This is a genomic window from Reyranella sp. CPCC 100927 (genome assembly GCF_007859315.1).
Lineage (GTDB): Bacteria > Pseudomonadota > Alphaproteobacteria > Reyranellales > Reyranellaceae > Vineibacter.
This window is the reverse complement of the sequence record NZ_VOHA01000005.1, coordinates 1-54,840: the sequence shown is the minus strand read 5'-3', so window position 1 is coordinate 54,840 and position 54,840 is coordinate 1. Positions and strand designations below refer to the sequence as shown.

General features: G+C 65.5%; 59 protein-coding genes. 36 read left to right on the top strand and 23 right to left on the bottom strand.

What is annotated here, in order from left to right; genetic code table 11:
* Positions 1-14: 14 nt before the first annotated feature.
* Positions 15-866 (bottom strand): inositol monophosphatase, encoded by an 852-nt coding sequence (locus FQU96_RS15660; protein WP_146542241.1) that lies wholly within the window; start codon positions 864-866, stop codon positions 15-17.
* A 97-nt stretch (positions 867-963) separates the two neighbouring features.
* The gene (locus FQU96_RS15655; protein ID WP_146542240.1) at positions 964-1,488 is read right to left on the bottom strand and encodes a hypothetical protein; all 525 of its coding nucleotides are present in this window, start codon (positions 1,486-1,488) and stop codon (positions 964-966) included.
* A 276-nt stretch (positions 1,489-1,764) separates the two neighbouring features.
* On the opposite strand from FQU96_RS15655, the gene FQU96_RS15650 reads away from it, so the two are divergent.
* From FQU96_RS15650 to metC, 6 genes are all read left to right on the top strand, one after another.
* Positions 1,765-2,379 carry an NUDIX domain-containing protein gene (locus FQU96_RS15650; RefSeq protein WP_146542239.1) on the top strand — a complete coding sequence of 205 codons (615 nt, stop codon included), beginning with the start codon at positions 1,765-1,767 and terminating at the stop codon, positions 2,377-2,379.
* Positions 2,380-2,388: 9 nt separating this feature from the next.
* Entirely contained in the window at positions 2,389-3,297 is a 909-nt protein-coding gene (gene rbsK, locus FQU96_RS15645; protein ID WP_146542238.1) for a ribokinase, read from the top strand.
* Positions 3,298-3,382: 85 nt separating this feature from the next.
* Positions 3,383-4,384, top strand: coding sequence for a cysteine synthase A (locus FQU96_RS15640; protein ID WP_146542237.1), 1,002 nt, complete (start codon positions 3,383-3,385; stop codon positions 4,382-4,384).
* 54 nt (positions 4,385-4,438) lie between these two features.
* Positions 4,439-5,143, top strand: a complete 705-nt coding sequence (locus FQU96_RS15635; protein WP_218574736.1) for an alanyl-tRNA editing protein — start codon at positions 4,439-4,441, stop codon at positions 5,141-5,143.
* A 113-nt stretch (positions 5,144-5,256) separates the two neighbouring features.
* Positions 5,257-6,114: a 3-mercaptopyruvate sulfurtransferase gene (gene sseA / locus FQU96_RS15630; protein ID WP_146542235.1), complete on the top strand. Its 858-nt coding sequence runs from the start codon at positions 5,257-5,259 to the stop codon at positions 6,112-6,114.
* Positions 6,115-6,122: 8 nt separating this feature from the next.
* Positions 6,123-7,310: a cystathionine beta-lyase gene (metC, locus tag FQU96_RS15625; protein ID WP_146542234.1), complete on the top strand. Its 1,188-nt coding sequence runs from the start codon at positions 6,123-6,125 to the stop codon at positions 7,308-7,310.
* A gap of 98 nt (positions 7,311-7,408) precedes the next feature.
* Here metC and FQU96_RS15620 read toward each other — a convergent pair whose 3' ends face one another.
* Both FQU96_RS15620 and FQU96_RS15615 read right to left on the bottom strand, forming a co-directional pair.
* Complete coding sequence (locus FQU96_RS15620) at positions 7,409-7,912, bottom strand: Fur family transcriptional regulator (RefSeq protein WP_146542233.1); 504 nt, start codon at positions 7,910-7,912, stop codon at positions 7,409-7,411.
* A gap of 20 nt (positions 7,913-7,932) precedes the next feature.
* A complete protein-coding gene (locus FQU96_RS15615) occupies positions 7,933-8,268 on the bottom strand; it encodes a hypothetical protein (protein ID WP_146542232.1) in 336 nt (111 codons plus the stop codon).
* A 123-nt stretch (positions 8,269-8,391) separates the two neighbouring features.
* Between FQU96_RS15615 and hisI the strand changes: the two genes are divergently transcribed.
* From hisI to FQU96_RS15600, 3 genes are read left to right on the top strand one after another with little or no spacing between them, the layout of a single operon-like run.
* Entirely contained in the window at positions 8,392-8,796 is a 405-nt protein-coding gene (gene hisI, locus FQU96_RS15610; RefSeq protein ID WP_255468369.1) for a phosphoribosyl-AMP cyclohydrolase, read from the top strand.
* A 37-nt stretch (positions 8,797-8,833) separates the two neighbouring features.
* Positions 8,834-9,385 carry a hypothetical protein gene (locus FQU96_RS15605; RefSeq protein ID WP_146542230.1) on the top strand — a complete coding sequence of 184 codons (552 nt, stop codon included), beginning with the start codon at positions 8,834-8,836 and terminating at the stop codon, positions 9,383-9,385.
* A 58-nt stretch (positions 9,386-9,443) separates the two neighbouring features.
* Entirely contained in the window at positions 9,444-10,217 is a 774-nt protein-coding gene (locus FQU96_RS15600; RefSeq protein WP_146542229.1) for a VOC family protein, read from the top strand.
* 95 nt (positions 10,218-10,312) lie between these two features.
* Here FQU96_RS15600 and FQU96_RS15595 read toward each other — a convergent pair whose 3' ends face one another.
* Together FQU96_RS15595 and FQU96_RS15590 are read right to left on the bottom strand one after the other, a co-directional pair.
* A complete protein-coding gene (locus FQU96_RS15595; RefSeq protein ID WP_146542228.1) occupies positions 10,313-10,948 on the bottom strand; it encodes a phosphohydrolase in 636 nt (211 codons plus the stop codon).
* Positions 10,948-12,489: a M81 family metallopeptidase gene (locus FQU96_RS15590; protein WP_146542227.1), complete on the bottom strand. Its 1,542-nt coding sequence runs from the start codon at positions 12,487-12,489 to the stop codon at positions 10,948-10,950. Before FQU96_RS15590 ends, FQU96_RS15595 begins: the two co-directional genes overlap by 1 nt.
* A gap of 183 nt (positions 12,490-12,672) precedes the next feature.
* Here FQU96_RS15590 and FQU96_RS15585 point away from each other — a divergent pair, with 183 nt between their 5' ends.
* The gene (locus FQU96_RS15585) at positions 12,673-13,098 is read left to right on the top strand and encodes a hypothetical protein (RefSeq protein WP_146542226.1); all 426 of its coding nucleotides are present in this window, start codon (positions 12,673-12,675) and stop codon (positions 13,096-13,098) included.
* Here the strand turns inward: FQU96_RS15585 and FQU96_RS15580 are convergent.
* A complete protein-coding gene (locus FQU96_RS15580; RefSeq protein ID WP_146542225.1) occupies positions 13,088-13,621 on the bottom strand; it encodes an amino acid synthesis family protein in 534 nt (177 codons plus the stop codon). The two genes, FQU96_RS15585 and FQU96_RS15580, sit on opposite strands and share 11 nt — an antisense overlap.
* 165 nt (positions 13,622-13,786) lie before the next feature.
* Here FQU96_RS15580 and FQU96_RS15575 point away from each other — a divergent pair, with 165 nt between their 5' ends.
* Both FQU96_RS15575 and uraH read left to right on the top strand, forming a co-directional pair.
* Positions 13,787-17,299: an indolepyruvate ferredoxin oxidoreductase family protein gene (locus FQU96_RS15575; RefSeq protein ID WP_146542224.1), complete on the top strand. Its 3,513-nt coding sequence runs from the start codon at positions 13,787-13,789 to the stop codon at positions 17,297-17,299.
* 15 nt (positions 17,300-17,314) lie between these two features.
* A complete protein-coding gene (gene uraH / locus FQU96_RS15570) occupies positions 17,315-17,677 on the top strand; it encodes a hydroxyisourate hydrolase (protein WP_146542223.1) in 363 nt (120 codons plus the stop codon).
* Positions 17,678-17,868: 191 nt separating this feature from the next.
* Here the strand turns inward: uraH and FQU96_RS15565 are convergent, their stop codons facing one another.
* Entirely contained in the window at positions 17,869-19,251 is a 1,383-nt protein-coding gene (locus FQU96_RS15565) for a PLP-dependent aminotransferase family protein (protein WP_146542222.1), read from the bottom strand.
* Between the two features lie 91 nt (positions 19,252-19,342).
* Here FQU96_RS15565 and FQU96_RS15560 point away from each other — a divergent pair, with 91 nt between their 5' ends.
* Both FQU96_RS15560 and FQU96_RS15555 read left to right on the top strand, forming a co-directional pair.
* A complete protein-coding gene (locus FQU96_RS15560; RefSeq protein WP_146542221.1) occupies positions 19,343-20,128 on the top strand; it encodes a PhzF family phenazine biosynthesis protein in 786 nt (261 codons plus the stop codon).
* A complete protein-coding gene (locus FQU96_RS15555; protein ID WP_146542220.1) occupies positions 20,128-20,751 on the top strand; it encodes a glutathione S-transferase family protein in 624 nt (207 codons plus the stop codon). Before FQU96_RS15560 ends, FQU96_RS15555 begins: the two co-directional genes overlap by 1 nt.
* Positions 20,752-20,819: 68 nt before the next feature.
* Here the strand turns inward: FQU96_RS15555 and FQU96_RS15550 are convergent, their stop codons facing one another.
* Positions 20,820-22,001, bottom strand: a complete 1,182-nt coding sequence (locus FQU96_RS15550; protein WP_146542219.1) for an MFS transporter — start codon at positions 21,999-22,001, stop codon at positions 20,820-20,822.
* Between the two features lie 90 nt (positions 22,002-22,091).
* On the opposite strand from FQU96_RS15550, the gene FQU96_RS15545 reads away from it, so the two are divergent.
* Complete coding sequence (locus tag FQU96_RS15545) at positions 22,092-22,871, top strand: helix-turn-helix domain-containing protein (RefSeq protein WP_146542218.1); 780 nt, start codon at positions 22,092-22,094, stop codon at positions 22,869-22,871.
* Between the two features lie 13 nt (positions 22,872-22,884).
* Here FQU96_RS15545 and FQU96_RS15540 read toward each other — a convergent pair whose 3' ends face one another.
* On the bottom strand, positions 22,885-23,394 hold the full coding sequence (locus FQU96_RS15540) for an SRPBCC domain-containing protein (protein WP_146542217.1): 510 nt from the start codon (positions 23,392-23,394) through the stop codon (positions 22,885-22,887).
* A 23-nt stretch (positions 23,395-23,417) separates the two neighbouring features.
* A complete protein-coding gene (locus FQU96_RS15535; protein ID WP_146542216.1) occupies positions 23,418-23,714 on the bottom strand; it encodes a helix-turn-helix transcriptional regulator in 297 nt (98 codons plus the stop codon).
* A 116-nt stretch (positions 23,715-23,830) separates the two neighbouring features.
* Here FQU96_RS15535 and FQU96_RS15530 point away from each other — a divergent pair, with 116 nt between their 5' ends.
* On the top strand, positions 23,831-24,724 hold the full coding sequence (locus FQU96_RS15530) for a TauD/TfdA family dioxygenase (protein WP_146542215.1): 894 nt from the start codon (positions 23,831-23,833) through the stop codon (positions 24,722-24,724).
* 22 nt (positions 24,725-24,746) lie between these two features.
* Here FQU96_RS15530 and FQU96_RS15525 read toward each other — a convergent pair whose 3' ends face one another.
* The gene (locus tag FQU96_RS15525) at positions 24,747-25,346 is read right to left on the bottom strand and encodes an alpha-ketoglutarate-dependent dioxygenase AlkB (protein WP_146542214.1); all 600 of its coding nucleotides are present in this window, start codon (positions 25,344-25,346) and stop codon (positions 24,747-24,749) included.
* A gap of 80 nt (positions 25,347-25,426) precedes the next feature.
* Complete coding sequence (locus FQU96_RS15520) at positions 25,427-25,867, bottom strand: response regulator (protein ID WP_146542213.1); 441 nt, start codon at positions 25,865-25,867, stop codon at positions 25,427-25,429.
* 202 nt (positions 25,868-26,069) lie between these two features.
* Here FQU96_RS15520 and FQU96_RS15515 point away from each other — a divergent pair, with 202 nt between their 5' ends.
* Positions 26,070-26,369, top strand: coding sequence for a hypothetical protein (locus FQU96_RS15515; RefSeq protein WP_146542212.1), 300 nt, complete (start codon positions 26,070-26,072; stop codon positions 26,367-26,369).
* Between the two features lie 10 nt (positions 26,370-26,379).
* Here the strand turns inward: FQU96_RS15515 and FQU96_RS15510 are convergent, their stop codons facing one another.
* Together FQU96_RS15510 and FQU96_RS15505 are read right to left on the bottom strand one after the other, a co-directional pair.
* Positions 26,380-27,150 carry a metalloprotease gene (locus FQU96_RS15510; protein ID WP_146542211.1) on the bottom strand — a complete coding sequence of 257 codons (771 nt, stop codon included), beginning with the start codon at positions 27,148-27,150 and terminating at the stop codon, positions 26,380-26,382.
* A 12-nt stretch (positions 27,151-27,162) separates the two neighbouring features.
* Complete coding sequence (locus FQU96_RS15505; RefSeq protein WP_146542210.1) at positions 27,163-27,795, bottom strand: hypothetical protein; 633 nt, start codon at positions 27,793-27,795, stop codon at positions 27,163-27,165.
* 192 nt (positions 27,796-27,987) lie between these two features.
* Here FQU96_RS15505 and FQU96_RS15500 point away from each other — a divergent pair, with 192 nt between their 5' ends.
* From FQU96_RS15500 to FQU96_RS15490, 3 genes are all read left to right on the top strand, one after another.
* Positions 27,988-28,455: a GFA family protein gene (locus FQU96_RS15500; protein WP_146542209.1), complete on the top strand. Its 468-nt coding sequence runs from the start codon at positions 27,988-27,990 to the stop codon at positions 28,453-28,455.
* A gap of 130 nt (positions 28,456-28,585) precedes the next feature.
* A complete protein-coding gene (locus tag FQU96_RS15495) occupies positions 28,586-29,749 on the top strand; it encodes an alpha-D-ribose 1-methylphosphonate 5-triphosphate diphosphatase (RefSeq protein ID WP_146542208.1) in 1,164 nt (387 codons plus the stop codon).
* Between the two features lie 108 nt (positions 29,750-29,857).
* A complete protein-coding gene (locus FQU96_RS15490) occupies positions 29,858-30,319 on the top strand; it encodes a hypothetical protein (protein ID WP_146542207.1) in 462 nt (153 codons plus the stop codon).
* Positions 30,320-30,340: 21 nt separating this feature from the next.
* On the opposite strand, the gene FQU96_RS15485 is transcribed toward FQU96_RS15490, so the two are convergent.
* From FQU96_RS15485 to FQU96_RS15475, 3 genes are all read right to left on the bottom strand, one after another.
* Positions 30,341-30,808, bottom strand: coding sequence for a GFA family protein (locus FQU96_RS15485; protein ID WP_146542206.1), 468 nt, complete (start codon positions 30,806-30,808; stop codon positions 30,341-30,343).
* Between the two features lie 56 nt (positions 30,809-30,864).
* The gene (gene rsgA / locus FQU96_RS15480; protein ID WP_255468368.1) at positions 30,865-32,076 is read right to left on the bottom strand and encodes a ribosome small subunit-dependent GTPase A; all 1,212 of its coding nucleotides are present in this window, start codon (positions 32,074-32,076) and stop codon (positions 30,865-30,867) included.
* 131 nt (positions 32,077-32,207) lie between these two features.
* Complete coding sequence (locus FQU96_RS15475; RefSeq protein ID WP_146542612.1) at positions 32,208-32,675, bottom strand: Lrp/AsnC family transcriptional regulator; 468 nt, start codon at positions 32,673-32,675, stop codon at positions 32,208-32,210.
* A 122-nt stretch (positions 32,676-32,797) separates the two neighbouring features.
* Here FQU96_RS15475 and FQU96_RS15470 point away from each other — a divergent pair, with 122 nt between their 5' ends.
* Complete coding sequence (locus FQU96_RS15470) at positions 32,798-33,412, top strand: glutathione S-transferase family protein (protein ID WP_146542205.1); 615 nt, start codon at positions 32,798-32,800, stop codon at positions 33,410-33,412.
* Positions 33,413-33,418: 6 nt separating this feature from the next.
* On the opposite strand, the gene FQU96_RS42210 is transcribed toward FQU96_RS15470, so the two are convergent.
* Complete coding sequence (locus FQU96_RS42210) at positions 33,419-33,820, bottom strand: RidA family protein (protein ID WP_178130529.1); 402 nt, start codon at positions 33,818-33,820, stop codon at positions 33,419-33,421.
* Between the two features lie 195 nt (positions 33,821-34,015).
* Here FQU96_RS42210 and FQU96_RS42205 point away from each other — a divergent pair, with 195 nt between their 5' ends.
* From FQU96_RS42205 to FQU96_RS15455, 3 genes are read left to right on the top strand one after another with little or no spacing between them, the layout of a single operon-like run.
* Positions 34,016-34,573, top strand: a complete 558-nt coding sequence (locus tag FQU96_RS42205; RefSeq protein WP_255468393.1) for a dTDP-4-dehydrorhamnose 3,5-epimerase family protein — start codon at positions 34,016-34,018, stop codon at positions 34,571-34,573.
* The gene (locus FQU96_RS15460; RefSeq protein WP_146542203.1) at positions 34,570-35,502 is read left to right on the top strand and encodes a Gfo/Idh/MocA family protein; all 933 of its coding nucleotides are present in this window, start codon (positions 34,570-34,572) and stop codon (positions 35,500-35,502) included. Before FQU96_RS42205 ends, FQU96_RS15460 begins: the two co-directional genes overlap by 4 nt.
* A complete protein-coding gene (locus FQU96_RS15455; protein ID WP_146542202.1) occupies positions 35,499-36,287 on the top strand; it encodes a glycosyltransferase family 2 protein in 789 nt (262 codons plus the stop codon). Before FQU96_RS15460 ends, FQU96_RS15455 begins: the two co-directional genes overlap by 4 nt.
* 10 nt (positions 36,288-36,297) lie before the next feature.
* Here FQU96_RS15455 and FQU96_RS15450 read toward each other — a convergent pair whose 3' ends face one another.
* Entirely contained in the window at positions 36,298-37,215 is a 918-nt protein-coding gene (locus tag FQU96_RS15450) for a LysR family transcriptional regulator (protein ID WP_146542201.1), read from the bottom strand.
* Between the two features lie 133 nt (positions 37,216-37,348).
* Between FQU96_RS15450 and FQU96_RS15445 the strand changes: the two genes are divergently transcribed.
* From FQU96_RS15445 to FQU96_RS15425, 5 genes are all read left to right on the top strand, one after another.
* Positions 37,349-38,524, top strand: coding sequence for an HlyD family secretion protein (locus tag FQU96_RS15445; RefSeq protein WP_146542200.1), 1,176 nt, complete (start codon positions 37,349-37,351; stop codon positions 38,522-38,524).
* A gap of 27 nt (positions 38,525-38,551) precedes the next feature.
* Entirely contained in the window at positions 38,552-40,135 is a 1,584-nt protein-coding gene (locus FQU96_RS15440; RefSeq protein WP_146542199.1) for an MDR family MFS transporter, read from the top strand.
* The gene (locus tag FQU96_RS15435; protein WP_146542198.1) at positions 40,125-41,318 is read left to right on the top strand and encodes an adenylate/guanylate cyclase domain-containing protein; all 1,194 of its coding nucleotides are present in this window, start codon (positions 40,125-40,127) and stop codon (positions 41,316-41,318) included. The genes FQU96_RS15440 and FQU96_RS15435 overlap by 11 nt, the downstream gene beginning before the upstream one ends.
* A 95-nt stretch (positions 41,319-41,413) precedes the next feature.
* Positions 41,414-42,727, top strand: coding sequence for an NAD(P)H-dependent oxidoreductase (locus FQU96_RS15430; protein ID WP_146542197.1), 1,314 nt, complete (start codon positions 41,414-41,416; stop codon positions 42,725-42,727).
* A gap of 134 nt (positions 42,728-42,861) precedes the next feature.
* Positions 42,862-43,932, top strand: coding sequence for a glycosyltransferase (locus FQU96_RS15425; RefSeq protein ID WP_146542196.1), 1,071 nt, complete (start codon positions 42,862-42,864; stop codon positions 43,930-43,932).
* A gap of 6 nt (positions 43,933-43,938) precedes the next feature.
* Here the strand turns inward: FQU96_RS15425 and FQU96_RS15420 are convergent, their stop codons facing one another.
* A complete protein-coding gene (locus FQU96_RS15420; protein ID WP_178130527.1) occupies positions 43,939-45,420 on the bottom strand; it encodes an oligosaccharide flippase family protein in 1,482 nt (493 codons plus the stop codon).
* Between the two features lie 177 nt (positions 45,421-45,597).
* Here FQU96_RS15420 and rfbF point away from each other — a divergent pair, with 177 nt between their 5' ends.
* From rfbF to FQU96_RS15400, 4 genes are all read left to right on the top strand, one after another.
* A complete protein-coding gene (rfbF, locus tag FQU96_RS15415; protein WP_146542194.1) occupies positions 45,598-46,371 on the top strand; it encodes a glucose-1-phosphate cytidylyltransferase in 774 nt (257 codons plus the stop codon).
* Positions 46,356-47,456, top strand: coding sequence for an NAD(P)-dependent oxidoreductase (locus tag FQU96_RS15410; RefSeq protein WP_146542193.1), 1,101 nt, complete (start codon positions 46,356-46,358; stop codon positions 47,454-47,456). Before rfbF ends, FQU96_RS15410 begins: the two co-directional genes overlap by 16 nt.
* The gene (gene rfbC, locus FQU96_RS15405; RefSeq protein ID WP_146542192.1) at positions 47,443-47,982 is read left to right on the top strand and encodes a dTDP-4-dehydrorhamnose 3,5-epimerase; all 540 of its coding nucleotides are present in this window, start codon (positions 47,443-47,445) and stop codon (positions 47,980-47,982) included. Before FQU96_RS15410 ends, rfbC begins: the two co-directional genes overlap by 14 nt.
* Before the next feature lie 116 nt (positions 47,983-48,098).
* Positions 48,099-49,136 (top strand): LLM class F420-dependent oxidoreductase, encoded by a 1,038-nt coding sequence (locus tag FQU96_RS15400; RefSeq protein ID WP_146542191.1) that lies wholly within the window; start codon positions 48,099-48,101, stop codon positions 49,134-49,136.
* Between the two features lie 10 nt (positions 49,137-49,146).
* On the opposite strand, the gene FQU96_RS15395 is transcribed toward FQU96_RS15400, so the two are convergent.
* Positions 49,147-49,788, bottom strand: coding sequence for a TetR/AcrR family transcriptional regulator (locus FQU96_RS15395; RefSeq protein ID WP_146542190.1), 642 nt, complete (start codon positions 49,786-49,788; stop codon positions 49,147-49,149).
* Positions 49,789-49,895: 107 nt separating this feature from the next.
* On the bottom strand, positions 49,896-50,825 hold the full coding sequence (locus FQU96_RS15390) for an SMP-30/gluconolactonase/LRE family protein (RefSeq protein WP_218574735.1): 930 nt from the start codon (positions 50,823-50,825) through the stop codon (positions 49,896-49,898).
* A gap of 89 nt (positions 50,826-50,914) precedes the next feature.
* Between FQU96_RS15390 and FQU96_RS15385 the strand changes: the two genes are divergently transcribed.
* Genes FQU96_RS15385 through FQU96_RS15375 form a run of 3 tightly spaced genes read left to right on the top strand, consistent with a single transcriptional unit; the run spans position 50,915 to position 54,782 of the window.
* Positions 50,915-51,991, top strand: a complete 1,077-nt coding sequence (locus FQU96_RS15385; protein ID WP_146542188.1) for an ABC transporter substrate-binding protein — start codon at positions 50,915-50,917, stop codon at positions 51,989-51,991.
* Positions 51,992-52,050: 59 nt separating this feature from the next.
* Positions 52,051-53,703: an iron ABC transporter permease gene (locus tag FQU96_RS15380; RefSeq protein WP_146542187.1), complete on the top strand. Its 1,653-nt coding sequence runs from the start codon at positions 52,051-52,053 to the stop codon at positions 53,701-53,703.
* Positions 53,700-54,782 carry an ABC transporter ATP-binding protein gene (locus FQU96_RS15375; protein WP_218574734.1) on the top strand — a complete coding sequence of 361 codons (1,083 nt, stop codon included), beginning with the start codon at positions 53,700-53,702 and terminating at the stop codon, positions 54,780-54,782. The genes FQU96_RS15380 and FQU96_RS15375 overlap by 4 nt, the downstream gene beginning before the upstream one ends.
* The last annotated feature ends 58 nt before the right edge of the window (positions 54,783-54,840 follow it).

Here is a 54,840-nt window from a genome sequence, read left to right as displayed (position 1 = left end):
GCCGGAGCCCTGGCCTAGCCGTCCACGGTCGAAGGCTGCGCTTGCTCCAGCAGCGCGTTCCGGGCGAGGCGCCAGCTCGCTTCGTCCGGGGCGCAGATAAGTCCGCCGGTCCGATGTGTCGGGTGGTACGGGGTGCCGTCGAAATGAGCGCTGTGACCGCCGGCCTCCCGGTGCAACAGCCAACCCGCCGCATGATCCCACGGCATCAGCTTGTTGTAGAAAAGAAGATGGCAGTGTCCTGCCGCGGCCATCCGGTATTCGTGCGCGGCGCACCGCAGCCATGAACTCATCGCCAGCCGCGACAGATTGCCATTGACGATGGTCCGCCGCGGCTCCGGCAGAAAGTTCGTCGCGACGATCGCGTCCATCTCGTTGACCGGCACCGCGCCGGCGACCCTGAGATCGACGCGGGTGCCATCTTCGCCTTGCAGCCATGCCCCTTCACCCCTGAGCGCGAAGGCGGTATCGCGGCAGACGGGATCGTGGATGGCGGCAAGGACAACCTCCCCGCGCATGGTCGCCGCGGCCATGACCCCGAACAGAGGCAGTCGGGAGGCAAAGTTCTTGGTGCCGTCGAGAGGATCGAGAATGAATGCCAGATCGGCGGTGCCGATCGCGTCGAGCAGGCTTTCGTCCTCGGCCGTCGCCTCTTCACCGACGACGGCTGCGCGGGGATAAGCAGCCTCGAGTGCGGCGGAGATGGCCCGCTCGGCCGCCTCATCGGCATCCGTCACGACGTCGAAGCGCGATGACTTCTCACGCACCTGCCCGGCGGCGAGCGCACCGAACCTCGGCATGATCTCGGCTTGGGCAGCCCGTGAGAGGATCTCGCCTAGCCGAAGCGCATCATCGATCGTGAACAGCATCCTTGGTCCATAGTGAAGCCCATGCACCATACGGCCACGCGACCGAGGACGAAAGGAGTGCGCGACTCTGCTGGTGCGCGACGGGCGAGCAGAACCTTCAATCGATACTGCGCTGACGGCCGGCGCCTTCCTTGCAAGCCGTTGCCAGTTGATGCAGCGGAGCAGCGTCGCCGACGAACCACGGATCGTCGGTAATGTTGATGGCATCGATCGTCATCTCACTGCCATCCGGCTTGAGGATGCTCAGAAGCTTGTCGTCGATGGCAAAGCTGACCAGAAAGCGCTCCGGCGCACCATCCACCGCAGCCGGAGACGAGACCGAGACACCGTGGCGAGCGAAGCCCATCTGCTTCACGTCAGGCATTTTCTTGGTATCGAGATCGGGCTCGGCATAGTAGCGCAGGTCAAGGCGACCTTTCTCGGGGCAGGAGGCTTCGAAAATCACGGTCTTGAGGTCGTCGGCGAGGAATGTCGCGGTGCGCCGAGGCTGGCCTGCGGCGTTCACGTCGCGGATAGCCCACTGCTGCTCCCGCTTCCTGACCGGATCTGAATTCTGGGCCACGGCGATGCCTGAAAACACCGAAAGCGCCACAACAACACTGACAACCAGCTTCGCGTTCATTCCCGTCTCCCGCTGGGACACTCCTTCTGGTGCGTTATATTTAACATCGATGAATATGGTCATTTGATAGCCGGCGCCTGCGGCAGCCGCCCCGTCAGCGCACAATTCTTTCTCTCTTGCCGATCATTATTCTTTAAGAAAGAATTTTTACGGTGGGTCAGTCTCCCCCGCTCCCCCTCGCCTGTTGACCATCGCACTGGCGACGGATAGCGAAGACGGCGCTTTCGGCCGGAGGCGCTCCGTTCTGTTCTGCCGCCCTCTCGGAGACGTTCGCCCATGACCGATGCCCTGCCGGAAGAGAAGGTGATCTCCCAGACCCACCGCGTTGCCTTCCAGGGATACTTCAGGATCGGTGAGTACCGGTTCCGTCACACGTTGTTCCAGGGCGGCGTCAGCCCGGAAATCAAGCGCGAGGTCTTCGAGCGTGGCCATGCCGCCGCCGTACTGCCCTATGATCCAATGCTAGACCGCGTCGTGCTGATCCGCCAGTTCCGACCGGGGGCCCTGGTGGCCGGCCGCCATGCGTGGCTGTGGGAGGCCGTCGCCGGCGTCATCGAGGACGGCGAGACGCCGGAGGGCCTCGTGCGGCGCGAGGCGCAGGAAGAGGCCGGTTTGCAGTTGCAGGCCGTGATCCCGATCTTCACCTGGCTCAGCAGTCCCGGCGGTTCGTCGGAGACGACGGCGGGCTTCTGTGGCCGCGTCGACTCGCGCGGCGTCGGCGGCGTCCATGGCCTGGTCGACGAAGGCGAGGACATCCTGGTGCGCACGTTCAGTCTCGACGAAGCGCGGGCCCTACTGGACCGCGGCGAGATCGGCAGCGCCACCGGCATCGTCACCCTGCAATGGCTGCTGCTGAACCGCGACGCCGTGCGCGCGGCATGGTCGACCTGAGGCCACGCCATGCCGAAGGTCGTTGTCATCGGCAGTCTCAACATGGACCTGATCGTGCGGGCAGAGCGGCGGCCGGCAACGGGCGAGACGGTGATGGGCAGCGACTTCCACGTCCTGCCCGGGGGCAAGGGCCTCAATCAGGCCGTCGCCGCCGCGCGCCTGGGTGCCGACACGCACATGGTCGGTCGCGTCGGCGATGACGATTTCGGCCGCCGGCTGCGGGCTTTCATTGCGGCCGAGCGCGTCGGGGATGCGCATGTGCACGCGAGTCCCGGCGTGGCGACGGGCGTTGCCGTCATCACCCTGGTGGACGGCGACAACACCATCGTCGTGGCATCCGGCGCCAACATGCTGGTCACATCGGGGGATGTCGATGCCCTGCCCGTGTCGCAGAGCGACATCTGCGTCGGCCAGTTCGAAGTGCCGATGGCAACGACGGAAGCCGCCTTCCGCCGCGCCCGCGCCGCCGGCGCCCGCACCCTCCTTAACGCGGCGCCAGCGCAGGCACTGCCGCCGTCGCTGCTGGAGGTTGTCGATATCCTGATCGTCAACGAGCACGAACTGACGATCCTGTCCGGCGCAACGATCACCGAAGCCAGCACGGATGCCGACATCGCCGATGCCGCCCGCCGCCTGGTCAGCAGCGGGCGCAGTGTCATCGCCACCCTGGGCGCGCGTGGCGCGCTGGCCGTCGACGGTAACGGCGTGCATCTTGTCGCCGGCCATAAGGTCACGGTGGTCGACACCACCGGCGCCGGCGACTGCTTCGTCGGCGCCCTGGCGGCAACCCTGGCGGCCGGCACCGCCCTGCCCGCGGCGCTCGAGCGCGCCACCACGGCAGCGGCGATATCGGTCCAGCGACTGGGTGCGGCGCCCTCGATGCCGACGCTGGCCGAACTGGAGAACAGCCGGTCATGAGGCCATGAGACCTCCACCGTTGCAGGCCATGCCCACGGTCGCCTAGGGTGGGTCCAAATAGGCAGAATGACATGAGGGCAAGGTGATGGACGTCAGGTCGGGATTCCTCGACAGCATCGGCAACACGCCGCTGATCCGGCTCAAGGCGGTCTCCGAGGCCACCGGCTGCGAGATCTACGGCAAGGCCGAATTTCTCAACCCCGGCGGTTCAGTGAAGGACCGCGCGGCGCTGGCCATCGTGCAGGACGCCGAGCGGCGCGGGCTGCTGCGCCCCGGGGGCACGATCGTGGAGGGCACCGCCGGCAACACTGGCATCGGCCTGGCGCTGGTCGGCAACGCCAAGGGCTATCGCACCGTGATCGTGATGCCCGACACGCAGAGCCAGGAAAAGAAGGACATGCTGCGCCTGTGCGGCGCCGACCTGCGGCTGGTGCCGGCGGTGCCGTACAAGGATCCCAACAACTACGTGAAATACTCCGGGCGTCTGGCCGACGAACTGGCCAAGAGCGAGGCCAACGGCGCGATCTGGGCCAACCAGTTCGACAATGTCGCCAACCGTGACGGCCACTACGCGACGACAGGTCCCGAAATCTGGGACCAGACTGACGGCAAGGTCGACGGCTTCACCTGCGCCGTCGGCAGCGGCGGCACGCTGGGCGGCGTGTCGCTGGCGCTGAAGGAGCGCAATCCCAAGATCAAGATTGCGCTCGCTGATCCCATGGGGGCCGCGCTCTACAGCTGGTACACGCGCAAGGAGCTCAAGGCCGAGGGCAATTCGATCACCGAAGGTATCGGTCAGGGCCGGGTGACGGCCAACCTCGAGGGCGTCGACGTCGATCTCGCCTACCAGATCACCGACGAGGAAGCCCTGCCCTACATCTTCGACCTGATCCAGAACGAGGGACTGGTGCTGGGCAGCTCGTCGGCCATCAACATCGCCGGCGCCGTGCGGCTGGCCAAGGAACTGGGGCCGGGCAAGACCATCGTCACCATCCTCGCCGACGGCGGCCAGCGCTATCAGTCGAAGCTGTTCAACCCCGACTTCCTGCGCGAGAAGAATCTGCCCGTGCCGGCATGGATGGCGTAACTCCCTGGGAGCGCGGGCGGGACGCCCGCGCTCCCAGGATAAAACGGAATCATCATGGCTGAAGAACTGTTCCGACAGGACGCATATCTGAAGACGTGTGAGGCGACCGTCGTCGCCGTTGATGACAAGGGCATTCGCCTCGATCGCACGGTGTTCTATCCCACCGGCGGCGGGCAGCCGGGCGATCGCGGTACGCTGACCCTGGCTGACGGCAGAGCGATTGCGATCGCCGACACCGTGAAGGCCGGCGACGACATTGCGCACGTACCGGCCGCGGATGCCGCCGTGCCCGCCGTCGGCGACAAGGTCACGGTCGTCGTCGACTGGGAACGCCGTTATCGCCACATGCGCATGCACACAGCCCTGCACGTGATGTCGGCGGTCATCAAGGGCAACGTCACCGGCGGCCAGGTGAATGCCGACAAGAGCCGGCTCGATTTCAATCTCGGCGACGACGTGCCGACCAAGGAGCATGTGACGGCTGAGGTCAACCGCCTGATCGCGCTCGACCGGCCGGTGACACCGCGCTGGATCACCGACGAGGAGCTGGCGGCGCGACCTGAGCTGGTGAAGACCATGAGCGTGCGTCCGCCCAGCGGCGCCGGTCGCGTACGGTTGCTGGAGATTGACGGCGTCGATCTCCAGGCCTGCGGCGGCACCCATGTCGCGCGCACATCGGAGATCGGCACGGTCGAATGCCTGAAGGTCGAGAACAAGGGCAAGATGAACCGTCGCTTCATCATCGCACTGGCCGAGTGACGCTCCTGTCCATGTCGAACCAACTCTGTCGTCCCGAACATAGCGAGGGATCCAGGCGCCGTTCCCTAGATCTCTCGCTGCGCTCGGAATGACAGCAACCAAGGAAACACACCATGTCCTATGCCCGCCCCGACGCCCTGGTCAGCACCGAATGGCTTGCCGCGCATCTCCATGCGCCTGATGTGCGCGTCGTCGACGGCTCGTTCTATCTGCCGGCGCAGAACCGCGACGCCAAGGCCGAGTATGCGGAACAGCACATTCCCGGCGCGGTGTTCTTCGACATCGACGAGATCGCCGACAGCAACAACCCGCTGCCGCACATGATGCCATCGCCGGAGAAATTCTCCTCGCGCGTCCGCCGGCTGGGCCTGGGTGATGGCGTGCGTATCGTGGTCTATGATGGCAGCCCGATGATGGGCGCCTGCCGCGTGTGGTGGATGTTCCGCGCCTTCGGCCACAAGGACATCGCCGTGCTGGACGGCGGCCTGCCGAAATGGGTGCGCGAAGGCCGGCCGGTGACCGACGACGCCACGGTGCCACGCGAACGGCATTTCACGGCGCGCCTGGACTCGACGCTGATCCGCGACGTCGACCAGGTGAAGCGCCTGCTCGACACCAAGACCGAACATGTCGTCGACGCGCGTGCGACGCCGCGCTTCCGCGGCGAGGCCCCCGAGCCGAGGCCGGGCCTGCGGCTGGGCCACATGCCGGGCGCGCTCAATCTTCCCTATGGCGACCTGGTCGATCCCCAGACCGGCACCATGCTGCCGCAGGACGCCTTGAAGAAGCGCCTGGCCGCCGCCGGGATCGAGCCGACGAAGAAGGTCACGGCCAGCTGCGGCTCGGGCGTCAGCGCCTGCGTGGTGGCGCTGGGCCTTTATCTCACCGGTGCCAAGGAAGCCGCGATCTACGACGGTTCGTGGGCCGAATGGGGCAGCCGCCAGGATACGCCGATCGTCACCGGCGCTTGAGAGCAGCCATGAGCAAGAAGACAAAGTTCACCAAGCCCGACACCATTCTGGCGGTCGCCGGCCGCGATCCGGAAGCCAATTTCGGCATCGTCAATCCACCCGTCTATCACGCGTCCACGATCCTGTTCCCGACCGTGGAGAAGCTGCACAACCGCCAGCCGCTCGATGGCATCGGCTACGGCCGCAACGGCACGCCGACGCAGTTCTCGCTGGAGGAAGCCTTCGCCGAGCTGGAGGGTGCGCATCGCTGCGTGGCCGTGCAGTCCGGTCTCGCCGCCATCACTGGCGCCGTCACCGGCTTCGTGAAGGCCGGCGACCATATGCTGGTGACCGACAACGCCTACGGCCCGACGCGACGCTATGCCAACACCATACTGGCCAAGTTCGGTGTCGAGACGACCTACTTCGATCCCATGGTCGGCGCCGACATTGCGGCACTGATCCGTCCCAACACCAAGGTCGTTTTCGTCGAGGCCCCGGGTTCGCAGACGTTCGAGGTGCAGGACATTCCCGCGATCGCCGACGTCGCCCACAAGGCCGGCGCCACGGTGATCATGGACAACACCTGGGCGACTCCGCTGTTCTTCCGGCCCTTCGACAAGGGCGCCGATGTCGTCGTGCACGCCGGCACCAAGTACGTGGTGGGCCACTCCGATGCGATGCTCGGCCTCATCAACTGCAAGGACCGCGCGATCTTCGAGACGGTCAAGACCACATGCATGGCCTTCGGCTTCCACGCCGCACCGGACGACGTCTATCTCGGGCTGCGCGGCCTGCGTACCATGGGCGTTCGACTGCGCCAGCACCAGAAGAGCGCCCTGGATATCGCCCATTGGCTAAAGACCCGGCCTGAAGTCGACACGGTGCTGCACCCCGCCCTGGCCGACTGCCCGGGCCACGCCGTCTACAAGCGCGATTTCACGGGCTCATCAGGCCTGTTCGCCTTTACCCTGAAGGGCGAGTACACTGACGAGGCCGAGGCCCGCATGCTCGATGGCATGCGCATCTTCGGCATGGGCTACAGCTGGGGCGGCTACGAAAGCCTGATGATCCCCGGCCATCCCGGTGCCTATCGCACCGCCAATCCATGGCCCGAGAAGAAGCGCATCTACCGTCTGCACATCGGCCTGGAGGATGTCGAGGACCTGCGCCAGGACCTCGCCGACGGCCTGGAGCGGCTCAAGGCGAACGCATAGGCATCTGTCATCCCGAGCGTAGCGAGGGATCTTTTAAAAGTGACGCACGGGTGCGTCTGCATCGAAAGATCCCTCGCTGCGCTCGGGATGACAGGAAACTACCCTCTCCCGGCACAGACGGCGCAGATGCCGTTGACCTCCAGGGTCATGTGACGGGTCGAGAAGCCGCGGGCGCCGGCACTGCGCGCGATGGCATCGGCCAGCGATGGATCTTCCAGTTCATCGGCGTTGCCGCAGCGATGGCAGATCAGGAAGAAGCCGCGGTGGCTTTCGCCCGGATGGGCACAGCCGATGAAGGCATTGAGCGATTCGATGCGATGGACCAGGCCGTGCTCGAGCAGGAAATCGAGTGCCCGGTACACCGTGGGCGGTGCCGAGCCCAGGCCCTCGGTGCGCAGCGACTCGAGGATGGCATAGGCGCCCACGGGTTTGTGACTGGCCCACACCAGCTCGAACACCCGGCGGCGCAACTCGGTAAAGCGCGCGCCGCGCTGGCGGCAGACGCCCTCGGCCAGCGCCAGCGCATCCTCGATGCAGTGGGCATGGTCGTGCTGCGAGCCGGGCTGTGGCCGTACCGCTGTGGCCTGGGCATGAGGCGCCATGGGATGCGGGCCGTGTCCGCTCAGCGCGGCGCGTCGACCTTGGCTTCGTCCAGCCGCAGTCGGCAGCCGCAGACCGGGCAGTCGAGGCTTGCGAGCTCGGCGCGCGGCCCGGGTCGGCTGCCTTCGAGCGCTGCCCGAGCATCGGCGACCAGCTTCTCGTGATAGGCAACGGGGCCACAGACCGAATGATACAGCGCCTGCGTCTTCTCGTCGGCTTCGACCAGAGTAATCGCGGCCGCCTTGCGGGCAAACAGGGCCGTGCCGGCCAACGCCAGCAGCGCCCCACCGGCCCAGATCAGCGCCTGGCGGCGCGGCATGTCGGCGGTGGCTGCGATGACCTTGGACGTGCGACGCATGGCTCTTTCCGTTGTCATCAGAACGAAGGGAAATTATACGCCCGGAGAGCGGCCCCCGCCAGCGGGAAGCCGGCCGCCGGGAGTCGCCTCATGTCCGTTGTATCCACACCCGTTGCAGGCAGAGTGTATTCTTCTGCGGCTATCGCCCAGACCGTGGCTGCCGTGGCATTCGATGCCAACGGCCTGGTGGCCTGCATCGCCCAGCAGCATGACAGCGGCGAGATCCTGATGATGGCGTGGATGAATCGCGACGCCGTCGAGGAGACCATGCGTACCGGCCGCGTCTGCTACTGGTCGCGGTCGCGGGGCAAGCTGTGGCGCAAGGGCGAGACGTCGGGCCACGACCAGCGCCTGGTCGAGCTGCGCATCGACTGCGACGGCGACACCCTGCTGGCCCTGGTCGACCAGTCCGGCGTCGCCTGCCATACCGGCCATCACAACTGCTTCTTTCGTGCCGTGCGCGACGAGACGCTGACCGAAATCGCCCCCGTCCTGGTCGACCCGAAGCAGATGTACGGCAACGGATGATGGGCTATGATCCCGTCGATCTCAGTACAGGTTACGAATGAAACAAAACGCCGATCGGCGATGCGTCCCCTTCCGCATTGCCCCAGCAGCGAGCCACGGTGCTCCGCTGCTGATCTCCCGCCGGCTACTGCTGGCGGCCCTGCCCCTGGGCCTCGCGGCATGCGAGGGGGCGCCTGCGTGGCTCGGCGGCAAGCCGCCGCGCGATCGCGTGTCGCCACAGGCGGCACGGCTGGCGCGCTGGGTCAGCACCACCGGTCGCGACACCGTACTCGACCCCCGCGCGCTGCGGGTCATGGGCCTCGACAACGGCCAGCGCGACATTCCGGTGAAGCAGCTTGCCGAGGAAACCGCCAACGGGCGTCACGTGGTGAGCCTCACCAGCCTGCGCGGACGCAACGAGTTCATCTTTCACCGCCGCGAGGGCGACAACCTCTATTTCCACCTGGCCAACGTCAACCTGGTGCGCCAGGGCAGCGCCACCTACCCGCGCCACGGCTCACCGGCACGCATGGCCGACAGCTTTGCCTCGACCGACTATCCGGCGCAGGCCACTTACTGGCTCGAGCAGGCCGAGCGGCGCGCGACCTGACGTCAAAACAGGGTCATAAGGCTGGTATAAGCACACGCCTGTAACAGGAGGACTAACCATGCCCGAAACCAAGGGTCGCTTCGTCTGGTTCGAGCTGATGACGACGGATATGGCGGCAGCCAAGGCGTTCTACGGCACCGTGGTGGGCTGGGGCACGCAGGACGCCTCGATGCCCGACATGGCCTACACGCTGTTCACCGACGGTGCAGCGCAAGTGGCCGGCCTGATGACCTTGCCGGAAGAAGCCTGCAAGGCCGGCGCCCAACCGGCCTGGGTCGGCTATGTCGCGGTCGATGACGTCGATGCCAGCACGGCGCAAGCCCAGCAGTTGGGCGGCACCGTGCACGTGCCACCGACCGACATTCCCAACATCGGCCGTTTTTCGATGATCACCGATCCGCAGCAGGCGGCCGTCAACCTGTTCAAGTCGACGACGCCGCAGCAGGACCAGCCGTCGGCGCGCGGCGTGGCCCGCCGCATCGGCTGGCACGAACTGCTCGCCACCGATGCGCAGAAGGTGTTCGATTTCTACAATGCCATGTTCGGCTGGAAGAAGAGCGACGCGATCGACATGGGGCCGATGGGCACCTACCAGCTGTTCGCTGTCGGCGATGATGTGATCGGCGGCATGTTCAACCGCCCGCCGGTGATGCCGGTGCCGTTCTGGCTCTACTACTTCAACGTCGGTGACATCGACGCGGCCGGCGAGCGCGTGAAGAGCGCCGGCGGCCAGATCCTCAACGGCCCCATGGAAGTGCCCGGCGGCGACTGGATCATCCAGGGCGCCGACCCGCAAGGCGCCATGTTCGCCCTGGTGGGCAAGCGGGGTTAGCATTCCCTGGGACCGCGGGCTTCTGGCCCGCTCATGTACAAGCGAAAGCAAAGCTTTCGCCTGAGATGCGGGCGGGACGCCCGCGGTCCCAGGATCTACCTTGGTTTCAGCCCAACGAGCGCGGCCTGGAAGCGCTCGGCGGCCAAGCGTGCGGGCCATGGTTCCCACGGCTTGCCGCCGTAGCGGCGCACCATCGGATCCGCCGCCGGCGCGCGCGCCGTGATGCCCAGCGCCTGGCGGATCTCCTGCGGCGTCCAGCCAGCGACGTGGCGGGCTTCGGCAGCAGCCGAAGCCTTGTCGGCGTCCTTGATCAGCGTGATCCAGTCAGACGGCAACTGCGCCGGCAGTCCGTAGCGTACGTGCACGGCCATCTGCAGGCGGGTGTCGAGCGCCTTGTAGCCGTCGCCCAGGAATGGCTTCACCGGCGAGATCGGGTCGAACGCCATCAGGCCTTCGGACGCATCGTGCAGCAGCGCCGCCAGCTGTAGACGATCGGCGAGTTCGCTGCGGCTCTTGGCTTTGGCCAGCTCGAGCACCAGGATCGAATGCTGCGCCACCGACATCGGCCACTCCCAGATCGAGTGGCCGCCCCAGCGCGGCGTGCGCGACAGGCCGATGGCAATATCCTCGTCCTCGAAGTCGAGCGCCGACGGGTTGAGCAGGTCGATGCGCCGCCCCGATGCCAGGCGCACCCAGGCACGCGGCGGCGATGACGACGCGATCGAGGGCATCAGGCCCGCACTGGCCCCAGCGGCCGCAGCCGAATGCCCTGGCGCAGGTGCTGGTACGGCAGCTCGACCGGATCCGTGACGTGTGCACCGGGCGACTGCACCACCAGGATAGTCTCGGCGATGGGCTGGAAATCGGCGCGGAAGTGCACTGTCGACTTCAGCGCCAAGATCGGCGTCCTGGTCGGCTCGACGCCGACATGGCGGAACATCTCCTGGTCGGCGGCCTGGATGCGCCGGCTGGCCAGCACGGCCGAGACGCCGCTGGCATCGTCGGTCACCAGCGCCATCGGGCCGATCTGGAACTTGGCACCGCCGTAGAACGGCCCGGTACCGGTGAAGACGCCGGTGCCGACCTTCACCACGCGCCAGTCAGCCTCAACCGGCGTTTCGCCCGCGTAGCCCACGACGGCGCCGATGCCGCGGCGCAGGACGGCGCCCTCGCCCGCCTCGGCCGCGGCGTGTGCCGCCGCCGGGTCGACCATCATGCCGATCACGGCGCCTTTGGCACGGTGCGCCATCAGTGCCCGCAGCAGCCCCACCGTATCGGAGGTGCCGCCGGCGCCGGGATTGTCCTGCACGTCGGCCAGCACGATCGGCTTGCGCGCACCCTGGGCCAGGCGGATCGCTTCGACCGCCGCTTCGTCTGGTGTGTAGAGCTTGCCGGCGAACGCCGCCTCCTGCGCCCGCACCGCCTCGGCCAGGCGATCGGCTGCGGCTTCGGTCGCGGCCTTGTCGTGGCCGTAGACGACCAGCGCCGGACCACACTGCGCGATGTCCGAGGGCGGGAAGCCAGGCGTGTGCGTGACGCTCACGATGCCTTGATTGTGCGAGCCGCCTGGTGCACCCGCTTTACCGGTGCCGCTCTCGATCTCGTCGAGCAGATCGAAGATGCCCTTGGCCGGCTCCAGCAAGGTGCATTGCCAGACCAGCGGGATGAGGAAGTCGAACTGGCGGTACGCCTTGTAGAGCGGCCGGCGGTCCTTCAGCAGACGATCGAGCAGTTCGGCGGCGCGGCTGCCGGTGGCGGCCATGTCGACATGCGGATAAGTGCGATAACCGATCATCGCCGTCGAGTGCTGCACCATCTGCGGCGTCATGTTGGTGTGGTAGTCGAGGCTGGCGACCAGGGGGATGGTATCGCCCGTGACGGCACGCACGCGGCGCATCAGCTCGCCCTCGCCGTCCTCGTAGTGCTCGGCCACCATGGCGCCGTGTACGTCGAGATAGACCGCGTCGAACGGCCCTTGCGCCGTCAGGTCCTCGATCATCCAGCCGGCGATCTTCTCGTAGGCGTCGCGCGTGACGTAGGAACTGGGCGGCGCCGCGCACCAGCACAACGGCACGACCTCATGGCCCAGCGCCGTGAGCGTCTTGATGGCGCCGGCGATCGGGATGTTGAAGCCCTCGACGCCCGCTTTCATCTCAGTGCCACGCAGGAACGGCGGCCAGGCATCAGCCCGCTCGAACTCCTCCCAGGTGGCTTGCTGCGGTGCGAAGGTGTTGGTTTCGTGCTGAAAGCCGCCGACAGCAATACGCGCCATATCACGCTCCGGTTTACATATTTGGTCTTGAGGTACCAGGGATTGGGTTTCGGCGCCACGTGCCGTTACATGGCTTGACGGTGTGATGGTGCGTTCACATCTCTCTGTATGGACGGACGGAATCCGATGCGGCAGTGTTCATCCGTCGTAGGAACGCCTTTGTCCCGATCGAGGGGACCCGTCATGCCACGCGCTACCGCTCTCGCCACCCTTCTCGCTGCGCTCACGCTGGGCGGCTGCGGCCAGTATGCCTGGGAGCGCCCCGACACGACCGAGGCGACGCTGGTCGCGGATCAGAAGGATTGCCGGCAGCAGGCCTACAGCGAGGCCTTCCGGTCGTACGCCTTCTACACCGGCTTTCCCCTGATGGGACCGAGCTACTGGGGCTACCGCAGCTATCCTGACTATTGGTACTGGCGCCAGCGCCTGGAAAGCGAGCGGTTCTTCTACGAGAGCCGGCTCACCAACTTCTGCATGCGCAACAAGGGCTACACCCTGGTGAAGGTCGGTGACGACGTGCAGGCCGTGCCGCCCACCACCGCTCCCGTCGCCCCGGTGGCACCGGCCGCGCCGCCGCCGGTCCTCAACACACCGCCTGTCAGGCGCTAGGCTCGACGCCGATCCGGGCGAACGGTCGCCGCCCCCGCGCCAGCGCGACCGCAATCACGATCTCCCGTGGTCCCGGCGAATCCGGGACCCGCATCTCGATGGCGTCCAGCAGGCTGAAGTCCCATTCGTTGTCGGTGCCGTGCAGCGGCACGTCGAGCGCCGTGCCGGGACCGCCACGCTTGATGCTCGACGGGATGATCGCCTTGCCTTGCCCCAGGAGCGCGCGCAGCGGCTTGCCCAGCCTCGGATGCAGGATGGCGGCACCCAGTTCGACGTCCAGCGCCGCTCCGACGACGGCGCCCTTGCCGTAGGCGGTGAGGCCCGCCGGCGCCTCGTCCAGCGCAGCCAGCGCCTGACGACCCAGCGTGTCCCCCAGCTGCTCACCCAACGCGATGAACGGCCCGAGACCGGTGCCGGCAGACAGGGCCGCGGGCACTGAGATCACCGCCGCCGCCCAGACCTTGACCGACGGTGCGATTTCCTCGCGATGGCTGACGATACGGCCGATGTGCAGCTCGCTCATATGTCACCTCGGCGCGGACGATAGCGGCCCGGAAACATTCCTGCCATGTGAACAGTGGTTTGCATCCCTCTGGGGCCGTGGGATAACGTCGCCCCAAATGGTAGCCGACCGGTGGTCCCTGTGCGGACAGCGACGGAACGCCGGTACCGCTTGGGAGTGAAGCCGATGAATGCCCCCGCGCGAATTGCGGACATTACCCTCGACAACTACACACTGGAAGATCGCTACGTCCGCGAACGCGGGCGGGTGTATCTGACCGGCATCCAGGCGCTGGTGCGCCTGCCGATGATGCAGAAGCAGCGTGACCAGAAGGCAGGTCTCAACACCGGCGGTTTCATCTCCGGCTACCGCGGCTCGCCGCTGGGCATGTACGACAACGCGCTGTGGGGCGCCAAGAAGCACCTGGCCAAGCACAACATCCATTTCCAGCCTGGCCTGAACGAGGATCTTGCCGCCACTGCCGTCTGGGGCACGCAGCAGACCAACCTGTTCTCCACTGCCACCGTCGATGGCGTGTTCGCGATCTGGTACGGCAAGGGCCCTGGTGTCGACCGCTCGATGGATGTGCTGAAGCACGGCAACGCGGCCGGCTCGTCCAAGCATGGCGGCGTGCTGGTCTATGCTGGCGACGACCACGGCTGCCAGTCCTCGACCCTGCCGCACCAGTCCGAGCAGGTGTTCACCGCGGCGATGATGCCGGTGCTGAACCCGGCAACGGTGCAGGAGTACATTGACTTCGGCATCCTCGGTTTTGCGATGTCGCGCTATTCGGGCTGCTGGATCGCCTTCAAGGCGATTTCCGAGACCGTCGAGAGCGGCGCCTCGGTCGACGTCGATCCCGATCGCATCAAGATCGTGATCCCGACGGACTTTGACATGCCCGAGGGCGGGCTGAACATCCGCAACCCCGACCCGCCGCTGGACCAGGAAAAGCGTCTGCACAGCTACAAGCTCGAAGCTGTGAAAGCGTTCGCAAGGGCCAACGGCATCGATCGCGTCGTGCTCGATGCGCCCAAGGCGCGCCTGGGCATCATGACCACGGGCAAGGCCTACCTCGACACGCGCCAGGCGCTGGAGGATCTCGGCATCAACGAGGCCAAGGCGCAGCAGCTCGGCATCCGTCTCTACAAGGTCGGCATGACCTGGCCGTTGGAACCGGCGGGCGCCCGCGCCTTCGCCGAGGGCCTGGAAGAAGTCATCGTCGTCGAGGAGAAGCGTTCCAATATCGAGGACCAGCTGGTCAAGCTGCTCTACAACCTGCCATCCGACCGCCGGCCGCTGGTCATCGGCAAGGAGGACGAGGACGGCCGCCGTATCCAGCCCACCGAGGGCGAGCTGTCCCCTACCGGCGTCGCGCGCGTCATCGCCGACCGCTTGATGAAGCACGGCGGCGACAGCCCGGAGATGCGCCAGCGGCTGGCGCGCATCGAGGCCAAGGAAAAGCTGATGGCCGCACCGCAGTCCAAGACGGTGCGCACGCCCTTCTTCTGCTCCGGCTGCCCGCATAACACCTCGACCCGTGTGCCCGAGGGTAGCCGGGCGCTGGCCGGCATCGGCTGCCACGGCATGGCGGTGTGGATGCCCGACCGCCGCACGGCGCTGATCAGCCACATGGGTGGCGAAGGCGTGACCTGGATCGGCACGGCGCCGTTCACCAGCGAGAAGCACGTCTTCCAGAACCTGGGCGACGGCACCTATCACCACTCCGGCCTGATGGCGATCCGCGCCGCGGCTGCCGCCGGCGTCAACATCACCTACAAGATCCTGTTCAACGACGCCGTGGCCATGACCGGCGGCCAGCCGCACGACGGGCCGCTCACCGTGCCGCAGATCACGCAGCAGGTCGCGGCCGAGGGCGCCAAGCGGGTCGTCGTCGTCACCGACGAGCCCGAAAAGTACCCGATGGGCAGCAATTTCGCGGCCGGCGTCACCATCCGCCACCGTGACGATCTCGATGCCATCCAGCGCGAGCTGCGCGACGTGCCCGGCCTGACGGTGATCGTCTACGACCAGACCTGCGCTGCCGAGAAGCGCCGGCGCCGCAAGCGCGGCACCTTCCCCGATCCGCAGAAGCGCGCCTTCATCAACGATGCGGTGTGCGAGGGCTGCGGTGATTGCTCGGAGAAGTCGAACTGCGTGTCGGTGAAGCCGCTGGAGACCGAACTGGGCCGCAAGCGCCAGATCGACCAGTCCAATTGCAACAAGGACTTTTCCTGCGTCAACGGCTTCTGCCCCAGCTTCGTGGCCATCCACGGCGGCCGGCTGAAGCGCAACCGCAAGGCCGCCGGCGACACCGCCGCCGATCCCTTCGCCGACCTGCCGATGCCGACCCTGCGGCCGCTCAGCGAGCCCTACGGCATCCTGATCACCGGCATCGGCGGCACCGGCGTGATCACGGTGGGCGCGCTGATCGGCATGGCAGCGCACCTCGAAGGCCGCGGCTGCACCGTGCTCGACTTTACCGGCCTGGCGCAAAAGAACGGCGCCGTGATGAGCCACGTGCGACTGGCGCCGACACCGGCCGACCTGCACGCCGTGCGCATCGCCGCCGGCGGCGCCAACCTGGTGCTGGGCTGCGACATGGTGGTGGCGGCCTCGCCCGGCGCGCTGTCGCGCATCGAGCAGGGCGTCACCAAGGCGGTGATCAACGCCTATGTGCAGCCCACCGCCTCGTTCGTGCTCAACAACGACATCGACTTCGAGCAGCAGGTCATGATGCGCTCGATCCGCGAGGCGGCCGGCACACCGGCCACCGAGTTCATCGATGCCACCGGGCTTGCCACAGCGATCCTGGGTGACTCCATTGCCACCAACCTCTTCATGCTGGGCTATGCCTGGCAGAAGGGCCTGCTGCCGCTCAGCCTCGCCGCCATCCAGCGCGCCATCGAGCTGAACGGGGTGTCGGTCGATACCAGCCTGCGCACCTTCAACTGGGGCCGCCTGGCGGCGCACGATCCGGCCGCCGTCGAGGCGGTGGCGCGCCCGCAGATGCGCGAAGAGAAGCTGCCGCAGCCCACGCTCGAAGAGATCGTGCAGCGTCGCGTCGAACTGCTGACGCAGTACCAAAACGCGGCCTATGCCGAGCGCTATCGTGCCGTGGTCGCCAAGGTGACGGCGGCCGAGACGGAAAAGGCCAAGGGCCGCAGCGGGCTCGCCGAAGCCGTGGCGAAGTCGCTCTACAAGCTGATGGCCTACAAGGACGAGTACGAGGTGGCCCGCCTCTACACCGACGGCGCCTTCCTGCAGAAACTGCACCAGCAGTTCGAAGGCGACTTCAAGCTGAAGTTCAACCTGGCGCCGCCGCTGCTGGCCGATCGCGACCCGACCACGGGCCACCTGAAGAAGGGCGAGTACGGTCCCTGGGTGTTCACCGCCTTCAAGCTGCTGGCCAGGCTCAAGGGCCTGCGCGGCACGCGGCTGGACATCTTCGGCTATACCGAGGAACGCAAGACCGAGCGGCGCCTGATCGGCGAGTACATCGACACCATCACCGACGTGATCGGCGCGCTGTCATCGCAGAACCACGCCATGGCCGTGCAGATCGCCGCCCTGCCCGACCAGATCCGCGGCTTCGGCCACGTCAAGGAGAAGAACCTGGCCAAGGTCAAGGAACGCGAGGTCAATCTACTCGCGGCCTTCCGTAAGCCCGCCGCGCCGCCGGCGCTGGCGGCCGAGTAGCAGGCGATCATCGCCATGGCTACCGACAAGCCACCCGGCCTCACCACGCATGTGCTCGACCTCGTGCGCGGCCGGCCGGGTATCGGCGTAGCCTACCGGCTTTATCGCATCGTCGATGACCGGCGTGCCCTGCTGGCACAAGGCAGCACCAATGGCGATGGCCGCACGGACGCGCCGCTGCTGTCGGGCGATGCCTTCCGCGCCGGCCTCTACGAACTGGAGTTCGACGCGGCCGCCTACTTCCGCGCCACCGGCGGTCCGATGGCCAGCATCTGGACGACGATCCCGATCCGCTTCGAGATCACCGACACCAGCAGCCACCACCACGTACCGCTGCTGCTGTCACCCGGCGGCTACAGTACGTATCGCGGCAGCTGAGCTAGAGCATGCGACGGAATGGTTGACGATGTTCGGAGCGACGTTCTCGTCATCCTGAGCGCAGCGAAGGATCTTGCGGTTTCGGCATCAACACTGCCGGCGCTGATGATCACCAATGCCGACAGTCTTTGAACAATCGACGGCAGGGTCCTTCGCTGCGCTCAGGACGACGACAGTGGCGATCTCAACACCTACAGCGACGCGCTCACCTGATCGTCGACCTCACCGCCCAAGGCGCTCTTCACGATTGACAGCGCGCGCTTCAGCGTCGCCTGGTTGACCGCGCTGCCTATGCACAGGCGTACCCCGCTGGCCATCTTGCTCTCCGCCACGGCAAAAGCCGCCGGTGGCGTCAGCCGCACGCCGGCTGTCAACGCGCGCGCGACCGTGCGTTCGGCATCGAGCGCGCGCATCGGCAGCCAAAGGTGCAGGCTCATCGCTGTCGCCGGTTTGTCCACCACGCCGTCGAGGGCGGCGAGCGCCATGGCGGTACGGGCGCTGGTTTCGGTGCGCACGGCGCGCGCCAGATCGTCGGCCCGGCCGCTTTCGATCCAGTCCGTCGCGACGGCAGCGCCGAGGCCGGCCGGTGAATGCATGAGCGCGCGCAGGGCGCGCAGGCAGCGGTCGAACACGTCGCCGGCGGGCGCGACGAGGAAACCGGTACGCAATCCCGGCGAGAGGATCTTCGACAGGGAGCTGACATAGACCGTGCGCTCGGGCGCCAGCACAGCCAGCGGCGACACGCCAAGATGCTGCGCATAGGGCGCATAGACATCGTCCTCGACAATCCAGAGGTCGCGGGCGCGTGCGATCTTGACGATGTCGTCCCGTCGCTCCCGGCTCATCACCCGTGCGGTGGGGTTTTGCAATGTGGGCAGCGTGTAGAAGACGCGTGCGCCGCTGGCCGCCGCAGCGCGATCCAGCGATGCCGGCCGTGCGCCCTGCGCATCCATGTCGACGGCCACGAGCCGGTATCCCTGCTGCGCGGCGAGCGCCTTGATGCCGGGAAAGGTCGCGGCATCGCACAGGACAGTGTCGTCTGGCTTGCACAGTGCCGCGAGCGCAAGCGCCATCGCGTTCTGCGTGCCCGAACAGCATATGAGTCGGCGCCAATCCAAATCGTCGAAACGCGCGGTCCGGCCCAGCCAGGCCGCGCCGGCGCGCCGGTCGACATCGAGGCCGCAGGGCGGTTGATAGTCGAGGCGTTGCTGCCATGCGGTCTGCCGGCGCAGCGCCGCCACCGTCTCGACCATGGCATCCATGGGCGCGATTGGCGCCGTGTTGATGGTGAGATCAATCAGCCCGTCGGGTACGGCGTCACCTTGAGAGCGGTCAACCACGAAGGTGCCGCGTCCGACATGGGCAGCGACCAGGCCGCGTTGTGCCGCATCATCATAGGCACGGGTCACGGCGCCGACGCTGATCGACAGCGCGTATGCCAGGTCGCGTTGCGGCGGCAGTCGATCGCCCGCGGCGAGCCGGCCCGTTTCGATGTCCTGCGCCATCGCCGCCACCAGCCGGCGGTAGATCGGGGTCGATCGTGAGGCAGAGAGCTTGGGACGCCAGGTGGCCATCGCTGATTCCATTATTGTATCTGGTACAATATACAGATTGATTCATATATCAATCATTGTATTGAGCCAGGAACAATCATGGAGACTGGCCGTGAACGTTCCGATCTACCAAGTCGATGCCTTCGCCGACCGCCCTTTCACCGGCAATCCGGCGGCGGTCATGGTTCTCGATCGCTTCGCTGACGATGCCGCCCTGCAGGCGATCGCAGCCGAAAACAACCTGGCAGAGACCGCCTTTATCGTCGCCGACGGTGATGATTTCCGCCTGCGCTGGTTCACGCCGACGGTCGAGGTGCCACTGTGTGGCCATGCCACGCTGGCGAGCGCCGCCGTGGTCCTCGAGCGTCTGTCACCGCGACGCAACCAGGTCACCTTCCACTCGGCGAGCGGTCCCCTCAGCGTCCAGCGGACACCAACAGGCTACGTCATGAACTTTCCCGCACGGCCGGCGACGCCCGTGGCGCCGCCCTTCGGGATCGTCGAGGCGCTCGGCGCGCGCCCGATCGACGTGGCGTGGGACCGCTTCAACTATCTCGCCCTATTGAAGACGGCAGACGACGTGCGCCGCCTGATACCCAACGAGGCGGCCATCGCCAAGCTCGACTGTGACGGTGTGATCGTGACGGCACCCGGCGACAACGGATATGATTTCGTCAGCCGCTATTTCGCGCCGGCCAAGGGCATCCCCGAGGATCCCGTGACCGGTGGTGCGCACTGCTCACTGGCGCCCTACTGGGCGCAGCGCCTGAACAAGACGGCGTTCCGCGCCTTCCAGGCCTCTCCGCGCGGCGGCGAAGTGATCTGCCGGCTCGTAGGCGATCGCGTCGAGCTGGAGGGAAGCTGCATCTTCTATCTCGAAGGGCGCGCGGCGATCTGATGCTGCGCATCCACGGCTACGCCCAATCGATCAACGTCCGCAAGGTCTTGTGGACGTGCGCCGAGCTTGCCCTGCCCTATGAGCGGGAGGATTGGGCGGGCCCCTTCCGCTCCACCGCCGATCCAACGTTCCGGTCGCTCAACCCGGTCGGCATGGTCCCCGTCATCGACGACGACGGCACCATCCTCTGGGAGTCCAACACCATCGTGCGGTATCTGACGGCGAGCCGTAACCGCCATGATCTGCTGCCCGACGATCCCGCGCCCCGCGCCCGGATCGAAATGTGGATGGACTGGCAAGCATCGGACTTCAACAACAGCTGGCGCGTCGCCTTTCAGGGGCTGGTGCGCCACAATCCCGATCATCAGGACGCAGGCGCCATCGAGCGATCGATGGTCACGTTCGCCGGTATGGTGGGCATCGTCGACGAACAGTTGGCAATATCGGGTGGCTACATCTGCGGTTCGCAGTTTTCTGCTGCCGACATTGCCATCGGCCTGTCGGTCCATCGCTGGCGATCGATCCCGGTGCCCAAGCCGCGGTTCGATCATGTGGATCGATACTATGAACGCCTCTGCGAGCGCGCGGGCTTCCGTCAGCATGGCCGCGACGGCGGCCCGTGACGCTTGCCCCGTAAAAAAAGCAGCGCGCGGCTAACCATGCCGCGCGCTGTTCTTGTTCAAATGGCCGGTTAGCGTTCCGCTGCCGCCAGCGTCGGGTTTGACGGGAACCACAGCGCCGAGGCGACCAGGCCCAGCGCGCTGACACCCAGCACCAGGAACAGTGCCGTAAAGCCCTGGCCCCAGCCGTACAGGATGGCGACCAGCGGTATCGCCACTGCGCTGGCGCCGAACGATACGCAATAGCGCACGGCGTAGACACGGGAGCGGACCTCGTCGGCGGCATAGCGAGCCACCATTACCTCGTTGACGACGATCTGGCCGAAGACGAAGAACATCATCGGCACCGCGACCAACACGATCGTCCAGCCGCCGGCGTAGCCCGCCAGCAACAGCAGCGGCACCTGCAGCGCCACGATGGGCAGGAAGACCGCGCGGGTCGACCAGCGGTCCATCACTGGCCCGATGCACAGCTGGGCGAACGCCGCGAAGGCATAGACGGCCGACACCAGCAGGCCGACGCCGAACGTTCCCGACACCAGGCTGGACAACCGCTCGGCGAACACCTTCGGCATCGCCAGCGTGGTGGCGCTGAAGATGACGCCGTTCAGCGCCGTGGACACCATCAGGATGACGAACAGGCGCACCAGCATGGTGCGGTCGAAGGACGGACCGGAGGCTGCCGACCGCTTGGCCACGACGGGCTTTTCTTCCTTCACCAGCGCCATGAAGCCGACGCCGGCAACGATGCTGATGACTCCCGGCGCGATGAAGGCTGCCCGCCAGGAGATCCAGTCGGTCAAGGCACCGGCAACCAGCGCAGCGAATGCGACGCCCAGATTGCCCCACAGACCATTGATGCCCATGGTGCGCCCGATCTTGGCCGGATCGAGACCGGCCAGCATGGCATTACCGATCGGATGATAGATCGCGGCGCTGACACCCAGCACGGTCAGCATGACCGCCATCTGCATCGGCGTTTCGACAAATCCGGTCAGAATGCAGGTGACACCGGTGGCCAGGAAGAACACCACCATCATCTTGTGCCGACTCCAGCGATCGCCCAACCAGCCGGCCGGCAGCGAACAGGCGCCAAAGGCGATGAACCCGCCCAGTGAGAGCGCCAGGAGCTCACCGTAGGGCATCGCAAATTCTTGCGATAGTGCGATCACGATGGTGGGGAAAATCAGCATCACCAGGTGATCGATGGCATGGGCCGTATTGACGAAAGGAACCAGGTAGGATCTCGACATGATGTGTATCCAGTTGCGAACAGCTGACCGGTACACAGAACCCAAATGGCTTGCGCCAGCGTATAAGACAGCTATCGTCGCGAACCAGCCATGGCCCACGACGATCCTGATTCGTTGCCCTTCCAGTCGACCACGCGCCCTGTTGCGGCGCTGGCCAAGGACTATCCGCACGGACACGTGATCGCCTGGCACAGCCACCGCCGGGCGCAGCTGCTGCATTCATTGTCAGGCGTCGTGACGGTGAACTCCGAGGCCGGCACGTGGGTCGTACCGCCCCATCGCGGCGTGTGGATGCCGCCCGGCATGACGCACGAGGTCCGCCTCACGGGGTCGGTCCAGATGCGCACTGTCTTCATCGAACCCGGCGCCAGGGCCGATCTGCAGGCCGATTGCGTGGTGGTCGACATATCGCCGCTGCTGCGCGCGCTGCTCGACACGGCGACAACCCTGCCCCTCGACTACCCCCTGGGCGGCCGCGAGGAGCGGATCATGGAGCTCATCCTCGACGAGCTCCGCGCGCTGCCGATCCTCTCGCTCGATATCCGTCTGCCGGCGGATCCTGCGCTGGCCGCGCTCTGCAAGCGCATCCTGCAGCGACCCGAAGAGCCGGTGTCCCTGGCCAGCGGCGCGGCCTATCTCGACACCAGCCCTCGCACCCTCTCCCGCCTCTTCCAGCGCGAAACCGGCATGAGCTTCGCCCAGTGGGTTCGTCGCGCCCGCCTGCTGAAGAGCCTCGATGCGCTTGCCGCGGGCACGCCGATCGTCGATGTCGCCTTGTCGCTGGGCTACGACAGCCCCAGCGCCTTCAGCGCCATGTTCCGGCGAACGCTGGGCGTTGCACCCAGCGTCTATTTCGGCCGCGACGCCTGAACGTTGCTGTTGGTCATCGCGCCAGATTGTTGAGGTCGACGCCATACAGCGCGGCATTCTTCTGCATGGAGACGGACCGCTCCGCGAGCGTCTCGCCGCGCAGGGTGGCGCTCAACATATCGAGCATCGCATGCCATCCCATCGCGTTCTGCGGCACGAAGCGCTCGAGAACAGGAAAATGCTGGAACGTCAGCATCACGTCGGCGCCATGAGGCGCGAGTGCGAATGTCGGATAGGACTCGGGATAGGCCGAAACCGCATCGGGGCCATCCTCGGGCGTGAACACGTTCCAGGTGTAGATCAGCTTGCTCGGCGGCTGCCATTGCGTGACGATCCCACGGATATGGCCGCCCATCAGGCGCACCACGCCGCCCTGGCGCGGCTCGATGCTGCTGTCTTCACCGAACCACAACGGCAACAATCGCGTGTCCGTCAAATGCGACCACACCTTCCCGATCGGGCCCGGCAGGATGCGCTTGAACGTCACGCACGGCACCGTCGCCATCATCCCTTTGTCGTCCATGTCTCTTCTCCAACCGCGATGGGTTAGCGGCGCAGTGACGCTTCCAGGGCGTCGAACTTGCCGGCCCAGAAGCGCTTCAACGCATTGACCCAGGTCGCCACCGCATCGACGCCCTCCCGGTCAAGCTCGTAGATCCGCCGCTGCGCCTGGGCCCGGACACGCACGAGCTTCGCCGCCCGCAATGTCTTGAGATGCTGCGAGATCGCGGGCGCGGTGATGTCAAAGCGGCCGGCGATCTCCCCTGAAGACAGCGGCCCGTCCGCCAGCGCTTCGACAATCCGACGACGGGTGGGATCGGCAAGAGCGGCCAAACTGTCCATGGATCTTTAATGTACCTAATGCTTAATTAAGTCAATGCTACATTAAAGGCCTTCACGAGATGCCCTTTGTCCCCGACAATGCGAATCGACGCGCGTGTTTCGCGGAGAGGACAGACATGGCGTACCGGCACATCGAGGTCTTGCGTATCGCAGGTGGCTGTGGCGCCGAAATCGGCGGCGTCGACCTGACGCAACCGTTGAGCAGCGCGGTGGTCGGTGAAATACGGCGCGCCATCGTCGACAACCTGGTGCTGTTCTTCCGCGGCCAAGGCGGCATGCGCGATACAGACCAGGTTCGCTTCGCGTCGTACTTTGGCGGTTTCGGCCGCGATCCCTTCGTCGAGGGTGAAGAGACGCACCCCAACGTCATCAAGGTCGCCAAGGAAGCCGATGAAGGCGCCAAGCCGACGTTCGGTGGCAACTGGCATTCCGACTGGAGTTTCCTCGAGACGCCGCCAGCCTACACGCTGCTGCACGCCCGGGAACTGCCGCTCTACGGCGGCGACACGTTGTTTGCCAATCAGTACCTCGCCTACGAGACGCTGTCGGATGGCTTGCGACAGATGCTCGATGGGCTGCGCGCCATCTACTGGGCCAAGTCCTATGCCAAGGGTGGCGCCTTTCACGACAACAGCAATGCCCGCAGCATGAAGGTCCGTCACGATGCCGCCGACATGGTGGAGATGGTCCATCCTGTCGTGCGCGTGCACCCCGAGTCCGGCCGCCGGGCACTCTATGTCAACACGGCCTATACGGTGCGCTTCGACGACATGACCGAACGCGAGAGCTTGCCGCTGCTGGAGTTCCTCTACAGCCACGCCGTGCGGCCCGAGTTCACCTGCCGCTTCGCCTGGTCACCCGGCGCGTTGGCGATGTGGGACAACCGCTGCCTGCAGCACTTCGCCATCAACGACTATGCCGGCCACCGGCGCGAGATGCGGCGGACCACCATTCAGGGCGAAAAGCCGATCCCCGTCGGCGACGCGGGGCAAACGCCACAGGCGGCCTGACCTGTCTCGCGCCGCCGGCCCGTCAGGATGGCACTGCCTTCTCTTGCGCCTGCCGGTAGCCCTTCTCCGACAGGCTTCGGAATGTGATCGACCACCGGGTGACAGTCATGGGTGCGATGCTGTGCTCCCATTGATGTCGCACCCCGCCGCTGAGATGGTAGATCGAGCGCGCTGCCAGCAGGGTCTGCGCGCGATCAAAACCGTCAGGCCGGCGCCGCCGGAACCGCATCACGGCGGCCGTGCCAAGCGAGATGCCGACGACATGCTCGTAGACGGGGCGATCACGATGCCAACCGATACCCGCTCCCGGATCGTAACGTGTCAGCAGGACCTGCACGAACGCATCGCCCGAGACGTGCGCAAACTGCGCGGCCCGAGCCCGTAGGGTCGTGAGCCATTCGGGGATTGGATCAGCGCGGCCCAGCTGGGCCGTGCCGTAGTCATAGTGCAAGCCGAACGCGGCCGTCTGCCGCCTGGCAGTCCAACCCTGGAACCGGAACGGCGACAGGTCGGCGCCATCGATCGCAGCGATGAGCGCGTTTTCTTCGTCGGACGTGATGACGTCATCGGCGACGCAGAGGCCCGGCGGCAGCGGTTGGCTGAACAGGTCGGATTGCGCCATGGCTTGCGGCTCACGGGAGGTGGTCGCGACGTACCGCGACCAGCGGCACGCGACCTTCTAGATCATCCGGCACGTCGTTCCTACAAGCCAGCGTGCTCGCCGTCGTCCGTCCGCACGCTTCCGTCCCGCTCGCACGACACGGCATCCCTTGGCTCGTCGCTCAGGCAATCGCGCAATGCCCAAAGATCCAGCGGCTCCGCGATGACGGCAATCGCCCCCATCATCAAGGCGTTCGCATCGGTTTTCGGATCCTGTTTCGGGCTGACGATCACGGCGCGGCAGCCAAACCACCGCGGGCACAGTGGAAGAAGATCAAGGCCACTGCCATCCGGCAGATCGAGGCTGGTCACCAAGGCGTCGTATCGACAGGTCAGCAGCAGCGCTTCAGCGTCGGCGAAGGTACTCGCACAGTCCACGTCATAGCCGTTCTGGTGAAAATGTTCGGCAATCCTGGCTGCGGCTTCCGGATCGTCGTGGACCACAAGAAGAAAATTGTGCGCCGCACCTCGTGATTCCGACATCCCTACTCCCACACCTTTGTGCAGGCGCCTGCGCCATGCGTGCCGACAACGCCACGCGAGACCGATGGTTCCCCGGCGAATGCACTGGGCACGCCGGCGGCGTCGTAACGATGCCGCCACGGACAAGCGTTAGTGGATAAACGTCAGGAGCGCCGATACCCACGCCGGGATCGCGCATCAACCATCCAGGAAGGAAACAGGGATGTCAGCCATTTGGATCAAGCTGCACCGGGCACCCGGGCGCCCCGTCGTGGTCAATGTCGGCGCCGCCTTCACCATCGAGGCGACCGACAATGGCCTCACGCGGATTGTTTTCCCCGAGACCAGCGAGGATGCCGACGGCGTTGTCCTGGTGATCGAGACGGTGGACCAGATCTACGAAAAGATCACCAAGGACAGCGGCGCTGTGCGCTGGGAGTACAGCTTCAACCCCAACAGCCTCGGCTTCCTGGGCTTCCCGATGGTTCAGGGCAAACCTCCGGCCGCTTCGCAGCCGACCTGATCGGCACGCGCTACAGACGTGACACGTAAGTCATGCCGGCAGCGATGGCGTCATCGAGCGGCCGGCCGTGCTCATAGCCGGCCTTGAAGCCCTCGACGATGGCCGCGGCACGTTCCGTCGGCGTGCCGTGGTGACTGGGATGGTTCACCTGGTTGTCGCCGAAGGCATGCTGGGTGGCGGCGAACACGGCGGCCGGATAGTCGCGCTTTTCCAGCTTGCGGCGGCCGGCATAGTAGCCGGCCAGGAAATCAGCATGCAGTTCGGCGCGCTTCACGGTCGGTTGGCCGGCCCGCAGGCGCGGGATGAGGCCGCGTTTGAACTGCAGGATGTGGCCGTATTCGTGAGCGCAGATGGCGGTGACGGCCACGTCGGGGTGATCGTTGCCCGACATCAGGCGCTTCAGGAGGCGGCCACCGAAGAGAACCGTCCCGTCGGCCTTCTGCATGCGGACGGCGGAGCTGGCGAACGCGTTCATGCCGTCATGGTCGTCATAGTAGGCGAAGCCCGGCAGGACCTGCAGCGTCGCCGTGAGACGCGCCAATGTCTGGGCGAGCGCATAGTCGAACGTCGGGTCGCCGGACTGACGGATGATGGGCTCCTGCCCTGTCGTGTACATCCGCATCTCCGCCGCCACGTCGTAGTAGGACGACAACTCGGCGTCGGTGAGAATGCAGCCGCTATAGCCCTGCCGCTGGCGCGGCTGCGCTTGCGCCGGGCATGTGCTTCGCCCCCAGAGCAACAGCAGAGCACCGCCCAGAACGACCTCGCGACGAACAATCATGGCGATCCTGCTTCAGCAGAGATTGGGGTACAGCCGGCAGGCCTCGCTGCCGCCCGTGCCGCCTCGTGGCGGCGGCGGGCTCGGCGTCGGCATGGAGGGCGGCCCGGCGAGCGGCGGTGATGGACGCTGCGGCGGCGGGTCGGAATCGGGTGGCTCCGGCTGGTGCGGTTGGACCCGCGGGAACGGCCTTGCCTGGGGATCGGGCTGGCGCGAAACGGGGGGTGGCCCCGACGGGGACGGGGTACTGCCGACCACGTTGATGGCCAGGTACTCGATGCGATTGGACATCTGGCTGAAGCCCATCTGCCAGTCAGTGGCACCGCCCGGGTGGAAGGCACGCATGGCATAAATCATGCCCTGGGGCACCGGTTGCTGCCCCATGATCTGGATGTTCTGCACGGGCCCCAATTCGACCAGCTTGTTGTAGACGAAGGTGCCGTTGGTCTGCTGGTAGATCACCTGCAACAGCTGCTGGCCAAACCAGCCCTGGTTGACCTGACCCGTTTGCAGGCCATGAATGACGATCGCCAGGATGCGCTCCGGCGATGGCTGTGCCTTGGCGATCGCGGCAACGCCCTGAAGACCGACGAACAACACAGCGAACAGCATGTGACGGCCGATCGTTCCAACTTCCGGCCACCGCATTGTTCCGCACTCCTCCGAACGCTCGTGTACCGGCGCGATCTTGCCTTGCCGGCAGACAACGCGCAGAGGGCATCTCGGGACAAAGCCGGACAACGACATGTCCTGGCATCGCAGGCAGCCGCCTGCCACAGTGGTGCCACGAATCTCTCTCGGCGCGTAAGGATCAGATGCGCAAGAGATGGGAGAAGCCGAATGACCGACAATCTCGCGGGCGGTTGTGCCTGTGGTGCCGTGCGGTACCGCCTCACGTCATCGCCGATGTTCGTGCACTGCTGTCACTGCCATGATTGTCAGCGGCAGACGGGCAGCGCCTTCGTACTCAATGCCCTGATCGAAGCCGACCGCATCGTCTTGGTCTCGGGCGAACCCGAAGCCGTCGGCGTGCCCACGGACAGTGGACATCCTCACGACATCCATCGCTGTCCGACCTGCCGGACGGCGCTGTGGAGCGACTACGGCCGCCGCCCGGCATTGCGTTTCGTACGCGTCGGTACACTCGACACGCCGGCAGCGTTGCCGCCTGACGTCCACATCTTCACGCGCTCGAAACTGCCGTGGATCACGCTGCCGCCCGGTGTCGCGGCGTTCGAGGTCTACTACGACATGGAGGCTTTGTGGCCCAAGGCCAGCTTCGAGCGCCGGCGGGCGATCCTGGGCTAGGCCGGCACCTCGATCGCTCGCGGTCTGGCGATGGCAGTCGACGCCAGGGGATCGATCCACACGCTTCGGGGCGAACCTTCACCAACCTGTCACAAACCGACGTTACGTCGTCGCAGCGGAGGGCAAGGCGATGCAACAGCGGTGGCGTATCGTGGGCGTGCAGGCCCTGGTGGATGGCGGCCTGGTGGCCGATACGGCGATCGGCATCGACGGATCGCAGATCGCCGATATTGGTAACCTAGGCACCGGCGCGCGCGAACTGCATTTTGGCGGGCTGCTGGCACTGCCCGGCATCATCGATCTGCACGGCGATGCCTTCGAGCGCCAGCTGATGCCGCGACCCGGCGTATTCTTTGCCGACGACCTCGCCCTTCTCGACACCGACCGACAACTGGCAGCCAATGGCGTGACGACCGCTTTCCACGGCGTAACCTGGTCCTGGGAACCCGGCCTGCGCGGCACTGCGCGGGCGCACGCCATGGCCGACGCGCTGGACCGGCTGCGCACGTCGCTGGCCTGCGACACGCGCCTGCACCTGCGCTGGGAAACCTACAATCTCGACTCGGTCCCCACGGTCCTGCAGTGGCTGGCGGACGGACGCATCCACCTGCTGGCCTTCAACGACCACACGCCACCCATGCTGGCCAAGGTCGACGACCCTGCAGCACTGCTGAAATTCGCCGAGCGTGGCAGCACGACCGTTGACGCATTCCGCGATCTGCTGCGATCGGTCGGCACCCGAGCCGATGCAGTACCCGCGGCCATCGAAACCCTGGCCGCGACGGCACGGCGGCTCGGCGTGCCGCTCGCCAGCCACGACGATGAAACGCCGGCGCAACGCGCGGCGCTGCATGCGCTGGGCTGCACGCTGTGCGAATTCCCCAAGAACCGGGCCACGGCACAGGTGGCGCGCACCGATGGCGACCACGTGCTGATGGGCGCACCCAACGTCGTGCGCGGCGGCAGCCATCTGTCGGGCGTATCGGCCGCCGAGCTGGTCACTGACGGCATCTGCGATGTGCTGACCTCCGACTACTACTACCCCGCCCTGCTGCATGCTCCCTTCCGCCTGGCGCGCGAGCACGGCAGCGGCATCGACCGCTTCTGGCCGCTGGTATCGCAGAACGCAGCACGCGCCGCGGGTCTCGCCGAACGCGGCAGCCTGGCCCCCGGCCGGCGCGCCGATATCATCCTGGTCGACGCCCATGACCCGCGATGGCCGCGTGTGGTCGCCACGATCGTGGCCGGCCGCATCGTTCACCACGACCGGCGCGGCGACGCCCTGGCGGCGTGAAAACCGGTCGCCTCCACCATCCGGCTGACGCCCTTGCTGTGATGGATTCTGGCGTTCAAGGCCGCGCACCTGTACCTTTGTCATGCCGAAGGTACAGGAGAACCGGGCATGGCAGGCCTGCCGACCGTTGATATCGATAAGGTACCCAAAAGCTGGCGGGAAACGCCGGTACCACCCGCCCAGGGCGGCGAGATGGTGGTCTATCGCGGCGTCGCCAGCCGCGCGCGTAACCGCATCGGCAATATCCTCGACCCGGAGGACCTGGTTGGCGGCCAGCTCTCGCGCGAGATCGACGCCGCGCACGATGCGATCTTCAACCAGTATGGGCGTGACCCCATCCTGACTGGAATCGATGCCGGCGGCGTGATCCGTATCCGTATCACTGCAGCCCTGTGGGATGAGCTGGTGCGGACCAACAGCATCTCCGAACGCGGCAACTATCCAGGCTTTTCGCGGCGGTTGAACACGACGGAAATCCGCGTGAACTCCCCCGAAGCCGCGCAGGCGATCAACGGGCAACCGATGGACATCCTGCCGCCCGACTCGCGCTTCGACTTCCGCCGCCCCTGATGCCGACAGCGACAGCCGCAGTCACGTCGGTCGAACACCGCGCCGCGCGAAATCCTCCATCAGCCTGGCGTAATCCTCGATGGCAGGCTGGGTATCGAAGCTGATCTCGGCGGGCGTCGTTGCCCAGGGCAGCTTCTCCTTGGTCCAGACCTCGATGAACGGCACGAACCAATGATGGTCATCCAGCATGGATGCGCGCACATTGACGAACTGGTCGTACCCTTCCGCCCGCGTGAACATCCAGCTCTTGCAGCGAGGGCAGAAATAGTGATGCGCAAATCCCTGCTGCAATCCGCCGATGACCGGCTCACCCGCCGTGACGATGAAACCCACTGACGGCACAGTGACCGTCAGCGTGAAGGCACTTGCCGTCATGCGCTGGCACCCCGTGCAGTGGCAAGCAGATGTGATCATCGGTGGTGCGCTCACGCGGAGCCGGACCTGGCCGCACCGGCAGCCGCCGTCCCATGGTAGTTTCCAATCGCTCATAACGTCCCTCCTCCAGTGCCACTAACTCCCGGTATCGCTGGATAACGATCGCGGCACTAATCCTGCCACCGCGTTCGCTTGTCTTTCATGACGCGCCTGGCCATCTTGCCGAACGCCCGGCTGCGCGCCCGCCGTTGGGCCAGGCTTTCGGTGTTGTGGGCTTCTTCGGCGATCAATTTGCGCCAACGTCGTAAACGGTCGTCGTCGAGCGTTCCGGCATCGATCGCGGCGCGCACCGCGCAACCGGGTTCGGAGTCGTGCCGACAATCGCCGAAGCGGCATGCCCCCGCCAGCGCCACGATGTCGCTGTAGACGTCGTCGAGGCCGGCGCGCACGTCGCTCAGCTGCAGTTCCCGCATGCCGGGCGTGTCCATCAGCCACCCGCCCATCGGCAAGCGATGAAGCGTGCGGCCTGTCGTCGTGTGCTGGCCCTTGTCGTCGCCCGCCCGGATGCCTTGTGTGGCAATCGCTCCACTGCCGGTCAGCGTGTTGATCAGTGTCGACTTGCCAACGCCTGAGGAGCCGATCAGCGCGATGGTCCGGCCGCGCGTACACCACGGCGCCAGCGCGGCGACGTCGTCCGGCATACGCGCATCCAGGACCCTCACCACGAGATCCGGCAGCAGCCCGACCGCCGCGTCGACGAAGGATGCCGGCGACTCTGCCAGGTCCGACTTGGTGAGGACGACGAGCGGCGTCACGTCGGCTTCCCGTGCCAAGGCCAGGTAGCGCTCCAACCGCGCAACGTTGAAATCCTGATTGCAGGAAGACACGATGAACAGCGTGTCGACATTGGCGGCGATGAGCTGAAGGCTGCGGCCGGTTCCTGCCGCACGACGCTTGAATACGCTGCGCCGCCGCAACAGGCGTCGCGGGCGCCCCGTCCGTGGATCGAGCAGCAGCCAGTCGCCGACGGTGGCAACGGCTTCTTCGTCGTCGGCTTCGCCAACGAACGGCGGGATTGTCGTATCGAGGCCGGGGCCGGCGATGCGGACCGCACCACGGTGCACAGCAAGCACCCGTACCGGGACGGCATCGTCGTTGCTTGCGCATTGAGAAGCAAAGAAGTCAGTCCAGCCGAAATCGGCCAGATCAAGAGCGGAAAATGTCATGAGTCTCGAGCCAGCTAGGCACCGCGTCGGATAAGACACGGGCGCAGGACAAAGCGACGTGAACCGGTTCGCGCTGAAGACAGCGGGAATACCGGTCGTCGGCTGGATCGAGAAGCAGTGAGAGCGATGGGCGTCGAGGTCAACCTCGACCGACACCGTCAGGTCGCCGCGCGGTCTCCGCCAGCCGGGTGGGATGCAACGACAGTCATGAGAGGCCTCCTTCCCCGGTTTGGTGTTCGGCGCGCACTATGACGATCGCCGCGGCAGACATCAACCCCGATCGTATGTCAGGCGCCGCCGCGCACCAGATCCCGCGTGATCGGCTTTGCCTGCTCGCTGCGCAGCACGACCGATGTTGTCACGGCGCCAAACCGGCCCAGCATATCGACCACAACAGCCAGCCTGTCGGGCGCCGGCACAATCACTTTCAGGATGAAGCAGTCCTCCCCGGTGACTCGGTGCACTTCGACGACATTGGGGATCTCGGCAAACTTCCTCAGGCAGGCGCGAATGTGTTCGTGCGTCGTCTTGAGGCGGACGATCGCCATCATTCCCAACCCCAGGGCTTGCGGATTGACGCGCGCGCCGTAGCCTGCAATGACGCCACGATCCTCCAGACGCTTGACCCGTTCCGACATCGCGGGCTGCGAAAGGCCGATCTTGCGGCCAAGCTCGGAGAGCGGCACGCGTCCATCCGCCTGCAACGCCTCGATGATGGCGAGATCCTTGTCGTCGAGGCCGCCGTTGACACGCATATCAGAAACCATGTCGGGTTTGAATTCATCGGTTGAAACGACATTTGACCGATGACTCATCATGCCATGCATCGTCGATCCGTGCCACCATCCGACGACTGAGCCTGGGAGGCCGAGCCACGATGCGTCTGATCGGTATGATGGATTCGCCGTATGTGCGGCGCGTTGCGGTATCGTTGAAGTGCCTCGGCGTGCCGTTCACCCATGAGCCGGTGTCGGTATTCCGCCACTACGACGACTTCGCCGCGGTCAACCCTGTGGTCAAAGCGCCGACTCTCGTGACGGAGGGCGGGATCGTCCTGATGGATTCCGGCCTGATCCTCGAGCATGTCGAGCAGCTGGTGCCGGCGGAGCGCCGCCTGACGCCGACCGACCTCGCCGATCATGCGCGCGCCCAGCGCATCATCGGCCTGGCCCTGGCGGCGTGCGAGAAGACCGTTCAGATGGTGTATGAGACCACCCTGCGTCCGGCCGAAAAGCATCATCAGCCCTGGCTCGCGCGCGTGCGCGGCCAGCTGCTGGCGGCGTACCGGCTGCTGGAGGCCGAGCTGGGTACTGGCGACGCCTGGCTGTTCGGCGGCCGCCCGCTTCAGGCCGACATCACGGCGGCCGTCGCCTGGCGCTTTACCGGCTTCGCCCTGCCCGATGTCGCACGCACCGATGCCCATCCGGCGCTGGCCCGTCTGTCGCAACGCGCCGAAGCCCTACCTGAATTCGCGTCTTCACCGTTGGAATGAATTGGTCTACCCAACGACCGCCATCAGATCGATTTCGATTAGGAACTCGGGTTTGGATAGACGCGTCACACCAACCGTCGTGCTCGGCGGCATGCGTCCCGGCGTGTAGTAGACCGGGAGACCTGGGCTGCGGATCATGCGTATGTAGGCGTCGACATCCAGCACGAAGATCCGGCGGAAGACGACATCATCCCAGCTCGCCCCCGCCGCAGCGAGCTGGATACCCAGATTGTCCATCACCTTGATGTACTGCGCCCGGTAGTCGCCGGGTGCCACCGGATCATAATTTTCGTCCGACGGTGTCTGACCGGCGATAAAGATCAGTTTCCCCGGATTCTGGATCGTCACGACCCGCGCAAACGCCGGATGTTCGTAGACACCCGGTGGATTGATGATTTCCTTGTTCATGACCGTCTTCCTCGGCAACACTCTGAGTGGTTTTCCTGCAAACGATTGCATTCTCAGCCAGACCGTACAAGACCAATCTCGGGACGGCCTGGTCGGGCGTCCATACGAAATTGTTGCATGCCACTGACTGACGCTTATTGTGGCGACCGCGATCGTGGTGGGACGCCTTTGTCCCGGAGTTGCAGCTGTTTCGTGATGGTCACCGACAATTTCTTGCCTGCGGGCGTTCATATTCAAACGCTGAAGACCCACCCGGACGAACGCGGCAGCTTCACGGAGATCTTTCGCGAGACGTGGGATGTCGGCTGCCATGCCGTCCAGTGGAACGCCGTTCACAGCCGGGCTGGCGTCCTGCGCGGTGTGCATGTCCATGTCACGCACGACGACTATCTGGTTGCGCTGTCCGGCGTCCTGGTCCTGGGCCTGCACGACATGCGCCGGCATAGCCGATCCGTTGGCTGGTCGCGCATCATGACGCTCGACGCTGCCGCGCCGCTGGCGATCACCATTCCGCCCGGCGTCTGCCACGGGTTCTATTTTCCGGTGCCGTCGCTCCACGTCTACGCCGTTTCGGCATATTGGAACCCGCAAGACGAACTGGGGTGTCGCTTCGACAGCGCCGAGTTGGACCTGGCATGGCCGGATCGCGATCCGCGGTTGTCCGAGCGCGATCAGCATGCCGGCACGTATCAACAGATGTGCGATGCCTTCCAGAGCCGCCATGAGATGCTCGCCCCGGCAGGCGCGCAGTGACGAGGACAGAGCCCGGCCCGTCGATCGGGCTCGTCGGATTTGGACGCTGGGGGCGCCACATCTTCCGCGACCTTCGTACGCTGGGCGCCAGCGTCCATGTCGCGGTACCGAGCACGGCGAGCCGACAAGCGGCCGTGGCAGCCGGTGCAGCCTCAGTGCACGCCAGCCTGGCTGCATTACCGGATGTCGACGGCTTTGTGGTGGCAACGCCGACTGTCGGGCATGCGGCTGCGGTCGAGGGACTGCTGGGCCGCGACCGGCCGATCTTTGTCGAGAAGCCACTGACCAACGATCTCGACGCCGCGCGGCGTCTGGTCGACGGCGCTGGCGACCGCATCTTCGTGATGGACAAATGGCGATACCATCCCGGCATCCAGGCGCTGGCCCGGCAGGCCCGATCTGGCGCACTGGGCGATATCCTGGCCATCCGCACCTACCGCCTGGGATGGGACAACCCGCATCGCGACGTCGACGCCGTCTGGATCCTTCTGCCGCACGATCTCAGCATCGTCTTGGAAATTCTCGGCGACATTCCGGCCCCGCGGACGGCCTTCAGCACCATCCCGCAGAGACCGGGCTGGGATCTGCTGGCCACCTTGTACGACGACACCCGTAGCACGCAGGTCACGGTCGAGATTTCGGCGCACCATCCGACGTCCCGGCGCGCCGTCGTCGTCGTCGGCAGCAGGGGCACGGCGCAGCTGGCCGACTCCTATGACGACCGCATCGTCGTCGCCACCGGTGCGCCTGGGCTGGACGCGGGCAAACCCCAGCATATCGACGTCGGCAATGCCCTGCCGTTGCTGCTGGAATTGCAGGCTTTCCTGGACTACCTGAAAGGCGGTCCAGCGCCGCGATCGTCGGCGCGGGAAGCTCTGTTGATCGTTGAGCGGATCCACGAGCTCCGTCGGCTGGCCGGACTCGCATGACCAAACCGGCACCACTGTTCACCATTCTGCTGCCCGTTCATCGGCCTCCGGCGCTGCTGCCGTTCGCCATCGAGACCGTGCTGGCGCAAACCCTGCCCAGCTTTCAGCTGTTCGTGGTCTGCGACGGCGCACCGGGCGAAACCGTCGACTGTGCCCGAGCGTTCGCCGCCCGCGATCCGCGCGTGCACGTCTTTCCGTTCGACAAGGGCGAACGGCACGGCGAGGCGCATCGCCATGCCGTGCTGGCCCGCGCCTCATCGCGTTTCGTTGCACAGATCGGCGATGACGATCTGTGGTTCCCCGATCATCTCGATGAACTGGCGCTGCTGCTCGACCGGGTCGATTTCGGCAATTTGCTCCAGGCGGAACTGTCGCCCCAAGGCGACGTCGTCGTTCATCTCGGTGATCTGGCCGACCCGGAGATCCGCCGCCGAATGTGCCAGGAAGCCTGGAACTTTTTCGGGCCGACCACTGCCGGCTATCGCCTGTCGGCCTATCGCTGTCTGCCGACCGGTTGGAGTCCGGCACCCGCGGACGTCTGGACCGACCTCCACATGTGGCGCAAGTTCCTGCAGCGGAACGATCTCGCGTTCGGCACGCGCTTTACGGTGCAGGCCGTCAAACTGTCGGCAGGCCATCGCCAGCACATGACACTGGACGAGCGCGTGACCGAGCACCGCGCTGTCGCCGCGCAATTCGCCCGACGCGAGGAGCGCAGCACGCTGCAGGCGCGGGCATTCCAGTTCGTGTACCAGACTCTCGGTTCACGACCGACCCAGCCATAGCGAGACGCCGTTACGCGGCGGTGGCCGGGTCCATCCATTTGCGATGCTCGGCGAACCGCTGCGCGAGCAGGTCGATGAAGGTGCGCACCTTGGCCGACAGGTGATGGCGATGAGGGTAGATCGCGTTGATGGCAAAATCGACGGGACGGTAGGCATCGAGGACGCTCACAAGACGGCCGGCGCGCAGGTCATCGCCGGCGATGAAGCTCGGTCCCAGGAACATGCCGTGACCGGCGACGGCGGCGTGGCGCAGCGTCTCGCCGCTGGCGCTCACCAGATTGCCTGACACGCGCACCGCCGCCGGCTTGTTGTCCTCACCGATGAAGTGCCATTCGTCGCCGAACGGATAGAATGCGTACCGTAGGCAATTGTGCCGCGCCAGGTCCTCCAATCGGACGGGTGCTCCGCGCTTCTCCAGGTAGCTGGGCGCGCAACACAGGAAATGCCGCCACGGCGCCAGGCGGCGCACAATCAGGCTGGTATCGGATGGCGGCACAGTGCGGATCGCCAGATCGATGCCCTCCTCGACCAGGTCGACCATGCGTTCACCCATGCTGAGATCAATCTGAACCTCGGGGTGTAGCTCCATGAATTCGGCAATGACCGGCCCGAGAAACGGCATGAGGTGCGTGCTGGCATAGAGACGCAAGGTGCCGCGGGGTGTCGATTGCAGGGCTCCCGCGACACGGTCGGCATCCTCGAGCTCGGCCAGGATCTGGGTGCAGCGCTCGTAATAGACCTTGCCGATCTCGGTCAGGCTCACCTTGCGCGTGGTCCGATTCAAAAGGCGCGCGCCCAGCCGGTCCTCAAGCGCCTGGACGTGACTGCTGACCATCGTGGCGGACATGTTGAGCCGCCGCGCCGCAGCCGCGAAACCACCGCTGTCCACGACCCGCGTGAACACGGTCAAGCTGGTGAACCGATCCATCCGATGCCCTGATTATCCGGTCTGGCCGGATGATGTACCCGATTCCGGGCCAATTATCACAACGATGTGCGGGAAATATTTTCCGGCCATCGGACGAGGCCAACACGTGATCCCGGCCTTGAAAGGACAGACCATGGCTGGGAATTCCCGCATCGCCCTGCTGAAGGAGCGCCTGCCCTCGGGCAGGGTATTCAAGCGCGCTGCCTTGGGCGGCGTCCTGCTGGCCGGTGCAACCGCCGCGGCGGACTTTGGCTACGCATACTGGACCGTCGGCAGGTTCCTCGAGTCGACCGACGATGCCTACATCAAGGCCGACTACACCACCATTGCGCCCAAGGTGCCGGGCTACATCGCCGCCGTCCTGGTCCGCGACAACGAGGCGGTCCGGCGCGGGCAGGTCCTGGCCCGCATCGACGATCGCGATTATCGCGCCGCGCTCGCCCAGGCGCGGGCCGACGTCGCCGCGGCCGACGCAGCCATCGGCAATCTCGATGCGCAGGTCGTGTTGCAGCAGTCCATCATCGAGCAGCAGAAGGCTGCCATCGCCGCCACCGAAGCGACCTTGAAATTCGCGCGCGAGGACCACGCCCGCTATGCCGACCTGATGCGGTCCGGTGCCGGCACGCTTCAGCGTGCCCAGCAGGCCGAATCGACGCTGCGCGAAAAGACCGCGCAATTGCAAAGCGACATGGCCGGTCTGTTGGCGGCCCAAAAGAAGATCGATGTACTGCTGAGCGAGCGCGGCCAGGCCGTGGCGCAGCGCGACCGCAGCCGCGCGGCCGAACAGCAGGCGGAACTCAACCTGTCCTATACGACCATCACCGCGCCGGTGGACGGCACCGTCGGAGCCCGCTCGCTGCGGGTCGGCCAGTTCGTCCAGTCCGGCGCGCAGCTGATGGCCGTGGTGCCGCTGCATGCGGTCTATGTCGTGGCCAACTTCAAGGAGACGCAGCTCACCCATGTGCGCAGTGGCCAGCGTGTCCGCGTTCGAGTCGATGGCTTTCCCGATACGACGCTGACGGGCCATGTCGACAGCCTGTCGCCGGCCAGCGGACTGGAATTCGCCCTGCTGCCACCCGACAACGCCACCGGCAACTTCACCAAGATCGTGCAGCGCATCCCGGTGAGGATCGTGCTCGACGACAGCGCGCTGACCGGCCGGCTGCGTGCGGGCATGTCCGTGGTGCCCTCGATCGACACCAAGGCGGCGGCGATGGAAGGCCCCGCTCCGGCGACTCCGCCCGCCGACGGCACGCCCGCCCACCGGCTGAGCGAAACCCCGAAGCGCCATCCGGCGGCAGGTTCGTAGCGTCATCCACCTGCCGGGAATGCGACCATGTCCGCGCCCACCTCCACCGATGCTGCGTCGCCAGCAGCAGCCGTGCCCTTCAAGACCTGGATCGCCGTCTCGGGTTCGACGCTGGGCGCCTTCATGGCGATCCTCAACATCCAGATCGTCAACGCATCGCTGGCCGACATCCAGGGTGCCATCGGCGCCGGCGCCGACGACGGCGGCTGGATCTCGACGTCGTACCTGATCGCCGAAATCGTGGTCATTCCGCTGAGTGCCTGGCTGGCACAGGTGTTCTCGCTACGAACCTACCTGCTGACCAACGCCATCCTGTTCCTCATCTTTTCGGCTGCGTGCGCCCTGGCGCATGATCTCAACCAGATGATCGCGCTGCGCGCGCTGCAGGGTTTTTCGGGCGGCGTGCTGATCCCGATGGCCTTCACCATCATCATCACCTATCTGCCCAAGCCCAAGCAGCCGGTCGGCATGGCGCTGTTTGCCCTCTCGGCCACGTTCGCGCCCGCGATCGGCCCCACCATCGGCGGCTACCTGACCGAGAACTGGGGCTGGCAGTACATCTTCTATGTCAATCTTGTTCCCGGGGCGCTGATGGTCGGCATGCTGTGGGGCTCGCTCGAGCGAGCGCCCATGCGCCTTGGCCTCCTGCGCCAGGGCGACTGGCCCGGCATCATCACCATGGCAGTCAGCCTGGGCACGCTGCAGACCGTGCTGGAAGAAGGCAACAAGAACGACTGGTTCGGCTCGCCCTACATCGTGCAGCTGTCGGTCATCGCCGCCATCGCGCTGATGCTCTTTCTCTGGATCCAGCTGACCAGCAAGCGTCCGCTGCTGAATCTGCGCCTGTTGCAGCGGCGCAACTTCGGCTTCGGGACCGCCGCCAACTTCCTGCTCGGTATCGCGCTCTACGGCTCGGTCTTCATCATGCCGCTCTACCTGGCGCGCATCCAGGGCTACAACGCCGAGCAGATCGGCATGGTGCTGGCGTGGACAGGCCTGCCGCAGCTCGTGCTGATCCCGCTGGTGCCGCGGCTGATGCAGCGCATCGATTCGCGCCTGCTGATCACCATTGGCCTTGCGCTGTTTGCCGCCAGCAATTTCATGAACATCGACATGACGGCAGACACCGCCGCCGATCAGCTGCTGATACCCAACGTCGTGCGCGCCGTCGGACAGGCGCTGATGTTCACGCCGCTGACGGCGATCGCGACAGCCGGGATCGAAGCCGTCAATGCCGGCTCGGCATCGGCGCTGTTCAACATGACCCGCAACCTGGGCGGCGCCGTCGGCATCGCCATGCTGCAGACGTTCCTGACCAAGCGCGAGCAGTTCCACTCCAATGTGCTGGTCCAGTCGGTCACCCTGTTCGAGGAAGCGACCCGGACCCGTATCGCCCAGCTCACCGATTATTTTCTGCGCCACGGCGTCAGCGACCCGGCGGATGCATGGCACCGCGCGGTCGTGGCGATCGGCCAGACCGTACGACGGCAGGCCAACATCATGGCCTTCAGTGACACGTTCTATCTCATGGGCGTCAGCCTGCTGCTCGCCCTGGTTGCCGCCCTGCTGTTGAAGAAGCCCGGGCACATGGAGGCTGGCGGTGCGCACTGACCATCAGGCAACGCCATTGCGTGAGGTGCGGCCGGCGACAGGCTCGGCGGCCGTCGCCGATATCATCGAGTGGCTGAGCGGCGATGAATGCCACGAGCTGGACGATGCCGGTCTGATCGCCGGTCTCGGATGCCGGCTGACAGCGGCCGGCATCCCGCTCGACCGCCTGACCTTGCACCTGCGCACGCTTCATCCGGAAATCTTTGGCCGCAGCCTGGCCTGGGCGCCCCACGAACCCGTCGAAGTGCACGACCGCGAGCACGGACTGGTCGTCGCAGCGCCGTTCGTGGGCAGTCCACTGCGTCATGTGATGGAAACCCGCGCGCCCGTTCTCGTGCGCCCCGGCACCGCCGACGGCGCGGCCTGGACCGAAATCGATGTGTTCCAGGGCCGGCGCCTGAGCGAGATCTTCATGGTGCCGCTGTGCAACGCCGACGGCCCCGTCAGCGCCGCGGCCTTCGGTACCGCCCGTCTCGGCGGCTTCAGCGCCGCGAGCCGCGCAGCCCTGGAACGCATCGTTCCGGCGCTGCGCAGCGCCTGTGAGCTGCGAACCCTGCGCCGAACCGAGCTGACCCTGCTGGACACCTATATCGGCACGACGACGGCGCGGCGCATCCTGGGCGGTCGCATCCGGCGCGGTGAGATCGAGTCGCTCGAAGCCGCTTTGATGCTGTGCGACCTGCGCGGCTTCACTGCCCTTTCCAACCGGCTGTCGGGGGCGCGCGTCCTGGAATTGCTCAATGTCTACTTCGATCACGTCGTGCCGGCGATCACCGCGGCCGGCGGCGAGGTGCTGAAGTTCATGGGCGACGGCGTGCTGGCGTTTTTCCATGGCGATGAGGCCCGCCTGGCGTGTACTGCAGCGCTACAGGCAGCGTTCAATGCGCTGGGCAGCCTGGAGCAGATGGCTGGCACCGATATCCCTCTGCAGGCCGGCATCGCCTTGCACTATGGCGTGGTCGACTACGGCAATATCGGATCTGGCCGGCGACTCGACTTCACGCTGATCGGGCCGGACGTCAATTTGGTCAGCCGCATCCAGGCGGTCTGCAGCACGACCAGCCACAGGCTGCTGATGTCGCAACGCGTCGCCACGCTGCTGCCGCCGGGCCAGGCCGTCTCGATCGGTTGCCACGATCTGAAGGGATTCGATGCGCCCCAGGAACTTTATGCGACGCCATGAGCATGTGGTTACCAATGACGCCAGATCGCTGCCTCCAGACGCGAAGCCACCGATAGATCACGCATCCCGCACGCCGCTGCTGGCAGAATGGCGGCATGATCATCGTAGACCGTGCTCTGCAAGAGCGAGAGCGCGCCGGCCGCCCGATCCGGGTCGGCATGATCGGCGCGGGTTTCATGGGGCGCGGCGTCGCCCTGCAGATCAAGACGGCCGTCCCCGGCATGCGTCTGGTCGCCATCGCCAACCGCCGCCTCGACGCCGCCATTCGGGCATATACTGAGGCTGGGCAGCCCGACCCGCGGCATGTCGAAACCCCGGCTGCGCTGCAGGCGGCGCTGGCCAGCGGCCGGCCGGCCGTGACCGAGGATTGGCGGCTGCTGTGCGAAGCCGACGGCATTGACGCCATCCTGGAGGTCACCGGGTCGATCGAATATGCCGCGCACGCCATCGGCACAGCGATCGACAATCGCAAGCACGTGATTCTGATGAACGCCGAGCTGGACGGCACGGTGGGTCCGCTCCTGAAGCGACGCGCCGACGCCAAGGGCGTCATCTACACCAACGTCGACGGTGACCAGCCCGGTGTCACGATGAACCTCTACAGGTTTGTCCGGGGCCTCGGCGTGCGTCCCGTTTTGTGCGGCAATATCAAAGGCTTGCACGACCCTCATCGCAACCCGACGACACAGGAAGGCTTTGCCCGCAAGTGGGGTCAGAACCCCAGCATGGTGACCTCCTTCGCCGACGGCACCAAGATCTCGTTCGAACAGGCCATCATCGCCAACGCCACCGGCATGGCGGTGGGCCGGCGCGGCATGTTTGGCCCGACGGTTGCCCCTGGTACGCCGATCGAGGAAGCCGCCAAGCTGCTGCCGGCCGAGGCCTTCATCAGCGGCCCGGGTATTGTCGACTACGTCGTCGGCGCCGCACCCGGTCCCGGTGTGTTCGTGCTCGGCACGATCGAGCATCCGCAGCAACGACACTATCTCAACCTCTACAAGCTCGGCGAGGGGCCGCTCTACTGCTTCTACACGCCCTATCATCTCTGCCATTTCGAGGTCCCCAACACGATCGCGCGCGCCGTCCTGTTCAGCGATGCGGCCTTGGCGCCGGCCGGCCCGCCATGCGTCGAGGTGGTCGCCACGGCCAAGCGGCACCTGAAGGCCGGCGATGTGCTGGACGACATCGGTCACTACATGACCTACGGCCAGTGCGAAAACGCCGATGCCGCCCGCAACGAGCGCCTGCTGCCCATGGGGATCGCGCCGGGATGTCGCCTGCGGCACGAGGTCGCCAAGGACCAGGTTCTGCGCTACGCCGACGTCGACTTACCGGCGGGACGACTGATCGATCGCCTACGCGAAGACCAGGAGGCCACGTTCTCCGGCGCCTTCGCTGCCGTAGCCTGATGGCACCGACACCTGGCCACAGTTTGATCACCACCGCAGTCCGGCTGTCATATCCAGATTCCGGTAAGGTACTGTTGATATCATCACCGGTTGTGCGGGCCACCGGCTGATTAGAGACGGGTTGAGGTGGAAAAATGGGTGAAGTCCTCCGCACGAGTGACTTCAGCAGCGATGCAATCGCACGATCGCTCGATCCGACAATCAGGGTCACCGTCGATCCGCCGCTGCCGATAACCAATCTTTCGGTCCCTGCGATCGCGCCTCTGCCGGACGGCACACCACGGCCGTTCTGGTCGGTGATGATTCCCATCTACAACTGCCCCGAAGACTATCTGCGGGAAACGCTGGAGAGCGTTCTCAACCAGGACCCTGGCGCCGAGGACATGCAGATCGAGGTGGTCGATAATTGTTCGACCACCGGCGATCCCGAAGCCCTGGTGCGCGAGATCGGCGGTGGCCGCATCCATTTCTACCGTCAGCCCACCAACCTCGGCATGGTGGAAAACTTCAATACCTGCATCCGCCGGGCGCAGGGGCAATGGGTGCACATCCTGCATGGTGACGACACCGTACGGCCGGGGTTCTATACCCGCGCGCGCCAGGGCATCGCGGCACATCCCGAGGTCGGCGCGGCACTCTGCCGGATCATCTACACCGATGAACACAGTCAGTGGACCGGCATCACTGACGCCGAGGCGCTGACGCCCGGGGTCCTTGGTAAGGATTTCGCAACCCGTCAGATGATCGAGCAGCTCGTCCAGTTCGTGGCGTTCGTCGTGCTGCGCTCCACGTACGAGGAACTTGGCGGCTTCCGCGCCTCGCTGGCCCATTGCCTCGACTGGGACATGTGGAAGCGCATTGCGCTCAGTAAACCCATCTTCTACGAGCCCGAACCACTGGCGTGTTATCGGCTGCATGCGGCGGCCGACAGCAGTCGCCTGATGCGTACCGGCGAGAACGTTGCCGACGAGCGTCGATCAATCGACATTTCCTGCGCCACCCTGCCCTCCGACCAGGCGCAGCGTATCCGGCATGCTGCCCGCAAGGCCGCCGCGGTGCGCGCGTTGCGGCGGGCGCAACGGCTATGGCGTCACGGTGACCACGCAACGGCGTGGCGCCAGCTGACTGAAGCCTTGCGCTGCAGCCGCGCGTTGCCCGTTCTGGCACGCACCGCCTACTTCTTCGTTCGCGTCGTCCTGCGCTGAGGCAGCCTAGCTTCGGCGTTTCAGCAGCGCGAACGCCATCGTGGCGATGCGGCGTTCGAAGATGAGAACACAGCCGCCGAGTACAAGCGTGCCCAGGACAACCTCTGCCCACCAGTAGCGGTGGAAGCTCGGCGGCAGCGCCGCGACAACCAACGCGACACTCAGCGAGCACAACACGGGCGGCCAGACGATCGATACAATCGGATGCCGGCCGAACGCCAGGCGCCGCCGCGCCAGGATAAGCATACCCAGGCTCAAGCCTTCCGCGACCAGGGTGGACACGATGGCACCCCATCCGCCGTAGCGCGGGATCAACAGCAAGTTCAACAGCAAGTTGGCGACCGCCGCCACGGCGACGATCTTAAAATGAAGCTTCTGCAGCCCCCATGCCAACAGGGGCGACCCGACGGCGATATTGAGGAAGGTCAGCCCGACGTTGAGGCACAGCCACTCGAAATAGGGACCGCTGCGCGCAAAGCCACTGCCAAACATCAGATCGTTGACGTGGCGGCCACAGGCCCAGCCCAGGGCCGCGATCGGCAGTCCCATCCATGCCAGCAGGGTCAGGAATTCACGGGCGACGCGCGCAGCCTGTGCCGGGTCGTTGCGCACACGCGACAGGACGGGGAAATAAGCCGTCAGCATCGCGCCACTGACCACGGTCGAGACCAGCATCAGCTTGTAGGCCGTCGTGTAGTGCCCGACCTCCTCGTCGCTGTGCGTGAAGCCCAGGATGATCGCGGCGCCGTTGTAGATCAGCAGCACGGCACCTTGCGACAGCGCCAGTGGCCAGGATTCGCCGAGCAGACGCCACGCGCCGTGCAAACGCGGGCGCAATGCACCGAAACGCAGTATCCCGTAGCGATGCAGGTACCAGAAATTGAAGACGATCAAGGCCAGCGAAAACGGCAACGTGTAAAGGACGAAGACGAAGACGTCGTCCGGTCCGTGAATGATCGCGATCAGGACGGGGATCTGCAGAAGATTGATGACCAGCGACGCGATGGCGGGTCCGACCATCCGTTCATGCGCCTGCAGCACCCACGCGACCGTCCCGGCGCTGACCATCAGGCTAAGGCCTTGCAGGAGCAGCAGCACACCGGTCTGGCCGCCGCGCGGATTGACGATCGCGATGATGGCCACGATCGCGAAGGCGACCACCGCCAGTAGCATCTGCAGGCTCAACACCAGCGACGTGAGCGGTGCTGTTTGCCTGGGGTCCGCGGCGATATCACGCTGTCCCACGGTCTGCAGGCCGGGGGTGGCGATCAGGGCCAGGCAGGCGACAACGGCGGCGTTCCAATTCACCTGCCCAATCGCGACAGGACCCAGCATGCGCCGGCTGTAAGCCGTCGTCAGAACGCCGATCAATACGGCCAGTCCGCTGGACAGACTGACGGCCAGGAAATTGACCGCAATCCGGCGTCGGTCGTGCGGTGCACCCGCGGATGGCGCATCCGTCATGTTCACACTGGCTGCGTCCGCCACGCGAAGCTCCCGCGCACCACGAACGCGGCTGCGTCCATGAACTGCCTGTCCAGCAGTGCCAGCCCCAAACGGCACGCGCAATAGTACAACAGAGTGCCACAACTTGATCACTCGTCCGCGACGCGCATGATCTGAGAGAACATGATCACACATGGGCATCGCCGGAGGCCGCGTGTCATGAAAGTGGTCATACTGGCGGGCGGCTATGGCACCCGCATCAGCGAGGAAAGCGCGATCAGGCCAAAGCCGCTGGTCGAGATCGGCGGCCAGCCGATCCTGTGGCACATCATGAAGATCTACACGTCGTACGGATTGAACGACTTTGTGATCTGCTGCGGCTACAAAGGCAACCTGATCAAGCAGTATTTCCGCGATTACGTCCTCGCGCGCGCCGACGTCACATTCGACCTGCACGAGAACACCGTCCGCACCCATCGCAATGGTGTCGAACCGTGGCGCGTGACGCTGGTCGATACCGGCGAGGCGACGATGACCGGCGGACGCATCAAGCGCATTCGCCCCTATCTCGACGAAGAGACGTTCTGCCTCACCTACGGCGACGGCGTATCCGACATCAACATCGATGAGCTGCTCGCCTTCCACCGCCAGTCCAGCGCGCTGGTGACAGTCTCGGCGGTGCGCCAACCCGGCCGCTTCGGCGCGCTGAGCCTGGAACACGGCGGCGAGCGCGTTGCCGGATTTCGCGAGAAGTCGAACGACGACGGCGGCTTCATCAACGGCGGCTTCTTCGTGGTCGAACCGCAGGCCATCGACTACATCGCCGGCGACGACACGTCATGGGAACGCGAGCCGCTGGAGGCGCTCGCCAGCGAGGGCCGGCTGGCGGCGTATCGCCACCGTGGCTTCTGGCAGAACATGGACACGCTGCGCGACAAGCACGTGCTCGAGTCCTATTGGGAAAGCGGGAAAGCGCAATGGAAAACGTGGTGACTTTGAAGTCGGCGCACAAGCCTCTCGCCGTGCCGGTCAGCGATCGTACACGCGTGCTGGTGACCGGCGCCGATGGCTTCATCGGCTCGGTCCTGACGCCGCTGCTGCTCGAGCGCGGTTTCGATGTCGTGGGCCTCGACACCGGTTTCTATCGTGCCGGCCTTCTCTACCACGACGGCAAGGACCGGCCGGCGACGCTGACACGCGACGTGCGGACCCTCACGGCGAAGGATCTCGAAGGCTTCGACGCGGTCGTGCATCTGGCCGAGTTGTCCAACGATCCGCTGTGCCAACACGATCCGAAGAAGACCTACGAGATCAACCACCTCGGCTCGGTGGCTCTGGCCAAGGCAGCCAAGGACGCCGGCGTCTCGCGCTTCGTCTATGCGTCGTCCTGCAGCGTCTATGGTGCCGCGGGCGACAGCACCAAGACCGAGGCATCCGACCCCGATCCGCAGACGGCATATGCGCACTGCAAGATGCTCGTCGAACGCGATGTTCAGGCGCTGGCCGATGGCGGCTTCAGCCCGACGTTCCTGCGCAATGCCACCGCCTTCGGCGCCTCGCCGCGCATCCGCTTCGACATCGTATTGAACAACCTCGCTGGTCTGGCCTGGACGACCGGCCGCATCAGCATGACCAGCGACGGCACTCCGTGGCGCCCCCTTGTGCATGTCCAGGACATCTGTGGCGCCGTCGCCGCCACCCTGGAGGCACCGCGCGAAGCGGTCGCCAGCCAGGTTCTCAATGTCGGCGACAACGACAACAACTACCGTGTCCGCCAGATCGCCGAAGCCATCGGTGAGGCGTTTCCGAACTGCAAGATCGAGTTCGGCAACAACGCCGGCGACAATCGCAGCTACCGCGTTTCGTTCGACAAGATCCATCAGGTCCTGCCCGGCTTCCGCTGCGCTTGGACGGCCGATCGCGGCGCGCGGCAGATGCGGGCGTTGTTCGAGCACATCGCCATGGCGGAACCGGAGTTCAACGCCCCGCCCTATACGCGCCTGCGGCAACTGCAGCGCCTGCTCGAAACCAAGCAGATCAACTCCGATTTCTATTGGCGGCAGCATGATCTTTCGTGAGACGGCGCTCAAAGGCGCCTACGTCATCGAGCTCGAACCGTTCAGCGACGAGCGCGGTCAGTTCGCCCGCTCCTGGTGCCGCGAGGAATTCGCGCGCCAGGGACTTCCCACCGAGCTCGCGCAAGGCAACGTGTCGATCAACACGACGCGCGGAACCATTCGCGGCATGCACTACCAACTGGAGCCACACGAAGAGATCAAGCTGATGCGCTGCGTGCACGGCGCCATCTACGACGTGATCGTCGACGTGCGACCGGGTTCCCCGACATTTCACCAGTGGATTGGCGTCGAGCTGACGCCGACGGCGTTTCGCATGCTGTACGTGCCGGCGGGCTTCGCGCATGGCTTCCAGACGCTGGCCGACGATACCGAGGTCAACTACCTGGTCTCGGCCCCTTACATGCCCAACGCCGCGCGCGGAGTTCGCTACAACGATCCCAGGTTGGCGATCGACTGGCCGTTGCCGGTATCCCGCATCTCCAAGCAGGACGCTTCCTGGCCCTTGCTGGAGATGGCCGACGCCTAGGGTCGGCTGTCCGGCTGCCTTTACCCAGCGAAACGGAAGCACTCCCGAGCCGAGACGAAGACCCGGGGCTGAGCTAGCGTGTGCCGATAAACATCGGCGTACCAGGGGAAACACCCATGAAGCTCGGCCTGTCGATCGGCTACTCGCGTGCCCACCTCGATGTCCCCGTCGCGCTTGTGCAGCGCGCCGAGGAACTCGGCTACGATTCGGTCTGGACAGCGGAAGCGTACGGGTCGGACGCCGTGACGCCCCTGGCCTATCTCGCCGCTGTTACCAAGCGCATCAAGCTGGGCACCGGCATCATGCAGCTCGCCGCCCGCACGCCGGCCAACGCCGCCATGTGCGCCGGCACGGTCGATGCGTTGGCGGGCGGCGGACGCTTCATCGCCGGGCTGGGCGTGTCGGGTCCGCAGATCGTCGAAGGCTGGTACGGTGAGCCCTGGGGCAAGCCCTACTACCGCATGCGCGACTATGTGGCGATCATGCGCAAGATCTTCCGCCGCGACGGACCGGTCTCGCACGCCGGACGCGAGATCAGCCTGCCCTATACGGGTGAAGGTGCCATGGGGGTCGGCAAGCCGCTGAAGTCGATCCTGCACATGAACCCCGACATCCCGATCTACCTCGCCACCAGCAACGAGGCGACGGTGAAGCTTACCGCCGAGGTGGCCGACGGCTGGCTGCCGCTGGGTTTCATCCCAGGCTCGATGGCGGAATGCCAGCCCTGGCTCGACGAAGGCTTCAAGCGCGCCGGCAACGGCAAGAGCCGCAAGGACTTCACGATCCAGGCGTCGGTGCATGTCGAGGTCGACAACGACGTCGCCGGCGCCCTGGCCAGGCTCAAGCCGGAGGTCGCGCTGTATGTCGGCGGCATGGGGCACCGCAACAAGAACTTCCACAAGGACACGATGACGCGCCTGGGCTTCGGCGCCGCGGCCGAGCGGATCCAGGAACTCTATCTCGCCGGCCGCAAGGATGAAGCGATCGCGACCGTGCCGGACGAATGGGTGGATCTAAAGTCCCTCGTCGGCCCGCCGGCCCGTATCCAGCAGCGCTACCGCGCCTGGGAGGATTCGGGCGCTGACTCGCTCTCGGTCCGCTCCCATCAGCTTGAAGCAATCGAGGTGATGGCCAAGGCGGCGCGGCTCAACTGAGCCGCCTCGCTCACACCGACAGGATGCGGCGCAGTGCGGCGCGCAACACGACCTTGGCCTCGTCGGACGACCGGCCGCAAGCCTCGCGCAGGTAGCGCCAGTTGTTCCAGTCGGAAATCATGGCCAGTTCGTCGAACAGATCGCGCCGGATGCTCGGCGGCAGGCCATGGAATTCGCCGGCAAACACGCTCGCGGCAAACGCGCGCAAATCGCCGCGTCCGCGCTGTATCAGGTTGTCCAGCTCCGGAATGTGTCGGGCCATCTGCACTGTACGCAACAACAAGGGGCTGAACTGTTCACAAATCTCCGCCCGTACATCGACATACCCGACGATGCGATCCTCCAGTGATAGTCCGCAGCGAACGGCGGCATAGCGCGCGACGATCTCATCCAGGACCTGGGTAACCATCGCCAGGATCACACCACCAAAGCCATTGAAGTACTTGAGCAGGATCCGTGGCGACACGCCGGCGCGACGAGCAACGTCCTCCAAGGTCGGTTCCCGACCACCCATCAGGAACAGCTCTCGCGTAGCGCTGATGATGGTCTGGCGCGTGCGGATGCCCCGAAGCACGCGCCCATCGACGCGCGAGACGTCCTCCTCGGAGCCTGCCCAATGTTGGAGCACGCTGTTGCCCCTCCCGCCTGCCATTGCCGTGGTCAGCGCAACGTTACCCGCCGCCGCTCTTACCCTGTGGCTAGCAGCACCGCGGCGCCAGCGATAGTGCTATTTGCACACAAGCCTTTCTTCAAACCGGATCATGCGTGAGAGAACATGGGTTTGCCGGGCACGGGCATCTCGGCGCGCAAAATGACGCCGGCGTCGATTTTGCCGCTGCGGCGCGAAACCACCGCGTACAGCGTCCGATGGTCGTGACCACCAAATGCGATGTTTGTACAGAACATGTCATCGCCGGCGTCGAGCACGTGGGTTGGGCGGCCCAGCGCGTCGAAACGCCAGACCGATGTGCTGGGATGGGCGACGAGCAGCCCGCCTTCCGCATCCAAAGCCATGCCGTCAGGGCCGGCATGGCCGCCGGACATCTGGATAAAGAGCCCGACCTTGCTGACGTCGCCATCGGCCATCAGCGGCAGCCGCCACACCGCATTGCCACGCGTAACCCCGACATAGAGCACGGTTTCATGGAGGTTCATCACCAGCCCGTTCGGGCTGGGCACCGTATCGACAAGGCAATCGAGCCGGCCGACGGCCGAATATCGGTACACGCGCCCGGTCGGATCATGCAGCCCGGTCTGTCCCTGGTCAGTGAAATAGAGATCGCCGTTGGCTGCGAAGAACAGGTCATTGACGCCCTTGAAGCTCTCCGACCGCACAGTCTCGATCAGCGGCGTCACCGCGCCGCTTGCCGGGTCGAGCAGCACGATGCCGCGCTTGTAGTCGGTGATGAAGATACGGCCGTCGCGGTGGATCTTGAGCCCGTTGGGCCATCCGTCGTACTCGGTGACCAGGGTCCAGTCACCCGTCGGCGCGATGCGAAAGATGCGCCCGAACGGAATATCCGTCACGTAGAGATTGCCGTCGCGATCGAAACTTGGCCCCTCGAGGAAGCAGTCGAGCGCAGCGCCGGCGGCATTGGCGTCGCCCCAGGCCGTGCGCCGCGGCGTGCGGAAGGTGTCCGGCAAGCGCGTGAAGATCGACGCGGGCACGGGCTTGGGCGGCGCATACATGGATGCTCTCCTGCAAAATACGATGATTGAAGGCTGCATTTGATGCGTCTAGGCTCGTGACAACAAAGAAATTCTTTAGGGACGAAACCATGAAACGCATCGTAGCCCTGGGTGTGACGCTGGCTGTGTTCGGTTGGACAGGTTCTCCGACAGCTCAGGCGCAGGCCCGACTCTGCGACAGCCCCCGTCAGATGGAGGGGTTCAAAACCTGCGCCGATGTCGAGAAGGCCGAGGCCGAGGGCGCCTTCGTGCTCTACTCGACCGACCCCGAGCAGGGCCAGGTCAAGCTGCTAGCGGCCTTCAACAAGCTGTTCCCCAAGATCAAGACCAGCTACGTGCGCCTGCAGGCCGGCGCGCTTTACGCCAAGGTCCTCTCCGAGCGCCAGGCCAAGTCCTATCTGGTGGATGTCATCCAGATCTCCGACATGGGCATGATCCTCGACTTCCAAAGGCGCGGCGGTTTCCGCCAGTACATCTCGCCGGAGATGGCCAACTACAAACCGCAATACAAGAGCGAGCCCGAGGGGTTCTGGACCTGGGGCTCGATCATCATGGCCGGCATCGCCTACAACCCCAACAATGTTCCCGCCGCCGAGGCGCCGAAGAAGTGGGAAGATCTGCTGGACCCGAAATGGACCGATGCGATCAACGTCAAGGTGTCCAATTCAGGCCTGCAGCACGGTGTCTGGTACACGCTCAAACCGATCCTGGGCGATGAGTACTTCAAAAAGTTCGCCACCGTGAAACCCAAAGCCTTCGATTCATACGTCCAACAGTACGGCCGCCTGGTCGACGGCCAGGACAAGATCATCATGGGCGCCCAGTACTCGGGCTATATCGAGTTCAAGGCCAAGGGTGCACCGCTGGCGTTCGTGTTCCCGGAAACTGGCGTGCCGGCGGTGTCGGAAACCTATGGCATCGTCGCCGACGGACCGCACCCCAACGCCGCCAATTTGTTCATGGACTGGTTCCTCTCGCCGCCTGGCCAGAGGGCACTGAGCGATGCATTGCTGCTGCATTCACCCCGCGAGGATGTGCCGGCGCCGGCGGGCAGCGTGCCGCTGAAGGACATGAAGCTGCTGGTACCGGCCGACTGGAACGCCTTCGAGAAGGACCGGCCGTCATTCGCCAAGGAGTGGGACCGGATCGTCGGCGCCCGTCGCTAAGACAGTTCCCGACGAGCGCGCCGGGAGTGTCCCGCCCACGCTTCAATTGGCAGATCACAGTGACGCTCACGGTCCTCGTGATCGTGAGCTTCCTGGTATTGCTGCCCATGGTTTTCCTGGTCGGCGAGTCGCTCAACACCGGCGACCCCATGGCGTTCCCGCCGACCGAGTACGGCATCGCGAACTACATCGCGATGTTCGACGAGGACCTGCATGTGCTCACCAACACGGTCATCATCGCCGTGATGGCGACCGTGATGGCGATCTTCATCGGCTTCACGCTGGCCTGGATCCTGACCCGCACCAACGTCCCCGGTCGCGAAAAACTGGAGCGGCTGCTGGAGCTGCCCTACTACATGACGCCGCTGGTGGGCGCCCTCGCCTGGGCCGTCCTGGCCGGCCCGAAAAGCGGTTTTTTCAACCAGCTCTGGCTGTGGGCCGGCGGCAAGGGTGATCTGTTCAACATCTACTCGATGTTCGGCATCGCCTGGATCATGGCATTGTTCGAGGGCACCGTCGCCTTCGTCATGATTTCGGCGTCGATGAAATCGATGGACCCGGCGCTGGAGGAATCGGCCCGCGTCATGGGGGCCTCCAAGCTGCGCACGGCGCTGACCGTCACCCTGCCCCTGGTGATGCCGGGCGTGCTCGGTGCGACGCTGTTCGTATTCGCCGAGATGCTGGGGTCATTCGCTGCCGCCCTCGTGATCGGTATTCCTGCCCGCGTCTACGTCATCACCACGGCGATCTGGGATTCGACCCTGGCCTATCCACCAGCCTACGGCCGTGCCTCGGCGATGGGGCTGGCGCTGTTCGTGGTGATGTTCGGCATGCTGACGTTCTATCGCTGGATCGTGAAGCGCGGCAGCTTCGCCACCATCACCGGCAAGGCCTTCCGGCCGCGGCCCATGGACATGGGGCGTCTGGCATGGGTGCTGCTCGGCGTGTGCCTGCTCTACATCCTGCTGGCCGTCGTGCTGCCGATCGCGGCGCTCATCATCACGTCGCTGGAGCGCTTCGCGACGGCGCTGCTGTCGCAGGCGCAGTTCACCCTGGCCAACTACGAGACCGCGTTGTCGCTGGGGCCGGTGCGCACCGCCATGGTCAACAGCCTGGGGCTGGGGTTCGGCGTCGCGTCGGTCGGCGTTCTCGTGATCGCGTTGCTGGTCTGGATCATCTATCGCTCGCAGTTGAGGGGCCGCGGGGCCATCGAATATCTGGCGATGTTTCCGCAGGCCGTGCCGCGCCTGGTCTTCGGCCTGGCGCTCTTGTGGGCGTGGATCAACATGCCGATCCCGATCTACGGGACATTGTGGCTGCTGGCGCTAGCCTATTTCACGGTGATGCTGCCGATCGGCGTGCGTACGCTCGCCGGCGTCGTGCTGCAGATCGACAAGAGCCTCGAGGAATGCGCCCGCGTCTGCGGCGCCGGCTGGGGCTACCAGTTGCGCACCGTCACGCTGCCGCTGCTCAAGCCCGGCGTCATCGCGGCCTGGCTGCTGATCTTCATGGCCTGCGTGCGCGAGCTCGGCGTCTCGGTCTTCCTGATGGGACCTAATGCCAAGGTAATTGCGCCCTCGATCGTCAGCGCCTTCGCCAGCAGCGGTGTCGAACTCACGGCGGCCATGGCGCTGGTCCAGACTTTCACGGTGATCGTGGCGCTGATCATTCTGTTCCGCCTCACGCGTGGCATGACAAAGGACATGACGTGAATCCGACTCGAATCGAGGTGAAAGATCTCGTCATCCACTACGGCGACGCCGTTGCCGTGAATGGCGTGAGCTTCACCGTCGGCCGTGGCGAGCACGTCACCCTGCTTGGCCCGTCGGGTTGCGGCAAGACCACGACCCTGCGCGCTATCGCCGGGCTAGAGAAACCGTCGGGTGGCAGCATCCATATCGACGGCGAGGCCATCTACGACGCGGGCGCGCGCAAGAACGTGCCGACCGAACAGCGCGGCGTCTCCATGGTGTTCCAGTCCTACGCCATCTGGCCGCACATGACCGTGTTCGACAACGTCGCCTACGGGCTGCGCGTGCGCAAGCAAGGCAAGCCCGAGATTGCCGCCAGCGTGGAGCGCGCGCTCGACCTGGTCCAGATGCGTCACCTCGCCGACCGTTCGGCCTCCAAGCTCTCCGGCGGCCAGCAGCAACGCGTGGCGCTCGCCCGCGCGATCGCCTTTTCGCCAACCGTGGTGCTGTTCGACGAGCCGCTCAGCAACCTTGACGCCAAGCTGCGGGCCGAGATGCGGGTCGAGCTGCGCGAGCTGCAGCGCCGGCTCGACATCACGTCGGTCTACGTGACACATGACCAGGAAGAGGCGCTGGCGATCTCCGATCGCGTCATCGTCATGAACGTCGGTGTCATCGAGCAGATCGGCACGCCGGAGGCGATCTACAACAGCCCGCGCAACCGCTTCGTGGCCGATTTCGTCGGCTCCGCCAACATCATCAAGGGACGACTGGCGACGTCACCTGCGGCCGGCGGCGCCCGCACGTTCGAGGCCGACGGCGGCGTCCACCTGCGCGTGACCGCGCCACACGCAGTGAACGGCAACGAGACTGCGGTGGCAGTGCGCACCGCGTACATTGACCTCGAGCCGCGGGCTGATGACAACCACGTCGGCGGCACGGTGCGCCAGCGCATGTTCCACGGTGACTTCGTCCAGTACATCGTCGAGTGTCCGTGCGGCAATGTGATCGTCCGTCGCCCGCCGACCAAGCTGCTCGACGAAGGCACCGCGGTCACGTTGTCGTTCTCGGCCGAGCACTGCGTGTTGCTGGAGGCTTAGGTTGTGTTGACATTTACCGCCACCACAAGGTCATGGCGGCGATGGTAACGACCCCGAG

Coding starts and splice junctions, on each gene's coding strand:
- FQU96_RS15660 (WP_146542241.1), bottom strand. CDS start 866: ATGCTGTTCACGATCGATGATGCGCTTCGGCTAGGCGAGATCCTCTCA.
- FQU96_RS15655 (WP_146542240.1), bottom strand. CDS start 1,488: ATGAACGCGAAGCTGGTTGTCAGTGTTGTTGTGGCGCTTTCGGTGTTT.
- FQU96_RS15650 (WP_146542239.1), top strand. CDS start 1,765: ATGACCGATGCCCTGCCGGAAGAGAAGGTGATCTCCCAGACCCACCGC.
- rbsK (WP_146542238.1), top strand. CDS start 2,389: ATGCCGAAGGTCGTTGTCATCGGCAGTCTCAACATGGACCTGATCGTG.
- FQU96_RS15640 (WP_146542237.1), top strand. CDS start 3,383: ATGGACGTCAGGTCGGGATTCCTCGACAGCATCGGCAACACGCCGCTG.
- FQU96_RS15635 (WP_218574736.1), top strand. CDS start 4,439: ATGGCTGAAGAACTGTTCCGACAGGACGCATATCTGAAGACGTGTGAG.
- sseA (WP_146542235.1), top strand. CDS start 5,257: ATGTCCTATGCCCGCCCCGACGCCCTGGTCAGCACCGAATGGCTTGCC.
- metC (WP_146542234.1), top strand. CDS start 6,123: ATGAGCAAGAAGACAAAGTTCACCAAGCCCGACACCATTCTGGCGGTC.
- FQU96_RS15620 (WP_146542233.1), bottom strand. CDS start 7,912: ATGGCGCCTCATGCCCAGGCCACAGCGGTACGGCCACAGCCCGGCTCG.
- FQU96_RS15615 (WP_146542232.1), bottom strand. CDS start 8,268: ATGCGTCGCACGTCCAAGGTCATCGCAGCCACCGCCGACATGCCGCGC.
- FQU96_RS15605 (WP_146542230.1), top strand. CDS start 8,834: ATGAAACAAAACGCCGATCGGCGATGCGTCCCCTTCCGCATTGCCCCA.
- FQU96_RS15600 (WP_146542229.1), top strand. CDS start 9,444: ATGCCCGAAACCAAGGGTCGCTTCGTCTGGTTCGAGCTGATGACGACG.
- FQU96_RS15595 (WP_146542228.1), bottom strand. CDS start 10,948: ATGCCCTCGATCGCGTCGTCATCGCCGCCGCGTGCCTGGGTGCGCCTG.
- FQU96_RS15590 (WP_146542227.1), bottom strand. CDS start 12,489: ATGGCGCGTATTGCTGTCGGCGGCTTTCAGCACGAAACCAACACCTTC.
- FQU96_RS15585 (WP_146542226.1), top strand. CDS start 12,673: ATGCCACGCGCTACCGCTCTCGCCACCCTTCTCGCTGCGCTCACGCTG.
- FQU96_RS15580 (WP_146542225.1), bottom strand. CDS start 13,621: ATGAGCGAGCTGCACATCGGCCGTATCGTCAGCCATCGCGAGGAAATC.
- FQU96_RS15575 (WP_146542224.1), top strand. CDS start 13,787: ATGAATGCCCCCGCGCGAATTGCGGACATTACCCTCGACAACTACACA.
- uraH (WP_146542223.1), top strand. CDS start 17,315: ATGGCTACCGACAAGCCACCCGGCCTCACCACGCATGTGCTCGACCTC.
- FQU96_RS15565 (WP_146542222.1), bottom strand. CDS start 19,251: ATGGCCACCTGGCGTCCCAAGCTCTCTGCCTCACGATCGACCCCGATC.
- FQU96_RS15555 (WP_146542220.1), top strand. CDS start 20,128: ATGCTGCGCATCCACGGCTACGCCCAATCGATCAACGTCCGCAAGGTC.
- FQU96_RS15550 (WP_146542219.1), bottom strand. CDS start 22,001: ATGTCGAGATCCTACCTGGTTCCTTTCGTCAATACGGCCCATGCCATC.
- FQU96_RS15545 (WP_146542218.1), top strand. CDS start 22,092: ATGGCCCACGACGATCCTGATTCGTTGCCCTTCCAGTCGACCACGCGC.
- FQU96_RS15540 (WP_146542217.1), bottom strand. CDS start 23,394: ATGGACGACAAAGGGATGATGGCGACGGTGCCGTGCGTGACGTTCAAG.
- FQU96_RS15535 (WP_146542216.1), bottom strand. CDS start 23,714: ATGGACAGTTTGGCCGCTCTTGCCGATCCCACCCGTCGTCGGATTGTC.
- FQU96_RS15530 (WP_146542215.1), top strand. CDS start 23,831: ATGGCGTACCGGCACATCGAGGTCTTGCGTATCGCAGGTGGCTGTGGC.
- FQU96_RS15525 (WP_146542214.1), bottom strand. CDS start 25,346: ATGGCGCAATCCGACCTGTTCAGCCAACCGCTGCCGCCGGGCCTCTGC.
- FQU96_RS15520 (WP_146542213.1), bottom strand. CDS start 25,867: ATGTCGGAATCACGAGGTGCGGCGCACAATTTTCTTCTTGTGGTCCAC.
- FQU96_RS15515 (WP_146542212.1), top strand. CDS start 26,070: ATGTCAGCCATTTGGATCAAGCTGCACCGGGCACCCGGGCGCCCCGTC.
- FQU96_RS15510 (WP_146542211.1), bottom strand. CDS start 27,150: ATGATTGTTCGTCGCGAGGTCGTTCTGGGCGGTGCTCTGCTGTTGCTC.
- FQU96_RS15505 (WP_146542210.1), bottom strand. CDS start 27,795: ATGCGGTGGCCGGAAGTTGGAACGATCGGCCGTCACATGCTGTTCGCT.
- FQU96_RS15500 (WP_146542209.1), top strand. CDS start 27,988: ATGACCGACAATCTCGCGGGCGGTTGTGCCTGTGGTGCCGTGCGGTAC.
- FQU96_RS15495 (WP_146542208.1), top strand. CDS start 28,586: ATGCAACAGCGGTGGCGTATCGTGGGCGTGCAGGCCCTGGTGGATGGC.
- FQU96_RS15490 (WP_146542207.1), top strand. CDS start 29,858: ATGGCAGGCCTGCCGACCGTTGATATCGATAAGGTACCCAAAAGCTGG.
- FQU96_RS15485 (WP_146542206.1), bottom strand. CDS start 30,808: ATGAGCGATTGGAAACTACCATGGGACGGCGGCTGCCGGTGCGGCCAG.
- FQU96_RS15475 (WP_146542612.1), bottom strand. CDS start 32,675: ATGCGTGTCAACGGCGGCCTCGACGACAAGGATCTCGCCATCATCGAG.
- FQU96_RS15470 (WP_146542205.1), top strand. CDS start 32,798: ATGCGTCTGATCGGTATGATGGATTCGCCGTATGTGCGGCGCGTTGCG.
- FQU96_RS42210 (WP_178130529.1), bottom strand. CDS start 33,820: ATGAACAAGGAAATCATCAATCCACCGGGTGTCTACGAACATCCGGCG.
- FQU96_RS42205 (WP_255468393.1), top strand. CDS start 34,016: ATGGTCACCGACAATTTCTTGCCTGCGGGCGTTCATATTCAAACGCTG.
- FQU96_RS15455 (WP_146542202.1), top strand. CDS start 35,499: ATGACCAAACCGGCACCACTGTTCACCATTCTGCTGCCCGTTCATCGG.
- FQU96_RS15450 (WP_146542201.1), bottom strand. CDS start 37,215: ATGGATCGGTTCACCAGCTTGACCGTGTTCACGCGGGTCGTGGACAGC.
- FQU96_RS15445 (WP_146542200.1), top strand. CDS start 37,349: ATGGCTGGGAATTCCCGCATCGCCCTGCTGAAGGAGCGCCTGCCCTCG.
- FQU96_RS15440 (WP_146542199.1), top strand. CDS start 38,552: ATGTCCGCGCCCACCTCCACCGATGCTGCGTCGCCAGCAGCAGCCGTG.
- FQU96_RS15430 (WP_146542197.1), top strand. CDS start 41,414: ATGATCATCGTAGACCGTGCTCTGCAAGAGCGAGAGCGCGCCGGCCGC.
- FQU96_RS15425 (WP_146542196.1), top strand. CDS start 42,862: ATGGGTGAAGTCCTCCGCACGAGTGACTTCAGCAGCGATGCAATCGCA.
- rfbF (WP_146542194.1), top strand. CDS start 45,598: ATGAAAGTGGTCATACTGGCGGGCGGCTATGGCACCCGCATCAGCGAG.
- FQU96_RS15410 (WP_146542193.1), top strand. CDS start 46,356: ATGGAAAACGTGGTGACTTTGAAGTCGGCGCACAAGCCTCTCGCCGTG.
- rfbC (WP_146542192.1), top strand. CDS start 47,443: ATGATCTTTCGTGAGACGGCGCTCAAAGGCGCCTACGTCATCGAGCTC.
- FQU96_RS15400 (WP_146542191.1), top strand. CDS start 48,099: ATGAAGCTCGGCCTGTCGATCGGCTACTCGCGTGCCCACCTCGATGTC.
- FQU96_RS15395 (WP_146542190.1), bottom strand. CDS start 49,788: ATGGCAGGCGGGAGGGGCAACAGCGTGCTCCAACATTGGGCAGGCTCC.
- FQU96_RS15390 (WP_218574735.1), bottom strand. CDS start 50,825: ATGTATGCGCCGCCCAAGCCCGTGCCCGCGTCGATCTTCACGCGCTTG.
- FQU96_RS15385 (WP_146542188.1), top strand. CDS start 50,915: ATGAAACGCATCGTAGCCCTGGGTGTGACGCTGGCTGTGTTCGGTTGG.